Annotated in this window: 54 protein-coding genes and 1 tRNA gene (2 of these 55 only partly in view); 39 read left to right on the top strand and 16 right to left on the bottom strand. The window is 64.1% G+C overall.

The features are described 5' to 3' along the window. Positions 1–968: the 3' portion of an acyltransferase family protein gene (locus K6301_RS07355; protein ID WP_247220227.1), read on the top strand. It extends 145 nt beyond the left edge of the window; only the last 968 of its 1,113 coding nucleotides appear in the window; its start codon lies off the left edge, out of view; its stop codon occupies positions 966–968. A gap of 1 nt (position 969) precedes the next feature. Here K6301_RS07355 and K6301_RS07350 read toward each other — a convergent pair whose 3' ends face one another. After that, on the bottom strand, positions 970–2,301 hold the full coding sequence (locus K6301_RS07350; protein ID WP_247220225.1) for an NAD(P)/FAD-dependent oxidoreductase: 1,332 nt from the start codon (positions 2,299–2,301) through the stop codon (positions 970–972). Positions 2,302–2,359: 58 nt separating this feature from the next. Here K6301_RS07350 and K6301_RS07345 point away from each other — a divergent pair, with 58 nt between their 5' ends. The 13 genes from K6301_RS07345 (at position 2,360) to K6301_RS07285 (ending at position 14,655) form a co-directional block, all read left to right on the top strand. Continuing rightward, positions 2,360–3,253 carry a VOC family protein gene (locus K6301_RS07345; RefSeq protein ID WP_247220223.1) on the top strand — a complete coding sequence of 298 codons (894 nt, stop codon included), beginning with the start codon at positions 2,360–2,362 and terminating at the stop codon, positions 3,251–3,253. 1 nt (position 3,254) lies between these two features. Then, positions 3,255–4,094: a 3-deoxy-8-phosphooctulonate synthase gene (gene kdsA, locus K6301_RS07340; RefSeq protein ID WP_247220221.1), complete on the top strand. Its 840-nt coding sequence runs from the start codon at positions 3,255–3,257 to the stop codon at positions 4,092–4,094. Positions 4,095–4,220: 126 nt separating this feature from the next. Then, complete coding sequence (eno, locus tag K6301_RS07335; protein WP_134652166.1) at positions 4,221–5,495, top strand: phosphopyruvate hydratase; 1,275 nt, start codon at positions 4,221–4,223, stop codon at positions 5,493–5,495. A 137-nt stretch (positions 5,496–5,632) separates the two neighbouring features. Then, the gene (locus tag K6301_RS07330) at positions 5,633–5,941 is read left to right on the top strand and encodes an FtsB family cell division protein (RefSeq protein WP_160872407.1); all 309 of its coding nucleotides are present in this window, start codon (positions 5,633–5,635) and stop codon (positions 5,939–5,941) included. 148 nt (positions 5,942–6,089) lie between these two features. Beyond that, positions 6,090–7,136, top strand: coding sequence for a pyruvate dehydrogenase (acetyl-transferring) E1 component subunit alpha (gene pdhA, locus K6301_RS07325; protein ID WP_247220219.1), 1,047 nt, complete (start codon positions 6,090–6,092; stop codon positions 7,134–7,136). A gap of 16 nt (positions 7,137–7,152) precedes the next feature. Beyond that, a complete protein-coding gene (locus K6301_RS07320) occupies positions 7,153–8,571 on the top strand; it encodes a pyruvate dehydrogenase complex E1 component subunit beta (protein ID WP_247220218.1) in 1,419 nt (472 codons plus the stop codon). 14 nt (positions 8,572–8,585) lie between these two features. Continuing rightward, positions 8,586–9,947, top strand: coding sequence for a pyruvate dehydrogenase complex dihydrolipoamide acetyltransferase (locus K6301_RS07315; protein ID WP_247220217.1), 1,362 nt, complete (start codon positions 8,586–8,588; stop codon positions 9,945–9,947). 16 nt (positions 9,948–9,963) lie between these two features. Continuing rightward, positions 9,964–10,605 (top strand): SGNH/GDSL hydrolase family protein, encoded by a 642-nt coding sequence (locus tag K6301_RS07310; protein ID WP_134652156.1) that lies wholly within the window; start codon positions 9,964–9,966, stop codon positions 10,603–10,605. Positions 10,606–10,690: 85 nt separating this feature from the next. Then, the gene (locus K6301_RS07305; RefSeq protein ID WP_247220216.1) at positions 10,691–10,951 is read left to right on the top strand and encodes an HP1242/YdcH family protein; all 261 of its coding nucleotides are present in this window, start codon (positions 10,691–10,693) and stop codon (positions 10,949–10,951) included. 83 nt (positions 10,952–11,034) lie between these two features. Beyond that, entirely contained in the window at positions 11,035–12,480 is a 1,446-nt protein-coding gene (gene lpdA, locus K6301_RS07300; RefSeq protein WP_247220215.1) for a dihydrolipoyl dehydrogenase, read from the top strand. Positions 12,481–12,569: 89 nt separating this feature from the next. Beyond that, positions 12,570–13,547 carry a lipoyl synthase gene (gene lipA / locus K6301_RS07295; protein WP_247220214.1) on the top strand — a complete coding sequence of 326 codons (978 nt, stop codon included), beginning with the start codon at positions 12,570–12,572 and terminating at the stop codon, positions 13,545–13,547. A gap of 73 nt (positions 13,548–13,620) precedes the next feature. Continuing rightward, positions 13,621–14,181 (top strand): P-loop NTPase family protein, encoded by a 561-nt coding sequence (locus tag K6301_RS07290; RefSeq protein WP_247220211.1) that lies wholly within the window; start codon positions 13,621–13,623, stop codon positions 14,179–14,181. Positions 14,182–14,190: 9 nt separating this feature from the next. Then, entirely contained in the window at positions 14,191–14,655 is a 465-nt protein-coding gene (locus tag K6301_RS07285) for a type II toxin-antitoxin system RatA family toxin (protein WP_247220210.1), read from the top strand. Here K6301_RS07285 and K6301_RS07280 read toward each other — a convergent pair. Genes K6301_RS07280 through K6301_RS25020 form a run of 3 tightly spaced genes read right to left on the bottom strand, consistent with a single transcriptional unit; the run spans position 14,644 to position 16,522 of the window. Beyond that, a complete protein-coding gene (locus K6301_RS07280; RefSeq protein WP_134652150.1) occupies positions 14,644–15,138 on the bottom strand; it encodes a CinA family protein in 495 nt (164 codons plus the stop codon). The two genes, K6301_RS07285 and K6301_RS07280, sit on opposite strands and share 12 nt — an antisense overlap. Before the next feature lie 2 nt (positions 15,139–15,140). Next, entirely contained in the window at positions 15,141–16,352 is a 1,212-nt protein-coding gene (locus K6301_RS07275; protein WP_247220208.1) for a bifunctional 2-C-methyl-D-erythritol 4-phosphate cytidylyltransferase/2-C-methyl-D-erythritol 2,4-cyclodiphosphate synthase, read from the bottom strand. 41 nt (positions 16,353–16,393) lie between these two features. After that, the gene (locus tag K6301_RS25020) at positions 16,394–16,522 is read right to left on the bottom strand and encodes a hypothetical protein (protein WP_281505884.1); all 129 of its coding nucleotides are present in this window, start codon (positions 16,520–16,522) and stop codon (positions 16,394–16,396) included. Here K6301_RS25020 and dusB point away from each other — a divergent pair. The 9 genes from dusB to hflX all read left to right on the top strand — a co-directional run bounded on the left by dusB (position 16,499) and on the right by hflX (position 28,006). Then, entirely contained in the window at positions 16,499–17,524 is a 1,026-nt protein-coding gene (gene dusB, locus K6301_RS07270) for a tRNA dihydrouridine synthase DusB (RefSeq protein WP_247220197.1), read from the top strand. The genes K6301_RS25020 and dusB overlap by 24 nt on opposite strands. Further along, complete coding sequence (locus K6301_RS07265) at positions 17,521–18,660, top strand: two-component system sensor histidine kinase NtrB (RefSeq protein WP_247220195.1); 1,140 nt, start codon at positions 17,521–17,523, stop codon at positions 18,658–18,660. The genes dusB and K6301_RS07265 overlap by 4 nt, the downstream gene beginning before the upstream one ends. Further along, positions 18,660–20,114: a nitrogen regulation protein NR(I) gene (gene ntrC, locus K6301_RS07260; protein WP_134652136.1), complete on the top strand. Its 1,455-nt coding sequence runs from the start codon at positions 18,660–18,662 to the stop codon at positions 20,112–20,114. The genes K6301_RS07265 and ntrC overlap by 1 nt, the downstream gene beginning before the upstream one ends. A 198-nt stretch (positions 20,115–20,312) precedes the next feature. After that, complete coding sequence (locus K6301_RS07255; protein ID WP_134652134.1) at positions 20,313–22,586, top strand: sensor histidine kinase NtrY-like; 2,274 nt, start codon at positions 20,313–20,315, stop codon at positions 22,584–22,586. Beyond that, positions 22,576–23,940, top strand: coding sequence for a nitrogen assimilation response regulator NtrX (gene ntrX, locus K6301_RS07250; protein WP_134652132.1), 1,365 nt, complete (start codon positions 22,576–22,578; stop codon positions 23,938–23,940). The genes K6301_RS07255 and ntrX overlap by 11 nt, the downstream gene beginning before the upstream one ends. A gap of 29 nt (positions 23,941–23,969) precedes the next feature. After that, positions 23,970–25,346, top strand: coding sequence for a Trk system potassium transporter TrkA (gene trkA, locus K6301_RS07245; protein ID WP_247220194.1), 1,377 nt, complete (start codon positions 23,970–23,972; stop codon positions 25,344–25,346). Positions 25,347–25,403: 57 nt separating this feature from the next. Then, positions 25,404–26,267, top strand: coding sequence for a D-amino-acid transaminase (locus tag K6301_RS07240; RefSeq protein ID WP_247220192.1), 864 nt, complete (start codon positions 25,404–25,406; stop codon positions 26,265–26,267). A gap of 99 nt (positions 26,268–26,366) precedes the next feature. Then, positions 26,367–26,609 carry an RNA chaperone Hfq gene (gene hfq / locus K6301_RS07235; RefSeq protein WP_134652126.1) on the top strand — a complete coding sequence of 81 codons (243 nt, stop codon included), beginning with the start codon at positions 26,367–26,369 and terminating at the stop codon, positions 26,607–26,609. Positions 26,610–26,686: 77 nt separating this feature from the next. Further along, complete coding sequence (gene hflX, locus K6301_RS07230; RefSeq protein ID WP_247220190.1) at positions 26,687–28,006, top strand: GTPase HflX; 1,320 nt, start codon at positions 26,687–26,689, stop codon at positions 28,004–28,006. A 184-nt stretch (positions 28,007–28,190) separates the two neighbouring features. On the opposite strand, the gene mazG is transcribed toward hflX, so the two are convergent. Continuing rightward, positions 28,191–29,024, bottom strand: coding sequence for a nucleoside triphosphate pyrophosphohydrolase (mazG, locus tag K6301_RS07225; RefSeq protein ID WP_247220188.1), 834 nt, complete (start codon positions 29,022–29,024; stop codon positions 28,191–28,193). Between the two features lie 8 nt (positions 29,025–29,032). After that, positions 29,033–29,620 carry a deaminase gene (locus K6301_RS07220; RefSeq protein WP_247220186.1) on the bottom strand — a complete coding sequence of 196 codons (588 nt, stop codon included), beginning with the start codon at positions 29,618–29,620 and terminating at the stop codon, positions 29,033–29,035. A 195-nt stretch (positions 29,621–29,815) separates the two neighbouring features. On the opposite strand from K6301_RS07220, the gene cysG reads away from it, so the two are divergent. The 5 genes from cysG to K6301_RS07195 all read left to right on the top strand — a co-directional run bounded on the left by cysG (position 29,816) and on the right by K6301_RS07195 (position 34,792). Continuing rightward, on the top strand, positions 29,816–31,252 hold the full coding sequence (cysG, locus tag K6301_RS07215; protein ID WP_247220184.1) for a siroheme synthase CysG: 1,437 nt from the start codon (positions 29,816–29,818) through the stop codon (positions 31,250–31,252). Position 31,253: 1 nt separating this feature from the next. Further along, a complete protein-coding gene (locus tag K6301_RS07210) occupies positions 31,254–31,571 on the top strand; it encodes a DUF2849 domain-containing protein (RefSeq protein ID WP_134652116.1) in 318 nt (105 codons plus the stop codon). Positions 31,572–31,581: 10 nt separating this feature from the next. After that, entirely contained in the window at positions 31,582–33,255 is a 1,674-nt protein-coding gene (locus K6301_RS07205; protein ID WP_247220182.1) for a nitrite/sulfite reductase, read from the top strand. Between the two features lie 11 nt (positions 33,256–33,266). Beyond that, positions 33,267–33,767 carry a DUF934 domain-containing protein gene (locus K6301_RS07200; protein ID WP_247220181.1) on the top strand — a complete coding sequence of 167 codons (501 nt, stop codon included), beginning with the start codon at positions 33,267–33,269 and terminating at the stop codon, positions 33,765–33,767. 212 nt (positions 33,768–33,979) lie between these two features. Further along, positions 33,980–34,792, top strand: coding sequence for a ferredoxin--NADP reductase (locus tag K6301_RS07195; protein ID WP_247220180.1), 813 nt, complete (start codon positions 33,980–33,982; stop codon positions 34,790–34,792). A gap of 53 nt (positions 34,793–34,845) precedes the next feature. On the opposite strand, the gene K6301_RS07190 is transcribed toward K6301_RS07195, so the two are convergent. Continuing rightward, complete coding sequence (locus K6301_RS07190) at positions 34,846–35,466, bottom strand: GntR family transcriptional regulator (RefSeq protein WP_247220178.1); 621 nt, start codon at positions 35,464–35,466, stop codon at positions 34,846–34,848. Positions 35,467–35,812: 346 nt separating this feature from the next. Between K6301_RS07190 and K6301_RS07185 the strand changes: the two genes are divergently transcribed. The 7 genes from K6301_RS07185 (at position 35,813) to K6301_RS07155 (ending at position 45,296) form a co-directional block, all read left to right on the top strand. Beyond that, positions 35,813–37,072 (top strand): ferredoxin reductase family protein, encoded by a 1,260-nt coding sequence (locus K6301_RS07185; RefSeq protein WP_247220177.1) that lies wholly within the window; start codon positions 35,813–35,815, stop codon positions 37,070–37,072. 100 nt (positions 37,073–37,172) lie between these two features. Then, complete coding sequence (locus K6301_RS07180) at positions 37,173–40,415, top strand: c-type cytochrome (protein WP_247220176.1); 3,243 nt, start codon at positions 37,173–37,175, stop codon at positions 40,413–40,415. A 64-nt stretch (positions 40,416–40,479) separates the two neighbouring features. Continuing rightward, the gene (locus K6301_RS07175; RefSeq protein WP_247220174.1) at positions 40,480–41,373 is read left to right on the top strand and encodes an OmpA family protein; all 894 of its coding nucleotides are present in this window, start codon (positions 40,480–40,482) and stop codon (positions 41,371–41,373) included. Further along, the gene (locus K6301_RS07170; RefSeq protein ID WP_247220173.1) at positions 41,370–42,932 is read left to right on the top strand and encodes a caspase family protein; all 1,563 of its coding nucleotides are present in this window, start codon (positions 41,370–41,372) and stop codon (positions 42,930–42,932) included. The genes K6301_RS07175 and K6301_RS07170 overlap by 4 nt, the downstream gene beginning before the upstream one ends. Next, positions 42,932–44,449, top strand: coding sequence for a caspase family protein (locus tag K6301_RS07165; RefSeq protein ID WP_247220172.1), 1,518 nt, complete (start codon positions 42,932–42,934; stop codon positions 44,447–44,449). The genes K6301_RS07170 and K6301_RS07165 overlap by 1 nt, the downstream gene beginning before the upstream one ends. Positions 44,450–44,596: 147 nt before the next feature. After that, positions 44,597–44,672 (top strand) — tRNA-Lys (locus K6301_RS07160). Between the two features lie 285 nt (positions 44,673–44,957). After that, positions 44,958–45,296 carry a hypothetical protein gene (locus tag K6301_RS07155; protein WP_247220170.1) on the top strand — a complete coding sequence of 113 codons (339 nt, stop codon included), beginning with the start codon at positions 44,958–44,960 and terminating at the stop codon, positions 45,294–45,296. Positions 45,297–45,393: 97 nt separating this feature from the next. Here the strand turns inward: K6301_RS07155 and K6301_RS07150 are convergent, their stop codons facing one another. From K6301_RS07150 to K6301_RS07135, 4 genes are all read right to left on the bottom strand, one after another. Beyond that, entirely contained in the window at positions 45,394–46,401 is a 1,008-nt protein-coding gene (locus K6301_RS07150; RefSeq protein ID WP_247220169.1) for an inorganic phosphate transporter, read from the bottom strand. After that, positions 46,401–47,045 (bottom strand): DUF47 domain-containing protein, encoded by a 645-nt coding sequence (locus K6301_RS07145; protein WP_134651875.1) that lies wholly within the window; start codon positions 47,043–47,045, stop codon positions 46,401–46,403. Before K6301_RS07145 ends, K6301_RS07150 begins: the two co-directional genes overlap by 1 nt. 124 nt (positions 47,046–47,169) lie before the next feature. Continuing rightward, positions 47,170–47,745, bottom strand: coding sequence for a hypothetical protein (locus tag K6301_RS07140; protein ID WP_247220168.1), 576 nt, complete (start codon positions 47,743–47,745; stop codon positions 47,170–47,172). A gap of 79 nt (positions 47,746–47,824) precedes the next feature. Then, positions 47,825–49,279 carry a TrkH family potassium uptake protein gene (locus K6301_RS07135; RefSeq protein WP_247220167.1) on the bottom strand — a complete coding sequence of 485 codons (1,455 nt, stop codon included), beginning with the start codon at positions 49,277–49,279 and terminating at the stop codon, positions 47,825–47,827. Between the two features lie 258 nt (positions 49,280–49,537). Here K6301_RS07135 and ilvA point away from each other — a divergent pair, with 258 nt between their 5' ends. From ilvA to K6301_RS07120, 3 genes are all read left to right on the top strand, one after another. Further along, positions 49,538–50,785 carry a threonine ammonia-lyase gene (gene ilvA, locus K6301_RS07130; protein WP_247220165.1) on the top strand — a complete coding sequence of 416 codons (1,248 nt, stop codon included), beginning with the start codon at positions 49,538–49,540 and terminating at the stop codon, positions 50,783–50,785. Between the two features lie 62 nt (positions 50,786–50,847). Beyond that, the gene (locus tag K6301_RS07125; protein ID WP_134651867.1) at positions 50,848–51,162 is read left to right on the top strand and encodes an HlyU family transcriptional regulator; all 315 of its coding nucleotides are present in this window, start codon (positions 50,848–50,850) and stop codon (positions 51,160–51,162) included. Between the two features lie 144 nt (positions 51,163–51,306). Then, positions 51,307–52,554, top strand: a complete 1,248-nt coding sequence (locus tag K6301_RS07120; RefSeq protein ID WP_247220164.1) for a GGDEF domain-containing protein — start codon at positions 51,307–51,309, stop codon at positions 52,552–52,554. On the opposite strand, the gene K6301_RS07115 is transcribed toward K6301_RS07120, so the two are convergent. Continuing rightward, on the bottom strand, positions 52,551–53,012 hold the full coding sequence (locus K6301_RS07115) for an Lrp/AsnC family transcriptional regulator (protein WP_247220163.1): 462 nt from the start codon (positions 53,010–53,012) through the stop codon (positions 52,551–52,553). The two genes, K6301_RS07120 and K6301_RS07115, sit on opposite strands and share 4 nt — an antisense overlap. A gap of 160 nt (positions 53,013–53,172) precedes the next feature. Here K6301_RS07115 and ald point away from each other — a divergent pair, with 160 nt between their 5' ends. Beyond that, positions 53,173–54,291, top strand: a complete 1,119-nt coding sequence (ald, locus tag K6301_RS07110; protein ID WP_247220162.1) for an alanine dehydrogenase — start codon at positions 53,173–53,175, stop codon at positions 54,289–54,291. Between the two features lie 66 nt (positions 54,292–54,357). Here ald and K6301_RS07105 read toward each other — a convergent pair whose 3' ends face one another. From K6301_RS07105 to K6301_RS07090, 4 genes are all read right to left on the bottom strand, one after another. Next, complete coding sequence (locus K6301_RS07105) at positions 54,358–54,918, bottom strand: OmpA family protein (protein ID WP_134651861.1); 561 nt, start codon at positions 54,916–54,918, stop codon at positions 54,358–54,360. 151 nt (positions 54,919–55,069) lie between these two features. Beyond that, entirely contained in the window at positions 55,070–55,651 is a 582-nt protein-coding gene (locus K6301_RS07100) for a GNAT family N-acetyltransferase (RefSeq protein WP_160872242.1), read from the bottom strand. A 2-nt stretch (positions 55,652–55,653) separates the two neighbouring features. Continuing rightward, complete coding sequence (sseA, locus tag K6301_RS07095; protein ID WP_247220160.1) at positions 55,654–56,508, bottom strand: 3-mercaptopyruvate sulfurtransferase; 855 nt, start codon at positions 56,506–56,508, stop codon at positions 55,654–55,656. Positions 56,509–56,520: 12 nt separating this feature from the next. Further along, positions 56,521–57,207: the 3' portion of an alanyl-tRNA editing protein gene (locus K6301_RS07090; protein WP_425475377.1), read on the bottom strand. It continues 57 nt past the right edge of the window; only the last 687 of its 744 coding nucleotides appear in the window; its start codon lies beyond the right edge, outside the window; its stop codon occupies positions 56,521–56,523.

The raw sequence follows: 57,207 nt of genomic DNA, 5'->3' as shown, positions 1-57,207 counted from the left end.
AAGTCGGCGGCATCCCGGGCTACGGCTGGATCGGGGTGCAGATTTTCTTCGTCCTGTCCGGCTTCGTCATCTTGTTGAGCGCGGAGAAGGCCACCAGCAGGCGGTTTCTGCAAGGCCGCGTCCTACGACTCGTGCCGGCGGCCTGGATTTGCGCGACGATATCCCTGTTTTTTCTCCTGGCCGCTGACATCGGTTCCGCGAACGAGAATATTATAAAGTGGGCAAAGAGCGTCTTATTTTCTCCGGCCGGAGACTATATTGACCGTGTCTACTGGACCTTGGGAGTCGAGATCGCGTTCTACGCAATTGTCCTCCTCTTCATCTCTGCGGGCAAAATGGCCTTGTTGCCGCCATTCATGCTGATTGTTGCCTTGGTAAGCGCAGTCTTCAATTTTGGAAGCGTGGTGTTCGGATTTCTTCCCGCACCGGATCGGCTCTCGGAGCTCTCCATGCTGCGGTACGGTGTGTTTTTCGCTATCGGCGTCGGTCTTTATCGATGGTGGCGACTGGGATTGGACAGGCTCGCCTATGCGTTGATCACCACCGGCATCTTGGGCTCTATCGCCCAGATTGCCTGGACTATGAGATACTACGACGGGACGCTCGTTCCTGATCGGTTGTTCTGGCTGGTGGTCTTCTGGCTTGGAACAGTGGCATTGATGATCGCAAGCGTGCTGTACAACAAGGCACTTGCTTCCCGGTTTGGAAAACATGCCCACGTCATTCGCACCCTTGGATTGATTACCTATCCTCTCTACCTCATTCACCAGACCGTCGGCGGTATTCTGATCGCATTGTTCTTCGATATGGGTTTGGGGCGATATCCAGCCCTCCTGATCGCTGTTTCCGTCGTTCTGGTTCTTGCGTGGTCGATCGTCAGGTTCGAGGCTGCGATCAGGGCGGCGATGGAGCCGCCTGTCGCAAGGGTGCTGGCTCGGCTGCCGTTTCCCGGCGAAGCAAAAAGCTAAGTCAGCGGGTGCCGTTGCCGAAGGCGAAGATGTCGGCGTCGGGATCGGCGTGGCCGCTGATGGCGGCGGAGACGATTTCGGCGGCGATCTGGCTGAAGGTGATGCCGTTGCCGCCGAAGCCCATGACGGCGAAGACGCGGTCGAGGCCGGGCACGGCGCCGATGAGCGGCAGGCCTGTACTGGTGGTGCCGAAGGGGGCGGCCCAGGCGAATTCGGGATCGGGCAGGGACATGCCGAGCAATGCCTCCGCCTTTCGGCGGATGACCTTCGCCTTGCTGGCGAGCTTTCGCGCCGAGGCGTAGGCGGTTTCGCTTTCCTCGTCCTCGCCGCCGACGATCAGCCGGCCGTCACGCGAACTGCGAAGATAGAGGTAGGGATCGGCACCTTCCCAGACGATGCAGTCCTTCAGCCAGCCGGGCAGGGCGGTGCCGGGCGGGGTGGCGAGCGCCCAGGTGGAGACGACCGAATGCCCCTCCTGCGCCAGGGACTTGAGGAATTCGTAACCCGAGCAGAAGACGACATGCCCGGCAGAGAGGATCTTGCCCTCTGCCGTCGCGAGAAAAGCGCGGTCGCTGGTGGAGCGCAGGTCGGTTATTTCGAGCGGGCTCACCAGCTCCGCCCCGCGTTCGACCGCCGCGCGCAGAATGCCTGCGGCCATCTGGGCCGGGTTTGCGGACGCGGAGATATCGCTGAGAATGGCGCCGGTACGGTCGATGCCGAATTGCTGCTCCAGCGTGGCGGCATCCACGAAATCCGCCGCGATGCCCGCGGCGTGCCGCGCCTCGACCTCGCTGCGCAGTGCGCGGCTGCCATATTCGTCGCCCGCCAGGAACAGCGTCTTCTTGCGCTCGAAGGCGCAGGAAATGTCGAGATCGGCGACGATGTGCGTCAATTGCTCGACGGCGCGGGCCGAACGGCACCAGGCGCGATTGGCCTTCTTAACGCCGATCAGGCCGGCCAGCTTGTGCAGGGGAATGTCGATCTCGTGCTGGATCATCGCGGTGCTGGCAAGCGTGCTGCCGCGCACGGGCGCGCGGCGATCGACGATCAGAACCGAGCGCCGGCCGTCTGTCAGGGCATGCGCGGCGAGCGCGCCGGAAATGCCGGCGCCGACGACGATCACGTCGTAGTCGCTCCTCGACGGGGTGCGCGCGGCGCGAACGCCTATGCGTGGCGTTTCGGCCCAGAGCGGCCGGGATTCATGCAGCTTGCGCTGCTTCGTGATGTCGCGGGGCGTGGAAATGGCGGGCTCCGATGCTGGAATGCGCCGTTTGAATGTCGCCGCGCCGGAAAAGTTCCCGATGCGCGGCTGCCCTTGTGCCGGCGCTTGCATTGCGGGCCGAAAGCATGCAAAGCACGGGGCGCCTGAAACACGACCGGATTACCTGCCCATGACCGTGAGTTCGAGAACGCCCCGCCCGATCGACCATCTGGTGCTGCCGGTGTCCGACCTCGCAATCGCCCGCGAAAGACTGACCACGCTGGGATTTACCGTCGCCAAGGATGCGCGCCACCCCTTCGGCACCGAGAACTGTTGCGTGTTCCTGTCCGACGGCAGCTATCTTGAACCGCTCGGCATCGCAAACCGCGAGGAATGCGAAGAGGCGGCGCGCGAGGGCAATGTTTTCGTCGCGCGCGACCAGGCGTTCCGCTTCCGTCGCGGGCTGGACGGCTTTTCCGGCATCGCCATGGCGACGAACGATGCACGCGATGACGACCGGCGCTATGCGGCGGCCGGCCTTTCCGGCGGCGACATGCTGGAGTTCTCCCGCGAGATGCTTCTGCCCGACGGGACGTCCGCGACCGGCAGCTTCCGGCTGGCTTTCGCCGCCGATCTGCGCAGTCCCGACTTCTTCTTCTTCGCCTCGCAGCGCATCCTGCCGCTGCCGGCCGACCGAAAGGCGCTGGAGGCGCATGAAAACGGCGTGACCGCGCTTTCAGAGGTCGTGCTGTCGGAACAGAACCCGACGGATTTCCAGTATCTCGTGCAGGAAGCCGCGGACGAGCGCGAGATCGAGGCCATGTCCTTCGGCATGTCGGTCGCGACGCCGCGCGGCCGCATCACCGTGCTCAACGATGCCGGTCTGGAGGGTTTTTACGGCATCGCGCCGGAGGCCGGCACGGACCGCGGGCTAAAGGGCCGGGCGGTCGTCTTCACGGTTGCCAGCCTGCCGGAGTGCCGCCGCCTGCTCACCGGGCGCGGCGTCGTCTTTACCGAACGCGACGGCCGGCTCATGGTGCCGCCGGCGCCGGGCCAGGGCGCCCTCTTCGTCTTTGGAGAATGACATGAAAACCAATTCCACCGTCGTCGTCGGCGAGGGCGTCAAAAAGGTTACCTTCGCACAGGACAAGCGCTTCTCGCTGATCGCCGGGCCCTGCCAGATGGAAAGCCGCGACCACGCCTACATGGTCGCCGGAAAGCTCGTCGAACTGACCGACAAGCTCGGCATCGGCCTCGTCTACAAGTCGTCGTTCGACAAGGCCAACCGCACCTCGCTTTCGGGCAAGCGCGGCATCGGGCTGGACAGCGCCATGGAGATCTTCGCCGACCTCAAGAAGGACTTCGGCTTTCCCGTCCTGACCGACATTCACACGGAAGAGCAGTGCGCGGTCGTCGCCCAGACGGTCGATATCCTGCAGATCCCGGCCTTCCTGTCGCGCCAGACCGACCTTCTCGTCGCCGCCGCAAAGACCGGGCGCGTAATCAATGTCAAGAAGGGCCAGTTCCTGGCGCCCTGGGACATGAAGAACGTGCTGGCCAAGTTCACCGAGAGCGGCAATCCGAATGTGCTTCTGTGCGAGCGCGGCGCCTCCTTCGGCTACAATACGCTGGTCTCCGACATGCGCTCGCTGCCGATCATGGCCTCGCTCGGCGCGCCCGTGGTGTTCGACGCGACCCATTCGGTGCAGCAGCCGGGCGGGCAGGGCGGCTCCTCCGGCGGCCAGCGCGAATTCGTCGAAACGCTGGCGCGGGCGGCCATCGCCGTTGGTGTCGCGGGCGTGTTCATCGAGACACATGAGGACCCGGACCACGCACCCTCCGACGGTCCGAACATGGTCTATCTCAAGGACATGCCGCGGCTTCTCGAAAAGCTTCTGGCCTTCGACGACATCGCCAAGGCCTGAACGCCATCAAACGGATGACATGAAGACATGCCATCCGTCTTCCGGCGCCGAGCGCCATTGTAATTTCCGCATGGTCGATTAAAAGTGGATTTTAATCGATTAATAAACCCGAACCAGGACGATATCATGACTGCTATCATCGACATCATCGGCCGCGAGATCCTCGACAGCCGCGGCAATCCCACCGTTGAAGTGGACGTCTATCTCGAGGATGGCAGTTTCGGCCGCGCGGCGGTTCCGTCGGGTGCCTCGACCGGCGCGCATGAAGCCGTCGAACTGCGCGACGGCGGCAAGCGCTACCTCGGCAAGGGCGTCGAAAATGCCGTCGCTGCCGTCAACGGCGAGATCTTCGAAGCCATCGGCGGCCTCGACGCCGAAGACCAGATCGCCGTCGACCAGACGATGATCGAGCTGGACGGCACGCCGAACAAGGCCCGCCTCGGCGCCAACGCCATCCTCGGCGTTTCGCTGGCCGTCGCCAAGGCCGCCGCCGAAGCCGCCAACCTGCCGCTCTATCGCTATGTCGGCGGCCCGAACGCCCGCATCCTGCCGGTGCCGATGATGAACATCATCAATGGCGGCGCGCATGCCGACAACCCGATCGACTTCCAGGAGTTCATGATCGTTCCCGTCGGCGCCGACAACATCCGCGATGCCGTGCGCATGGGTTCGGAAGTGTTCCATACGCTGAAGAAGCAGCTCGCCGCCGACGGCCACAACACCAATGTCGGTGACGAAGGCGGCTTTGCGCCGGGCCTCGCATCGGCGCCCGCCGCGCTGGACTTCATCATGAAGTCCATCGAGAAGGCCGGCTACCGTCCGGGCGAGGACATGTTCATCGCGCTCGACTGCGCCTCGACGGAATTCTTCAAGGACGGCAAGTACGTGCTGGAAGGCGAGGGCCGCACGCTGGAGCCCGGCGCCATGGCTGAGTACCTGGCCGAGCTCGCCGCCAAGTACCCGATCTTCTCGATCGAGGACGGCATGGCCGAAGACGACTGGGACGGCTGGAAGACGCTGACCGACAAGATCGGCAAGTCGGTGCAGCTGGTCGGCGACGACCTGTTCGTCACCAACTCGGCCCGCCTGCGCGACGGCATCAAGATGGGCGTCGGCAACTCGATCCTCGTCAAGGTCAACCAGATCGGTTCGCTCTCCGAAACGCTCGACGCCGTCGAGACCGCGCACAAGGCGAGCTACACGGCCGTCATGTCGCACCGTTCGGGCGAGACCGAGGATTCGACGATCGCCGATCTCGCGGTCGCCACCAACTGCGGCCAGATCAAGACCGGCTCGCTTGCCCGTTCCGACCGTACCGCAAAGTACAACCAGCTCATCCGCATCGAGGAGCAGCTGGGCGCGGCGGCGAAATATGCCGGCCGCGGCATTTTGCGCGGCTGACCGGAAAACAGTTTTTCCGGAATGATGAAACCCGCATCGCAAGATGCGGGTTTTTTCTTGGGCCCAGCCGTCATGGTCAATGGTCGGTTAACCGCTTGCCGATAGTGTCTGGCTGTACTGCGTATCGGGGCACCTGCATGTGGACCAAGCATCATAAGAAGCGGAAATTCGGCCGGCTGGCTCTGCCGGTGATTACGGTCGCTTTCCTTTCCTATTTCGGTTATCATTCCGTCCATGGTGATTTCGGCCTGCGCGGAATGGAGGATTTCGAGCGGCAGCGAATGGAACGGCAGGCGCGTCTGGACGTGCTCGTGCGGCAGCGCCAGATCCTGGAAAAAGAAGTGGCCCTGATGAGCGACGGCTCGCTCGAGCGCGACATGCTCGATGAGAAGGCGCGATCCTACCTCAACATGTCGCGCGCCGACGAAATCGTGATCTTCCACTGAGAAGTGCGATTAACCGAAATCTGGTTAATCGTAAATATTCCTTACTTGTCAGTAGCTTGTAGGGAATATAAGCCATGCAATTATGGCATTGCTGATGCTGGATTTCTCCCCTATGTTTTCGGCAAAAGGCAAACATAGGGAGGATCGAATGGCTCCGCGCAAGACCGCGTCCACGTCCAGCCGCAAAACGACGGCAAAGCCTGCACGGAACGAGACAATCGGTTCCAACAGTCTGACATTCACCAAGGAAGAAGAGCTTCACGCCTACCGCGAGATGCTCATGATCCGTCGCTTCGAGGAAAAGGCCGGCCAGCTCTACGGCATGGGCGTCATCGGCGGTTTCTGTCATCTCTATATCGGCCAGGAAGCGGTCGTCGTGGGCATGCAGATGGCCCAGAAGGACGGCGACCAGGTCATCACCTCCTATCGCGACCACGGCCACATGATCGCGCTCGGCATGAGCGCGCGCGGCGTCATGGCCGAGCTGACCGGCCGTCGCGGCGGCCTGTCGAAGGGCAAGGGCGGCTCGATGCACATGTTCTCCAAGGAAAAGGGCTTCTACGGCGGCCACGGCATCGTCGGCGGCCAGGTCTCGCTCGGCACGGGTCTCGCCTTCGCCAACAAGTATCGCGGCAACGACCAGGTGTCGGTCACCTATTTCGGTGACGGCGCGGCCAACCAGGGCCAGGTCTACGAGAGCTTCAACATGGCCGCGCTGTGGAAGCTGCCGGTCGTCTACATCATCGAGAACAACCGCTATGCGATGGGCACCTCGACGGTGCGCTCCACCGCGCAGTCGAACTTCTCCAAGCGCGGCGAAGGTTTTGGCATTCCCGGCGTCCAGGTCGACGGCATGGACGTGCGCGCGGTCAAGGCCGCGGCCGACGAGGCCATCGCCCATTGCCGCGCCGGCAAGGGCCCGTACATCCTTGAGATGCTGACCTATCGCTATCGCGGTCACTCCATGTCCGACCCGGCGAAGTACCGCTCCAAGGACGAAGTGCAGAAGATGCGCTCCGAGCACGACCCGCTGGAGCAGGTGAAGGCCCGTCTTCTCGAGCAGGGCTGGGCGAGCGAGGACGATCTGAAGCAGATCGACAAGGAGGTCCGCGACATCGTCGCCGACAGCGCCGAATTCGCCCAGAACGATGCAGAGCCGGATGTATCCGAGCTCTACACCGACATTCTGCTTTGATCCGGGGGAGACTTATATGCCCGTAGATATCCTTATGCCCGCGCTCTCTCCGACGATGGAAGAGGGCACGCTTTCCAAGTGGATCAAGAACGAAGGCGACACCGTGAAGTCCGGTGACGTGATCGCCGAGATCGAGACCGACAAGGCGACGATGGAAGTCGAGGCCGTCGATGAAGGCGTGATCGGCAAGATCGTCGTTCCGGCCGGCTCGGAAGGCGTCAAGGTCAACTCCGTCATCGCCGTTCTGCTGCAGGATGGCGAAAGCGCCGACGCGATTTCCGCGCCCAAGGCGGCGCCGGCGGCCGATGCCGACACGCCGGCCGCAACCTCCGGCGATGCAGGCGGCAAGGCCCGCGAATCCTCGGACGAACCGATATCCGTCGCATCCGAGAAGGTTCCGGCCGCACCGAAGACGGAAGTGGCCGCCGATCCGGATATCCCCGCCGGCACCGAAATGGTGAACATGACGGTGCGTGAAGCGCTGCGCGACGCCATGGCGGAAGAAATGCGCCGCGACGGCGACGTGTTCATCATGGGTGAGGAAGTCGCCGAATATCAGGGCGCCTACAAGATCACCCAGGGCCTGTTGCAGGAATTCGGCGACAAGCGCGTGATCGATACGCCAATCACCGAGCACGGCTTTACCGGCATCGGCGTCGGCGCGGCCATGGCGGGCCTGAAGCCCATCGTCGAGTTCATGACGTTCAACTTCGCCATGCAGGCGATCGACCAAATCGTCAACTCGGCCGCCAAGACGCTTTACATGTCGGGTGGCCAGATGGGCGCGCCGATCGTCTTCCGCGGCCCGAGCGGCGCTGCCGCACGCGTCGGTGCCCAGCACTCGCAGTGTTATGCCGCATGGTACAGCCATATTCCGGGCCTCAAGGTCGTCATGCCCTACACGGCGGCAGACGCCAAGGGCCTGCTGAAGGCCGCGATCCGCGACCCGAACCCGGTCATCTTCCTTGAAAACGAAATCCTGTACGGCCACAGCTTCGAGGTTCCCAAGCTCGACGATTTCGTGCTGCCGATCGGCAAGGCGCGCATCCACCGCCCGGGCAAGGATGCGACGCTGGTCTCCTTCGGCATCGGCATGACCTATGCGGTCAAGGCGGTGGCCGAGCTGGAGAAGCAGGGCATCGACGTCGAGCTGATCGACCTCAGGACCATCCGTCCGATGGACCTGCCGACCGTCATCGAGTCGGTCAAGAAGACCGGCCGCCTCGTGACCGTCGAGGAAGGGTTCCCGCAGTCGTCCGTCGGCGATTTCATCGCCAACCGCGTCCATCGCGAGGCCTTCGACTATCTCGACGCGCCTGTCGTCACGATTGCCGGCAAGGACGTTCCCATGCCCTACGCCGCCAATCTCGAAAAGCTGGCGCTGCCGAATGTGGGTGAAGTCGTCGAGGCGGTGAAGGCCGTCTGCTACAAGTAACGGGAGGGCGCGAAATGCCGATCAACATTACGATGCCCGCCCTGTCGCCCACCATGGAAGAGGGCAACCTCGCCAAGTGGCTGGTGAAGGAAGGCGACACCGTGAAATCCGGAGACGTCATCGCCGAGATCGAGACCGACAAGGCAACGATGGAAGTCGAAGCCGTCGACGAGGGCGTCGTCGCCAAGATCGTCGTGCCGGCCGGTACGGAAGGCGTGAAGGTCAACAGCCTGATCGCCGTTCTCGCTGCCGATGGCGAGGATGTTGCGGCTGCCGCCGCCGGCAGTGGCGCCGCCCCGAAGGCGGACGCCAAGCCCGCCGAAAGCAAGCCTTCCGAAGCGAAGGCCGAGGCGCCGAAGGAAGCCGAAAAGCCGGCTGCCGCCGCTGCCGCTCCGGCACCTGCCGCCACCGCATCGGCCGGTCCCGCGCCGTCGCGAGACGGCAACCGCGTGTTTTCCTCGCCGCTCGCCCGCCGCATCGCCAAGGAAGCCGGCATCGATATTTCCGCCGTTTCCGGTTCCGGCCCGCATGGCCGCGTCGTCAAGAGCGACGTCGAGAAGGCCGTTGCGACCGGTGGCGCCAAGCCTGCCGCCGCAGCAACGCCGGCTGCCGCCGCCGCGTCCGCCGCGCCGAAGGGCATGTCGGACGATGCCGTGCTCAAGCTGTTCGACGAAGGCTCCTACGAGCTTGTGCCGCATGACGGCATGCGCAAGACCATCGCCAAGCGCCTGCAGGAATCCAAGCAGACGATCCCGCATTTCTATGTCTCCGTCGATGTCGAGCTCGATGCGCTTCTGGCGCTGCGGGCACAGATCAACGACAGCGCGCCGCGCAAGGACGACCGCCCGGCCTACAAGCTTTCGGTCAACGACATGGTGATCAAGGCGCTGGCGCTTGCACTGCGCGACGTGCCGGATGCCAACGTCTCCTGGACGGAGACGAACATGGTCAAGCACAAGCACGCGGATGTCGGTGTCGCCGTTTCCATTCCGGGCGGGCTGATTACGCCGATCATCCGCAAGGCGGAAACCAAGAGCCTGTCGACCATCTCCAACGAGATGAAGGACCTCGGCAAGCGCGCCAAGGAACGCAAGCTGAAGCCCGAGGAATACCAAGGCGGCACGACCGCGGTCTCCAACATGGGCATGATGGGCGTCAAGAACTTCGCCGCCGTCGTCAACCCGCCGCATGCGACGATCCTGGCGGTCGGCGCGGGCGAGGAGCGCGTGGTGGTGAAGAACAAGCAGATGGTCATCGTCAATGCGATGACGGTCACGCTTTCCACAGACCATCGCTGCGTGGACGGCGCGCTCGGCGCCGAACTGCTGGGTGCCTTCAAGCGCTATATCGAGAACCCGATGGGGATGCTCGTCTGACAAGCGGGGTGCGGCCATGAAGACGGTTCTCTGCTACGGCGACAGCCTGACCTGGGGTTACAACGCCGAAACGCTCGACCGGCATGCCTTCGGGGATCGCTGGCCGAGCGTGCTCGCCAAGGCGCTGGGGCCCGATGTCACCGTGATCGCGGAGGGCCTCAACGGCCGCACCACCGCCTATGACGACCATCTGGCGGACTGCGACCGCAACGGCGCGCGCATCCTGCCGACCATCCTGCACAGCCACGACCCGATCGACCTCGTCATCCTGTTCCTCGGCGCCAACGACATGAAGCCTGCCATTTGCGGCACGGCCTTCGGGGCCGTGCAGGGCATGGAGCGGCTGGTGGAACTGGTGCGGCATCACGCCTGGTCCTTCGACACGGACGAGGGGCCGGATGTGCTGATCGTCTCGCCGCCGCCGCTGTGCGAGACGGCGAACACGGCGTTTGCGGCGATGTTTGCCGGCGGAGTGGAGCAATCGGCCATGCTGGCGACGCTTTACGCCGATCTTGCCGACGAGCGCGGCTGTGGCTTCTTCGATGCGGGCTCCGTCGCCGAGACGACGCCGCTCGACGGGGTGCATCTGGATGCCGAAAACACCCGGGCGATCGGCAAGGGCCTCGAGCCGGTCGTGCGCATGATGCTCGGGCTTTGACGGTATCGCGGCAGGTTTGACAGGGATCAAGGAGTGAAGGCGCGGGTAGGGTAGGCTGACACCATCAACCGAGAAGGAGATGGACATGCCGAACACCCCGCACCAGCTTGAAGAGGAATTTCCGGAGCATCTGGCCACGATCCGCCACCTGCGGGCGGTCGACGGCCACTTCCACCGGATCTGCGAAGACTATCAGGCGGTGAACCTCGCCATTCATCGCGCAGAAACGGATATCGAGCCCGTCGCCGACCTCGGCATGATCGACATGCGCAAGGCGCGGATGTGGCTCAAGGATGAAATCTACGGGATGCTGACGCAGCCGGAAAAGGTGGCGGAAGATCCCTGAGGAGCGGTGGCTTCCGCTCCTCGTCATGCCGCAGCGGTGAAAACCGCGCGGCGCAGAAGAACAACAGAGGAGTGGAAGCGCTCATGTCGAATGCTTACGACGTCATCGTTATCGGTTCGGGCCCGGGCGGCTATATTGCCGCGATCCGCGCCGCCCAGCTCGGCCTGAAGACGGCCATCGTGGAGCGCGAGCATCTCGCGGGCATCTGCTCCAACTGGGGCTGCATTCCCACCAAGGCGCTGCTGCGCTCGGCCGAGATCTTCCACTATGCCCAGCACCCGGGCGACTATGGCGTGAAGATCGAGGGTACGGTGACGCCGGACCTGCCGGCCATCGTCGCGCGCTCGCGCGGCATTGCGCAGCGCATGAACGGCGGCGTCGGCTTCCTGATGAAGAAGAACAAGGTCGACATCATCTGGGGCGAGGCCAAGCTCACCAAGCCGGGCGAAATCGTCGTGTCCAAGACGACCAAGGCGATCCAGCAGCCGCAGGCGCCCGTGCCGAAAAACGTGCTGCCCGAGGGCACCTATACCGCCAAGCATATCGTCATCGCCACCGGTGCACGCCCGCGCGCGCTGCCGGGCATCGAGCCCGACGGCAAGCTGATCTGGACCTATTTCGAGGCGATGAAGCCGGCGGAAATGCCGAAGTCGCTGCTCGTCATGGGCTCGGGCGCCATCGGCATCGAATTCGCCTCGTTCTACCGCACGCTCGGCGTGGATGTGACCGTCGTCGAGGTGATGAAGACCGTGATGCCGGTCGAGGACGCGGAAATCTCCGCGCTCGCCAAGAAGCAGTTCGAAAAGCAGGGCATGAAAATCCATCTGGAGGCCAAGGTCATCAAGGTGGAGAAGGGCGCCAACTCCATCACCGCCCATGTCGAGATGAAGGACGGCAAGGTCGAGAAGATCACGGCCGACCGCATGATCTCCGCCGTCGGCGTGCAGGCCAATATCGAGAATATCGGCCTGGAGGCGCTGGGCGTGAAGACCGACCGCGGCTTCATCGCCATCGACGGCTACGGCAAGACCAACGTGCCCGGCATCTACGCCATCGGCGATGTCGCCGGGCCGCCGATGCTCGCCCACAAGGCCGAGCATGAGGCCGTCATCTGCATAGAGAAGATCGCGGGTCTTCCGAACGTTCACCCGATGGACAAGTCCAAGATCCCGGGCTGCACCTATTGCCACCCGCAGGTCGCCTCCGTCGGCCTGACGGAAGCGAAAGCCAAGGAGCAGGGGCGTGACATCCGCGTCGGCCGCTTCCCCTTCGTCGCCAACGGCAAGGCGATCGCGCTCGGCGAAGACCAGGGTCTCGTCAAGACGATCTTCGACAAGAAGACCGGCGAACTGCTGGGCGCCCACCTCGTCGGCGCCGAAGTGACCGAACTGATCCAGGGCTTCGTCATCGCCATGAACCTTGAGACGACAGAGGAAGAGTTGATGCACACGATCTTCCCGCATCCGACGATTTCCGAAACCTTGAAGGAAAGCGTGCTCGACGCCTACGGGCGTGCGCTGAACGCTTGAACGTGCTAAAGCCTGCCTCCACATGAGGCTGGCTCACCTTTTCGAGCGCAAGGGCCGGCACGGACGCCGGCCAGGAAAGTGGAAAAGACATGGTCACCATTCTCGACCGCACCAATCTCGATCCGAACGCGCCGCGCGTGCGCCATCCGGAAAAGGCCCACAAGCCGGATACGGAAGTGCTGCGCAAGCCGGAATGGATCCGCGTCAAGGCCCCGGTCTCCAAGGGCTACCAGGAGACGCGCGAGCTGGTGCGCTCCCACAAGCTGGTGACGGTGTGCGAGGAGGCCGGCTGCCCGAATATCGGCGAGTGCTGGGACAAGAAGCACGCCACCTTCATGATCATGGGCGAGATCTGTACCCGCGCCTGCGCCTTCTGCAATGTCGCGACCGGCAAGCCGAACGCGCTCGACATGGCCGAGCCGGAGAATGTCGCCAAGGCCGTCCGGCAAATGGGCCTTTCCCACGTCGTCATCACCTCGGTCGACCGTGACGACCTGGACGACGGCGGCGCCGAGCACTTCGAGAAGGTGATCTGGGCCATTCGCGCGGCGTCGCCCGCCACGACGATCGAAATCCTCACGCCGGACTTCCTGAAGAAGCCGGGCGCGCTGGAGCGTGTCGTTGCCGCCAAGCCCGATGTCTTCAACCACAATATGGAGACCGTGCCGGGCAATTACCTGACGGTGCGTCCCGGCGCGCGCTACTTCCACTCCGTGCGGCTTCTGCAGCGCGTGAAGGAGCTGGACCCGACCATGTTCACCAAGTCGGGCATCATGGTGGGTCTCGGCGAGGAGCGCAACGAAGTGCTCCAGCTGATGGACGACCTGCGCACCGCTGATGTCGACTTCCTGACCATCGGCCAGTATCTCCAGCCGACCCGCAAGCACCACAAGGTGGACCGCTTCGTGACGCCCGACGAATTCAAGTCCTACGAGACGGTGGCCTATTCCAAGGGCTTCCTGATGGTATCGTCGAGCCCGCTCACCCGCTCCTCGCACCATGCCGGCGACGACTTCGCCCGCCTGCGCGCCGCGCGCGAGAAGAAGCTGCTGGCCGCCGCGGAATAGACTTTTACCTCCCCATGCTTTAAGCCCCGCCGTCCTGCCGGACGGCGGGGTTTTTGGTTTCAGGAGGCTGGACATGACGATTGCGCTGGAAGAGGCGGCCGGACGGCTGAAGACCGCGGAGCGCGTGCTGGTCATCGGCTGCTCGGGCAGCGGCAAGAGCACGCTGGCGCGGCAGCTCGCGGATCATCTTTCGCTGCCCCACATTTCCATGGACCGGGACGTCTTCTGGATGCCGGGCTGGCAGCAGCGGCCGCGGGCCGAGGCACTGGACAGGCTCAAGGCGCTGGTGGCGAAGGAGCGCTGGATCATGGACGGCACCAGCCCCGGCACGCTGCCGCTGCGCCTGCTGCGCACGCACCTTGTGCTGTGGCTGCGTCCGCCGCGGCTCGTTTCGCTCCATGGCGTGATCTCGCGCTGGCTGCGCTACCGGGGCCGGTCGCGACCCGAGATGGCCGACGGTTGCCCCGAGCGGATCGATGCGGATTTCCTGCGCTACATCTGGAATTTCGAGAAGACCGAAAGCCCTGAAATCGAAGAGAACCTTGCGGCGTATGGCCGCGACGTGCCGGTTTGCGTGTTGAAATCGCGGCGCGACAATGACCGCCTACTTGCAAGAGTTCGCGCGGGTCATTAGCTCTCGGCCATGCCTCAGTTCGAAACCCGCCGCCCGGTTCCCCACACGCCCGAAGAGATGTATGCGCTCGTCGCCGATGTCGAGCGCTATCCGGAGTTCCTGCCGCTCTGCGAAGCGTTGTCGATCCGCTCGCGCAAGGAGCGCGACGGCAAGGAACTGCTCGTGGCGGACATGACGGTGGGCTACAAGGCGATCCGCGAGACATTCACCACGCAGGTTCTGCTGAATGCCGCCGAGCGGGCGATCGACGTCAAGTATATCGACGGGCCGTTCCGCTATCTCGACAACCGCTGGCGCTTCGATGCGCTGCCGGGCGGCGGCTGCTCCGTGCATTTCTACATCGACTACGAGTTCAAGAGCCGTATTCTCGGCGCGCTGATGGGCTCGATGTTCGACCGGGCGTTCCGCATGTTCACCGAGGCCTTCGAAAAGCGCGCCGCGGCGATCTATGGCGCAGCGTCTTCAATCGGCTGAGATTTCCGCGAGCATTTCGAGCGCGGTGCGCACCGTGGCGAGCCTGACGGCGCTGCGGCCGATATCACCGTAGCGCATCTCACGGTGCAGGGGCTTGCGCCCGGTGCGCGCGGCGGCAAGATGCACGAGGCCGACGGGTTTCTCATCCGAACCGCCGCCGGGGCCGGCAATGCCCGTCACGGCGACCGAGATGTTGGCGCCGGAATTGCCGATGGCGCCTTCGGCCATTTCCAGCGCCGTCTCGCGCGACACGGCGCCATGGGCCTTCAGCGTGGCATTGGCGACGCCGATCATCTCGCGCTTGGCCTCGTTGGAATAGGTGACGAAGCCGCGGTCGAACACCGTGGAGGAGCCCGCGATCTCGGTGATGGCGCCGGCGATCAGGCCGGCGGTGCAGGATTCCGCCGTGGCGATCAGCAGGTTCTTCTTTTCAAAATCCGCGACGATGGCGCGGGCGGCGTCTTCGATGTCCTGAGGCCAGATGCTCATGCTTCGCTTCCCCTGTAGACGACCGTTGCGGTGGCGATGGCGGCGATGCCCTCGCGGCGGCCGATGAAGCCGATCTTCTCGTTCGTCGTGGCCTTCACCGAGCAGCGGTCGATGGAAATGCCGAGAAATTCCGAGAGGTTGCGGCGCATCGCATCGCGATGGGGGCCGACCTTCGGAGCTTCGGCGATGAGCGAGACATCGGCATTCATGATGGTGCCGCCGGCCTTGCGCACGATTTCGGCGGCGTGTTCGAGGAAGATGCGCGAGGCGGCGCCCTTCCATTGCGGATTCGATGGCGGAAAGTGATCGCCGATATCACCGGCGCCGCAGGTGGCAAGCAGGGCATCGGTCAGCGCGTGCAGCGCGACGTCAGCATCGGAATGGCCGGACAGTTTCTGGTCGTGCGGGATGAAGAGGCCGCACAGCGTCACGCCGTCGCCCGCGACGAGTTGGTGCACGTCGTAGCCGTTTCCGGTGCGCACGTCCGGTAGAACGTGGGAAAGGCGTTGGTCGGCCATGGCGATATCCTTCTGCAGTGTAAGCTTGACGTTGCCGGCGCTGCCTTCGACGAGGTGCACCCGGACCCCGGCCCACTCGGCAATCGAGGCATCGTCGGTAAAATCGGTGCGGCCGGAGGCGGCCGCGCGGCGGTGGGCCTCCAGGATGGTTTCGAAATGGAAGGACTGGGGCGTCTGCGCGGCAAACAGGCCGGAGCGGGAGACCGTCTCGGCGACATTGCCGTTGGCATCGGCCCGCTTCAGCGTGTCGGCGACGGCGACGGCGGGAAGCACCGCACGGGCACCGTGGCTGAAGGCGGTGAGGGTGCGTTCCAGGATGGCGGGCTCGACGAAGGGGCGGACGGCATCCTGGATGAGGACATGGCTGACGGCGTGGCTTGTCAGCACATCGAGCCCGGCAAGCACGGACTGCTGGCGCGTGGCCCCACCATGGACGACAGTCAATCGGCTGCCGGCTGGCGTTGCCGCCGCACGCGCCATCTCGAAGAGGGCTGCGTCATCGGGGTGTATCACGACGACGATATGCCGGGCGGGCTGCCAATTGACAAACAGATCGAGCGTGTGGGAGATCACGGGTCTTCCGCCGATACGGCGGTACTGCTTGGGGCCTTCGGCATGGCTGCCGGCCCGCTCGCCGCGACCGGCGGCAACGATCACCACACCGCAGGAGTGCGCATTTTCCGCCTGCATTTCGGCTCCTTGCCTCCGGTATCAAAGCGTTTTGGGGTGGTTTAGCCGGAAGGATGCCGCAATTCCAGCGCTGACAGGAAAAATGCCACCGGCCCTGATTGCGGCTTGGCAAGAACGACAATAATGGCTAAAAATGATGCAAAGACATGACTTGCTTGAAAGATGAGCATTTGGCACTTCCAACCCTGTCAGCGCCGCTTGCGGTCGGTGACCAGACCCTGAGGAACCGGGTTGTCCTTGCGCCGATGTCCGGCGTGACGGATCTGCCGTTCCGCGATCTTGCTTGGCGTTTCGGCGCGGGGCTGGTCGTGACGGAGATGGTGGCGAGCCGCGAACTGGCGCTGAATGCGCGCGAAAGCTGGTCGCGCATCCGCAATTGCGGCATCCGCCCCCATATGGTGCAGCTTGCCGGGCGCGAGGCGCACTGGATGGCGGAAGCGGCGAGGATCGCCGAAGGCGAGGGCGCCGATATCATCGATATCAATATGGGTTGCCCCGCCAAGAAGGTGATCGGCGGCTATTCCGGCTCCGCGCTGATGCGCGATCCCGATCATGCGCTGGGCCTCATCGAAGCGACCGTCCAGGCCGTGAAGGTGCCGGTGACGGTGAAGATGCGGCTGGGCTGGGACCACGATTCGCTGAATGCGCCGCATATCGCTTCCCGCGCCGAGGCCGCGGGCGTGGCGATGATCACCGTGCATGGCCGCACGCGCATGCAGTTCTACGAAGGAAGGGCGGACTGGGATGCGATCCGCGCCGTGCGTGACGTGCTGTCGATCCCGCTCATTGCCAACGGCGATGTCGATACGGCGGAAGATGCGCGGGAAATCCTGCGGCGCTCCGGCGCGGACGCCGTCATGGTCGGCCGTTCCGCGCAGGGCCGTCCGTGGCATCCCGCGGTGCTGGCCGGGGCGTGCCCGCATCCCGGCGTGGACGAATGCGCGTCGGTTGCCGTCGAGCATTATCGCATGATGCTCGCTTTCTACGGCGTCGAGGCGGGCCTGCGCCATGCGCGCAAGCATGTCGGGTGGTATCTGGAGCGCTTTGCGCCCGGCCTTGCCGGCGTCGACAAGGCGGCGATCATGACCGCGCGCGACAGCGCCTTCGTGGCCGACAGGCTGGCGGCGGCGATCCTGAACGGTCCGGCGGTAAAACTCGGAGAGGCCGCATGACGGAAAAGGCCGCAAACCCGAATGCGCCGGACCTGGCGCTCGCCGTGCTGAACGCCATCCAGAATCCGGTGATCATGGTCGATGGCGCGGGGCTGATGTCCTTCGCCAACTGGGAGGCGGAATCCTTCTTCGGAGCGAGCGCGGGTTATCTCGCCCGTCACAACATCGCAAGCGTCATTCCCTTCGGCAGCCCGCTCCTGACGCTGATCGACCAGGTGCGCGAGCGCCGTGCCCCGGTCAGCGAATACCGTGTGGACCTGAGTTCGCCGCGGCTGGGTGCCGACAAGCTTGTCGACCTCTATGTCGCGCCCGTCACCACCGATCCCGGTTCCGTCGTCGTGGTGATCCAGGAGCGTTCGATGGCCGACAAGATCGACCGCCAGCTGACGCACCGCGCCGCCGCTCGCTCCGTGACTGGCCTCGCCTCGATGCTGGCGCATGAGATCAAGAACCCGCTGTCGGGCATCCGCGGCGCCGCACAGCTTCTGGAGACCTCCGTCATCGACGAGGATCGCGCGCTGACACGGCTGATCTGCGACGAGACGGACCGCATCGTCTCGCTGGTCGACCGCATGGAGGTGTTTTCGGACGAGCGGCCCGTCGACCGCGTGCCGATCAACATCCATTCCGTGCTCGATCATGTGAAGGCCGTCGCCAAGGCGGGTTTTGCGCGCCACATCAAGATCACCGAACTCTACGACCCGTCGCTGCCCCCGGTCTATGCCAATCGCGACCAGCTCGTGCAGGTGTTCCTGAACCTCATCAAGAACGCCGCGGAGGCCGTAGGCGACCGGGACGACGGCGAAATCCAGCTGACGACCGCCTATCGGCCGGGCATCAGGCTGTCGGTGGCGGGAACGCGTGAAAAGATCTCGCTGCCGCTGGAATTCTGCGTGCACGACAACGGGCCGGGCGTGCCGGCGGACCTGCTGCCGCACCTGTTCGACCCCTTCATCACCACCAAGACCAACGGCTCCGGCCTCGGCCTTGCGCTGGTCGCCAAGATCATCGGGGGGCACGGCGGCATCGTGGAATGCGACAGCCAGACCAACCGCACCACCTTTCGCGTGCTGATGCCCGCCTCGCGCGGCATCAGCGAAGACGACGACTTTCCCAAGACCAAAGGACATGATTGATGACAGGCGCCACAGTCCTCGTCGCCGATGACGATGCCGCGATCCGCACCGTGCTCAACCAGGCGCTCAGCCGGGCCGGCTACGACGTGCGCATCACCTCCAATGCGGCAACGCTGTGGCGCTGGGTTGCCGCCGGCGAGGGCGATATCGTCGTGACCGACGTCGTGATGCCGGACGAGAACGCCTTCGACCTCCTGCCGCGCATCAAGAAGGCGAGACCGGACCTGCCGGTGCTCGTGATGAGCGCGCAAAACACCTTCATGACGGCGATCAAGGCCTCGGAGAAGGGGGCCTACGACTATCTCCCGAAGCCCTTCGACCTGACCGAGCTCATCGCCATCATCGGCCGTGCGCTGGCCGAGCCGAAGCGCAAGCCCGCCCGGCTAGACGACGACACGCAGGACGGCATGCCGCTGGTCGGGCGCTCGGCCGCCATGCAGGAGATCTACCGCGTGCTCGCCCGTCTCATGCAGACGGACCTGACGCTGATGATCACCGGCGAGTCGGGCACCGGCAAGGAACTGGTCGCTCGCGCGCTGCATGACTACGGCAAGCGCCGAAACGGGCCCTTCGTCGCAATCAATATGGCGGCGATCCCGCGCGACCTCATCGAATCGGAGCTGTTCGGCCACGAAAAGGGGGCCTTCACCGGCGCGCAGAACCGCTCGACGGGCCGCTTCGAGCAGGCCGAGGGCGGCACGCTGTTCCTCGACGAGATCGGCGACATGCCGATGGATGCGCAGACGCGCCTGCTGCGCGTGCTGCAGCAGGGCGAGTACACCACCGTGGGCGGCCGCACGCCGATCCGCACCGATGTGCGCATCGTCGCGGCGACCAACAAGGACCTCAAGCAGTCCATCAACCAAGGCCTGTTCCGCGAAGACCTCTATTACCGTCTCAACGTCGTGCCGCTGCGCCTGCCGCCGCTGCGCGACCGGGCGGAGGACATTCCCGATCTCGTGCGGCATTTCGTGCAGCAGGCCGAGAAGGAAGGGCTCGACGCCAAGCGCTTCGACCAGGAAGCGCTGGAACTGATGAAGGCGCATCCCTGGCCGGGCAATGTGCGCGAGTTGGAAAACGTCGTGCGCCGGCTGACCGCGCTTTACCCGCAGGACGTCATCACCCGCGAGATCATCGAGACGGAACTGAGGGCCGACATTCCCGACAGCCCGATGGAAAAGGCGGTGGTGCGCTCCGGCCCGCTGTCGATCTCGCAGGCCGTCGAGGAGAACATGCGGCAGTACTTCGCGAGCTTCGGCGACGGCCTGCCGCCGTCGGGCCTTTATGACCGCGTGCTGGCCGAAGTGGAGTATCCTTTGATTCTCGCCGCGCTGACCGCAACCCGCGGCAACCAGATCAAGGCCGCCGACCTGCTCGGCCTCAATCGCAACACGTTGCGCAAGAAAATCCGCGAACTCGGCGTTTCCGTCTATAGAAGCTCCCGCTCGGCTTGACTTGCCTGACGAAGGCGTTGCATTTTGGCCACAATCTGTTGCTTGAGGGTAACAGAGGGAGGCGGTCGGCTCGGTCCGCGCGCCCGTCCGTCACGACAGGGGCGCGGGCGCGCCTGACACACGGTCGGTACATCCCGGAAAACACGAGATAAAGCCTTCGCGCCTGACGGGCGCGTGGCCGGGGAAGCGATGCGGCAGATGACGGAAGACGTTGATGTGCTTTCGCAGGAGGAGACCGGAACGGTCATCGCGGATCGTCGCGCCTCCTTTGCGCTGCCTGGCCTGTTGCTCGCCGGCGGCGCGCTCGTCGCTGCCACGATCTCGCTCTTCATCCTGCTCGGCCTGACGCCGATCCGCCCGGAACCGAACGTCGTCATCGCCTCGGCGGCGATCAATGCCATCTTCATCGTCGGACTGATGTTCCTGATCGGGCGGGAAATCGCCCGGCTGCTGCGCGCGCGCCGGCGTGGCCGTGCAGCGGCGCGCCTGCATGTGCGTATCGTCGCGCTGTTTTCCATCGTCGCCATAACACCGGCCGTGCTGGTGGCGATCTTTGCCTCGATCACGCTGGATGTCGGCCTCGACCGCTGGTTCTCCATCCGCACGCAATCGATCGTCAGTTCCTCGCTCAACGTGGCGCAGGCCTATATGCTGGAAAATGCCAGCTACCTGCAGGGCCAGACGGTCTCGATGGCAAACGACCTCGACCGCAACCGCCAGCTCTACAGCCTCGACCGCTCCGGCTTCATCGAACTCATGACGCGGCAGGCGCGCGGGCGCGGCATGCTCGGCGCCTTTCTGCTCAGGGCCGATGGTTCCCCGATCCTCCAGGCCAATATCCAGGTGGAGGGCGAGCTTCCGCCGGTCCCGCCCGATGCGCTGCGCGCGTCTGCCGCCGGCCAGCCGACGCTGATCCCGCCGGGCATGACCAATCTGGTCGGCGCGATCATCAAGCTGGAAAACATCTCCGACGCGTTTCTCTATACGATCCGCACGGTCGATCCCGAGGTGATGCGCTCCATGCGGCTGATGGAGGAGAACACCGCGGAGTACCGCGCGCTGGAATCCGGCCGCACACCGCTTCAGGTCGCCTTCGGGCTGCTCTATCTTGGCTTTGCGCTCATCGTGCTGCTCGCCGCGATCTGGACGGCTATTGCGATCGCCGACCGCATCGTGCGGCCGATCCGCCAGCTGATCGGCGCGGCCGACAGCGTCGCTTCGGGCAATCTCGACGTGTCCGTCCCGGTCCGCACGGCCGATGGCGACGTCGGCAATCTCTCACGTACCTTCAACAAGATGATATCGGAAATCCGCATCCAGCAGGCACAGATCCTCGATGCGAAGGACGAGGTCGACGATCGCCGCCGCTTCATCGAGGCGGTCCTGTCCGGCGTGACGGCGGCCGTCATCGGCGTGGAGGGCGACGGGCGCGTGACCATCGTCAACACCTCGGCCGAGATCCTGCTCGGGCGGGATGCCGCCGACCTGATCGGCAAGCCGCTGTCGGAGGTGGCGCCTGAGATCGCCGCGGTGCTGGCCGAGGGCGCCACGCGCTATCGCAACGACCACCGCCGCCAGATCAACATCATGCATGGCGGCAAGGAGCGGACGCTGAACGTGCAGGTGACGCGCGAGGAAACCAAGGACGCGCAGGATTCGCACGTCGTCACGATCGACGACATCACCGATCTCGTCATCGCCCAGCGCTCGACCGCTTGGGCGGACGTGGCGCGCCGCATCGCCCATGAAATCAAGAACCCGCTGACGCCGATCCAGCTTTCGGCCGAGCGCATCCGCCGCCGTTATGGCAAGCAGATCGACCAGGAAGACCGCGCGGTGTTCGACCAGTGTACGGATACGATCGTGCGGCAGGTGGAGGATATCGGACGCATGGTGGACGAGTTCTCGTCCTTCGCGCGCATGCCCAAGCCTACAAAGGAGCGCTCGGACCTGCGCACCATCCTCAAGGACGCCGTATTCCTGCGCGAAATGGGCAACAACCATGTCTCCTTCGAAAAGGATTTCGGCGAGGTGCCGCTGACGGGGCTCTTCGATCAGCGCATGCTCGGGCAGGCCTTCGGCAATCTCATCAAGAACGCCGTCGAGGCCATCGAGGCCGTGGCGCCGGATGCCGGGAGGGCGCAGCCGAAGGTGTTCGTGCGGGCCGTTGCGGATGATCCGGGCCGGCGTTTCGTCGTCGACGTCATCGACAACGGCAAGGGCCTGCCGACCGAGAACCGGCATCGCATTCTCGAACCCTATATGACGATGCGCGAGAAGGGCACGGGCCTCGGCCTCGCCATCGTGAAGAAGATCATCGAAGACCATGGCGGGCAGCTGGAATTGCACGATGCCCCCGCGGATTTCGATCACGGCCACGGGGCGATGATCCGCGTGATCCTGCCCTATGAGGAAACGGTGGCCGTCGATGCGGACAAGAATAAGAGCAAGGAAGTAAGCCATGGCGTCTGATATTCTCGTAGTGGACGACGAAGAGGACATCCGCGAAATCGTTTCCGGCATCCTGTCGGACGAGGGGCATGAGACCCGCACCGCCTTCGACAGCGACAGCGCGCTCGCCGCCATCAGCGACCGCGTGCCGCGCCTCGTCTTCCTCGACATCTGGATGCAGGGCAGCAAGCTCGACGGGCTTGCGCTTCTCGACGAGATCAAGAGCCGCCATCCGGACCTGCCGGTCGTGATGATTTCCGGCCACGGCAATATCGAGACCGCCGTCTCGGCCATCAGGCGCGGCGCCTACGATTTCATCGAAAAGCCCTTCAAGGCGGACCGGCTGATCCTGATCGCGGAGCGGGCGCTGGAGAACTCCAAGCTGCGCCGCGAGGTGACGGAGCTGAAGAAGCGGTCGGGCGATCCCGTCGAGCTGATCGGCACGTCCGTCGCCGTCTCGCAGCTGCGCCAGAACATCGAAAAGGTCTCGCCGACCAACAGCCGCATCATGATCCTTGGCCCGTCCGGTTCCGGCAAGGAACTGGTGGCGCGCATGATCCACCGCAAGTCGAGCCGCGCGAACGGGCCGTTCGTCGTCCTGAATGCGGCGGCCATTACGCCGGAGCGCATGGAAATCGCGCTCTTCGGGACCGAGGGGACGCCCGGCCAGCCGCGCCGGACCGGCGTGCTGGAAGAGGCGCATGGCGGCATCCTCTATCTCGACGAGATCGGCGAAATGCCGCGCGAGACGCAGAACAAGATCCTGCGCGTGCTGGTCGACCAGCAGTTCGAGCGCGTCGGCGGCTCCAAGCGGGTCAAGGTCGATGTGCGCATCATCTCGTCGACCGCCTACAATCTCGAAAGCCTGATCGCCGAAGGCGGTTTCCGCGAGGACCTCTATCACCGGCTGGCCGTCGTGCCGCTGCGCGTGCCGCCGCTTGCGGAACGGCGCGAGGACATTCCCTTCCTCGTCGACATGTTCATGCGCCAGGTCAGCGAGCAGGCCGGCATCCGCGCCCGCAAGATCGGTGACGATGCGCTGGCGGTACTCCAGGCGCACGACTGGCCGGGCAATATCCGCCAGCTGCGCAACAATATCGAGCGCCTGATGATCCTTGCCCGCAGCGACGGCCCGGATACGCCGATCTCGGCCGACATGCTGCCGACGGAAGTGGGCGACATGCTGCCGAAGATCTCCACGCAGGGCGACCAGCACATCATGACGCTGCCGCTGCGCGAGGCGCGCGAAATGTTCGAACGCGACTACCTGATCGCCCAGATCAACCGCTTCGGCGGCAATATCTCCCGCACGGCCGAATTCGTCGGCATGGAGCGTTCGGCGCTCCATCGCAAACTGAAATCGCTTGGCGTATAAGGCCTTAAGGCGATTCTGGGGTTCAGGGCATGAAGGTCATCATCTGCGGCGCCGGACGCGTCGGCTACGGTATCGCGGAACGCCTCTCGCAGGAGGGCAACGATGTCTCCGTCATCGACAACAAGGCCACGCTGATATCGGCCATCACGGAGACGCTGGATGTCAGCGGCGTCGTGGGCCACGGCGCGCATCCGGAGGTGCTGGCCAAGGCCGGCGCCGACCAGGCCGACATGATCATCGCCGTCACGCTCTACGACGAGATCAACATGGTCGCCTGTCAGGTGGCGCATTCGCTGTTCAACGTGCCGACCAAGATCGCCCGTATCCGCTCGCAGAGCTATCTCGCGCCGGAATATTCCGACCTCTTCTCCCGTGAGAACATGCCCATCGACGTCACCATCTCGCCGGAGGTGGAGGTGGGCAAGATGGTGCTGCGGCGCATCTCGTTTCCCGGCGCCACCGATGTGGTGCGTTTCGCCGACGATCGCATCGTCATGGTCGCCATCGAGTGCATGGAGGATTGCCCGGTCGTCGAGACGCCGCTGAAGCAGCTGAGCGAGCTTTTCCCCGATCTGAATGCAACGGTGACGGGCATCGTTTCCAACGGCAAGCTGTTCGTGCCGAGCTCGTCCGACCAGCTGCATTCCGGCGATCTCGCCTATGTCGTGTGCGACAAGGGGCATGTGCGGCGCACGCTCGCGCTGTTTGGCCATGAGGAGCAGGAGGCGGCGCGCATCGTCATCGCCGGCGGGGGCAATATCGGCTACTTCGTCGCCCGCGCCATCGAGGATTACCAGCCGAAGACCCGGCTGAAGATCATCGAGAGCGACCGCGAGCGGGCCGTCGCCGTTGCCGACAAGCTGCGCAACACGGTCGTCCTGCACGGCTCGGCGCTCGACCAGAAGATGTTGCTCCAGGCCGATATCCAGGACGCGGACCTGATCGTCGCGCTCACCAACAACGACCAGATCAACATTCTCGGCAGCGTGATGGCCAAGCGCCTCGGCTGCAAGCAGAACCTCGTCCTGATCAACGACCCGAGCTACGAGGATTTCACCAAGACGCTCGGCATCGACTCGCACATCAATCCGCGCGCGGTGACGATTTCGGGCATCCTCCAGCATGTCCGCAAGGGGCGCATCCGCTCGGTCTATGCCGTGCAGAAGGGCGCGGCGGAGGTGATCGAGGCGGAGGCGCTGGAGACCTCGCTGCTCGTCGGGAAACCGCTGCGCGAAATCGAGCTGCCTGCAGGCATCCGCATCGGCGCGGTCTACCGCGAGGGCACGGTCATCCGGCCGGACGGCAACACGAAGATCAAGGCGAAGGATCGGGTCGTGCTGTTTGCGGCCGCCGCATCGGTGCGCCATGTCGAGCAGCTCTTCCGCGTCAGTATCCAGTATTTCTAGGCCGCCATGCCGGGACGCGCGGCCCGCGTCCCGTCCGCATCGTAACAGGATTGCCTCATGCTTCGTTTTGCCTATGTGAACGGCCGCTATGTGCGCCATGCCAATGCGACGGTGCATATCGAGGACCGCGGCCTGATGTTCGGCGATGCGGTGTACGAGGTCTGCCAGGTGGCGAAGGGCTTTCTGGTCGACATGACCCGGCATCTGGACCGGCTCGACCGGTCGCTTTCCGAAATCCGCGTCCGTCCGCCGATGCCGCGGGCGGCCCTCGTGGGCATCATGCGCGAAGTGCTCAGGCGCAACCGCGTGGTGAACGGCCTGGTCTATGTGCAGGTTTCGCGCGGCGTGGCGCGCCGCGACCACGTGTTCCCGTCGCCCGACGTGCGCGCCTCGCTCATCGTGACGGCCAAATCGCTCAACCCGGCGATGATCGCGGCGAAACATGCGGCGGGAGTCAGCGCCTTCACCGCGCCCGACAACCGCTGGAGCAGGGTGGATATCAAGACCGTCGGCCTGCTGCCCAATGTGCTGGCGCGCCAGCAGGCGAAAGAGGCGGGCGGGTATGAGGCGATCTTCGTCGATGCCGAGGGCAATGTGACGGAGGGGGCCGCCACGAATCTCTGGATCGTCGACAAGGCGGGCACGCTCGTGACACGGCCGGCCGATCCCGGCATCCTGCGCGGCATTACCCGCACCACGCTGCTGGATGTCGCCGCCACGCTCGGCCTGCCGGTCGCGGAACGACGCTTTTCCGTCGCCGAAATGCTGGAGGCGCGCGAGGTTTTCATCACCGGCGCCACGACGATCTGCCTTCCGATCGTCTCCGTCGACGGCCGGACGATCGCCAACGGCCATCCCGGAATCATCGCGCAGAAAATTCGCGATGCCTTTTTCGACGTTGCGGAGAAGACCGCGATTTGATACCAAACTCGGCGGTCCGGAAATTCATTCCCGGCCACGGGGACATTTTATTTTCAGTCAACCGGTCTCAAGGGCCGGCAATCAGAAAGAAGCGGCGCGATGGCGGAACGTTCTCAGAACCTGCAGGATCTTTTTCTCAATACCGTTCGCAAGCAAAAGATTTCTCTGACGATCTTTCTCATCAACGGGGTCAAGCTGACCGGGGTTGTCACCTCCTTCGACAATTTCTGCGTCCTGCTCCGTCGCGACGGTCATTCGCAGCTCGTGTACAAGCACGCCATCTCGACCATCATGCCCGGCCAGCCGTTGCAGATGTTCGAGACCGAGGAAAACGGCTCCTGACAGGACCAACGAAGATTAGCAAATCCGATACTTCCAAGGATTCCCTCGTTCCGGATGTTGAAAAGCACCGGGACGACATGCGCGCCGTGGTTATCGCACCCGTTCTGAAGGCGCGCGGGAAAGCCGATCCGACCGTCATCACGCGCTCCGACGAGGCGCGGCTGGAAGAGGCCGTCGGCCTCGCGCGCGCCATCGACCTGACCATCGTGCATTCGGCGCTCGTGCCAGTCGCTCAGCCGAAGCCGGGCACGCTGCTCGGCACCGGAAAGATCGAGGAGATCAAGGCGGCGCTCGACGAGCACAATGCCGGTCTCGTCATCGTCGATCATCCGCTGACGCCGGTCCAGCAGCGCAATCTCGAGAAGGAATGGAACGCCAAGGTCATCGACCGCACGGGCCTGATCCTCGAAATCTTCGGCCGCCGCGCCTCCACCAAGGAAGGTACGCTTCAGGTCGAGCTGGCGCATCTCAACTACCAGCGCGGCCGCCTCGTGCGCAGCTGGACGCACCTTGAGCGCCAGCGCGGCGGCGCGGGCTTCATGGGCGGCCCCGGCGAAACGCAGATCGAAGCCGACCGCCGGCTGCTTCAGGACAAGATCGTCAAGCTGGAGCGCGAGCTTGAGCAGGTGCGCCGCACCCGCCAGCTGCACCGCTCCAAGCGCAAGAAGGTGCCGCATCCCATCGTGGCGCTTGTCGGCTACACCAATGCCGGCAAGTCGACGCTGTTCAACCGCATCACCGGCGCGGGCGTTCTGGCCGAGGACATGCTGTTTGCGACGCTCGACCCGACGTTGCGCCGCATGAAGCTGCCGCAGGGCCGCACCGTCATCCTCTCCGACACGGTGGGCTTCATCTCCGACCTGCCGACGCATCTCGTGGCCGCCTTCCGGGCGACGCTGGAAGAGGTGCTGGAGGCCGATCTCATCCTGCATGTGCGCGATATGTCCGATCCGGACAACGGCGCGCAATCCTCCGATGTCCTGCGCATTCTCGCCGATCTCGGCATCGACGAGAAGGACGGCGCGGAGCGCATCCTGGAGGTCTGGAACAAGATCGACCGGCTGGAGCCGGAGGCGCGCGAGGCCTTGGTGAACAAGGCCGCCACGCAGCCGAACGTCATTGCCGTCTCCGCCATTTCGGGCGAGGGTGTCGATGCCCTGCTTGACGAGATCAACAAGCGGCTTTCCGGCGTGCTGGTCGACCGCGACGTGATCGTGCCCATCACACAATTGCAGCTTCTGCCCTGGATCTACGATCATTCGATCGTCGATGCGCGCGAGGACCTGGAAGACGGCAATGTGCGGCTGGAACTGCGTCTGACGGAGACCGAAGCCGCCGAACTCGACCGCCGGCTCGGCATCGGCGGCAAGCCGGCGCGTGAGGATTGGGAGCAGTAAGGGCTGCTTGGGCCGCCCCTCATCCCGCTGCCGCGACCTTCTCCCCGCAAGCGGGGAGAAGGGGCAAGATCAAAAGCTGCATTCCATTCTGGGCGCTTCCAATAAGGGAAACCAGCGCCGCATATCCCTTCGCCCCGCCTGCGGGGAGAAGGTGCCGGCAGGCGGATGAGGGGCTTTCAGGCCTTCACTTCAGCTGCCGCTCGATCCGCTTCGCCGCCTGCCACAAATCTTCCATCCGCTCCAGCGTCGCATCCTCCAGGCTTTCGCCATTGGCGGCGAGGCTGTCTTCGATATGCGAGAAGCGGTTGCGGAACTTGGTGTTGGTGCCGCGCAGCGCCATTTCGGGATCGGCGCCGACATGGCGGCCGATATTGACCAGTGCGAAGATCAGGTCGCCGAGTTCGTCGGCGACGGCCGTCTGGTCGCCGGCGGCAAGGGCCGTGCGCAGTTCGCCGATCTCTTCCTCGATCTTGTCGAGGATGGGCGCCGGTTCGGACCAGTCGAAGCCGACCTTGGCGGCGCGTTCCTGGAGCTTCAGCGCCTCGACAAGGGCCGGGAAGGAGCGCTGCACGGAGCCGAGATGGCCGCGCAACGGGTCCTCTGGCAGGCCGCGAAGGGCGCGACGCTCCTTGCGTTCCCGCTTCTCCGCCTGCTTGATCGCATCCCATTGCAGCTTCACGGCTTCCGGCGTGTTCGCATCCGAGCGTTCGAAGACATGCGGGTGGCGGCGGATCATCTTGCGGGTGACGGCCTCGACGACGCTGCCGAAATCGAAAGCGCCGCGCTCCTCGGCGATCCGCGCATGGAAGACGACCTGGAGCAGCAGGTCGCCCAGCTCCTCGCAGAGATCGTCCATGTCGTTGCGTTCGATCGCGTCGGCGACTTCGTAGGCTTCCTCGATCGTGTAGGGCTTGATGGTCTCGAAGGTCTGGACGATATCCCAGGGGCAGCCGGTCTCCGGCTGGCGCAGGGCCTGCATGATCTCGATCAGGCGGTCTATGTCGCGGCTCGGCTGCATGGCGGGTCTCAATTCAGCGGGATGGCGTTTCCGGCCTTGCCGGACTGGTAGCTTTCCGAAAGCGCGTCATAGGCGGCGCGGATCTCGGCATCCTGCGCTTTCAGCGCTGCCTTTTCCTCGTCGCCGGCAATCGCGATGAGGTCGGCGATGGCGGCGGAGTGCCAGAAGGCGTTCGTCTTGGCGTAACCGCCCGGCTCCAGCCGGAAGACCTCCTTGAGGATGCGCAGATCGTGCGGGATGGCGAAGCTGTCTCGCGAATCCTCGTGGCTGAAGAAATAGTAGAAATTGTCGAAGCCGGCCCAGGTGATGGCCGACAGGCACATCGAGCAGGGCTCGTGCGTCGACAGGAAAACGTAGTCCTTGGTATCGGGCTTTTCCACGCGCTCGTAGAGGCGTTTCAGCGTATGCACTTCGCCGTGCCAGAGCGGATTTTCGGTCTCGTTGTTGGTTTCGGCGACGACGAGCGACAGGTCGGACTTGCGCAGGATCGCAGCGCCGAAAACCTTGTTGCCGGCGGCGACGCCCTTCTGAGTCAGGGGCAGGATGTCGGACTGGATGACGTCGAGAAGGCGCTTGGCAAGGGGTGCCTGGTCCATGTGGGATTTCCCTTTGGCTTGATGGCCATCCTTAGCGGGCACGGCGGCGAAGAGGCAAGGGCGGCCGGTGACTTATGCTCAAAATGCGGGGGTGCAGAGCAAAACAATACGCCCCGCCTTGGGCATTGGAATTTATGTTTCTTTTGTTTCTGGCAATTTTTCGCGATAGTGCGCACACTCCAACCGGATCGGATCATGACTGAGGCGCAGAGCAAGCTTTCGACATTCCCGGCGTTCTTCCGCGTCAGCGGCAGGACGGTCGTTGTCGTGGGCGCGGGCGATGAGGCCTTCGCCAAGGCGCGCCTGCTGTTCAACACCGATGCCCGCATCGTCGTTGTCGCCGAGACCCCGGAGGCCGATTTCGAGCGTTTCATCACGGACAAGGGGCTCGTGCTCATCCGCGCGCCGTTTTCCAGCGCGGTTATCGAAGGCGCGGCGCTGGTGTTTGCGGCGACCGGCGATGCCGCCGCGGACCGGGCCATTGCCGCGGCCGCCCGCGCGCTTCGCATCCCCGTCAATGCCGTCGACCAGCCGGACTATTGCGATTTCTTCACGCCGGCGCTCGTCAATCGCGCGCCCGTGGCCGTCGCCATCGGCACGGAAGGGGCGGGGCCCGTGCTGGCCCAGATGATCCGCGCCCAGGTCGACCAGCTCCTTTCGCCCTCCCTCGGTCGTCTTGCCGGCCTCGCCAACGGCTACCGCGAGGCCGTGGACCGTATCCTGCCGCGCGGTGTGACGCGCCGGGTGTTCTGGCGGCGGTTCTTCCAGGGCGCCGTCGCCGATGCCGTCAACAATGGCGATGTCGAGCTGGCGCGCCGGACGGCCAATACGCTCCTGAACTCGCAGGGCAAGGCCGCCGGCCATGTCTGGCTCGTCGGCGCGGGCCCGGGCGCGGAAGACCTGCTGACGCTGCGTGCGCAGCGCGTGATGATGGAAGCAGACGTCATCGTCTTCGATGCGCTGGTGCCGCAGGCGATCGTCGACATGGGGCGCCGCGATGCCGAGCGCCTGTCCGTCGGCAAGCGCAAGGGGTGCCACTCGAAGTCGCAGGACGAGATCAACGATCTCCTGGTGGAACTCGGCGAGGCGGGCAAGCGCGTCGTGCGGCTGAAATCCGGCGATCCGCTCGTCTATGGCCGCGCCGGCGAGGAAATGGCCGCTTTGCGCCGGGCCGGCGTGACCTATGAGATCGTGCCGGGCATCACCTCTGCCTTTGCCGCAGCCGCCGATTTCGAGCTGCCGCTGACGCTGCGCGGCGTGGCGTCCTCGCTGGTCTTCACGACCGGTCACGACCTGACCGGATCGGTTCTGCCGGACTGGGCGCGCCTGGCTATTTCTGGCGCCACCGTTGCCGTCTATATGGGACGCACGGTCGCGGCTTCAGTCGCCGCGCGCCTGATGGAAGCCGGCCTGCCGGCCGAGACGACCGTCGCCGTGGTGGAAAATGCCAGCAGGCGCGAGAAGCGGCTGCTGCATGGTACGCTCAAGGATCTGCCCGGCCTGGAGCATCGCGACGAGCTTTCCGGCCCGGTCATGGTGATCATCGGCGACGCCGTCGCCGGCGCCAATTTCGAACATTCCGAACCGCTCGTGCGCGAGCCGGTTCGCACGACAGCAGCATTGGGAGCATGACATGGCCGACAAGGTTCTGACAGCCAATCGCCTTTCCGACGGCATCTCCGTCTGGCTGGATGCCGCCGGCAACTGGAACGAACATCTCCAGGACGCCTTCGTGGCGCGCCACAAGGAGGCCGTCGACGCGCTGGAGGCCACCGGCAAGCAGGCCTTTGCCGACAACAAGGTGGTTGACGTGAACGTCGTGGACGTCGAAGAAGTCGACGGCGTCCTGCGGCCGCTGCGCATGCGCGAGCGCATCCGTGCCGAAGGACCATCCATTGCCTATGCCGCCGGTTATTCCGGCCTGACTGCGACGGCCGCACCGGCCGCCTGAGGACGTTTCAATGTATCGTTACGATGAATTCGACCACGCCTTTGTGTCCGACCGTGTGGAGCAGTTCCGCGATCAGGTCGCGCGCCGCCTGTCCGGTGAACTGGCCGAGGATGCCTTCAAGCCGCTGCGCCTGATGAACGGCGTCTACCTGCAGCTGCACGCCTATATGCTGCGCGTCGCCATTCCCTATGGCACGCTGAATGCCCGCCAGATGCGCAAGCTCGCCTATATCGCGCGCAAGTACGACCGCGGCTATGGCCATTTCACCACGCGCCAGAACATCCAGTACAACTGGCCGAAGCTCTCGGAACTGCCGGACGCGCTGGCCGATCTCGCGACCGTCGAGATGCATGCGCTCCAGACGTCGGGCAACTGCATTCGCAATGTCACGGCCGATCATTTCGCAGGCGCTGCCGCCGATGAGGTCGCCGATCCCCGGCCTTACGCGGAGATCCTGCGCCAGTGGTCGTCCGTACACCCGGAATTCTCCTTCCTGCCGCGCAAGTTCAAGATTGCCGTGACGGGTGCGGAGCGCGACCGCGCCGCCATCCAGGTGCATGACATCGGCCTGCACCTGAAGAAGAACGAGAAGGGTGAGATCGGCTTTGCCGTCTATGTCGGCGGCGGGCAGGGCCGCACGCCGATGATCGCCAAGAAGATCCGCGACTTCCTGCCGGAGCAGGACCTGCTGTCCTACACGACCGCCATCATGCGGGTGTACAACCTGCACGGCCGTCGCGACAACAAGTACAAGGCACGCATCAAGATCCTCGTGCACGAGACCGGCGTGGAGGAGCTTTCGCGTCAGGTGGAGGCCGAGTTCGCCGAGCTGCGCGACACCGAGCTGAAGCTGCCCGAGCGCGACGTTGCGGCGATTTCCGCCTACTTCGCGCCGCCGGAACTTAGCCCCCGCGCAGAAGGCTGGGCGAACCTTGCGCAGTGGAAGAAGGCGGACCCGGAATTCGCACGCTGGGTACAGAACAACGTGCAGCCGCACAAGCACCCCGACTACGGCATGGTGACGATCTCGCTGAAGCCGATCGGCGGCATTCCGGGCGACGCGACCGACACACAGATGGAGGCCGTCGCCGATATCGCCGAGGAATATGCCTTCGACGAGATCCGCGTCAGCCACGAGCAGAACCTCATCCTGCCGCACGTCGCACTGGCGGATCTGGAGCCGGTCTATCGCGGCCTCGTGGCTGCGGGTCTTGCGACCGCCAATGCCGGCCTGATCACCGATATCATCGCCTGTCCGGGGCTGGACTACTGCGCGCTGGCCAATGCGCGCTCGATCCCGGTCGCGCAGGAACTGTCGACCCGTTTCGGTTCGCCCGAGCGGCAGGCGGAAATCGGCGAGCTGAAGATCAAGATCTCCGGCTGCATCAATGCCTGCGGCCACCACCATGTCGGCCATATCGGCCTTCTGGGCGTGGAAAAGAAAGGCGAGGAACTCTACCAGATCACGCTTGGCGGGTCGGGCGACGAGAACACCTCGATCGGCGAAATCATCGGGCGCGGCTTCGAGCCGGAAAAGGTGACGGATGCCGTGGAGGTGATCGTGAACACCTATCTCGGCCTGCGCCTCGACCCCTCGGAAATCTTCCTCGATGCCTATCGTCGCGTCGGACCGCAGCCCTTCAAGGATGCGCTCTACGGTGACAAGACGGCTGCGGCGGCCTGAGGAGAGCGGTCATGACGAAAATCTGGAACGAAGCCGGTTTTGTGACCGATGATCCCTGGGTGATCGAAACCGAGGACGCCAAGGCGGGCTCGAACGAGAAGGCGATCCTCGGGCTCGACGATTTCCTGGCGAAGGTCTCCGAGGGCGGCGAGACCGGCCTTGGTGTGCTGATCAACCCGGCGGACGACGTGCGCAGGCTGGAAGGCCATCTGGACCGCATCGCGCTGGTCGCGGTGGCGTTTCCGGCCTTCAACGATGGCCGGGCCTTCAGCCATGCCTCGCTGCTGCGCTCGCGGCTCGCCTATGCCGGCGAGATCCGGGCCGTCGGCGATGTGCTGATCGACCAGATCCCGCTGATGCTGCGCTGTGGCATCGACAGCTTCGCGGTCAGCAATGCGACGGCGCTGAAGCGCCTGTCCGAAAACCGCCTTCCGGGCATCGAAAACCATTACCAGCCGACGGCGCGCCCTTCCCAGGAGGTAGGCTCGTACAGCTGGCGCCGCAGGGCCTGATTTTTGCATCGCCGCGACCGGCAAAGGCCGCAATCGCGTGATAGGCTTGAGCGAGATCAAGGACGTCAGGCACGGCGAAGGCAATATCGAATGGCCGGCAAACTATTGCGCGGCCATTCGGCGCATTGGAACGGAATACCTTCCTTTGCTGCTCAACATGTAATATCTGCCTATCGTCAAGATTTTCCGACGCAGACAGGACCGATCCAGACATGAACGCACCGGCCAAGACCGAAGACTTTGTGGCAACCATTCCGGCCGGCGTTTTCGCCGAGACGGTGACGAGCGTGCAGCACTACACGGATCACCTGTTCCGCTTCCGCATGACGCGCCCTGAAAGCTTCCGCTTCCGCTCCGGCGAATTCGCCATGATCGGCCTGATGGTCGGCGACAAGCCGATCTACCGCGCCTACTCGATCGCAAGCCCGTCCTGGGACGAGGAGCTGGAATTCTTCTCGATCAAGGTGCCGGACGGCCCGCTGACCTCGCATCTCCAGCAGATCAAGCCGGGCGATACCGTGCTGATGCGCAAGAAGCCGACCGGTACGCTGGTTCTCGATGCGCTTACCCCCGGCAAGCGGCTCTACATGTTCTCCACCGGCACGGGCATCGCACCTTTTGCGAGCCTCATCCGCGACCCGGAGACCTATGAGAAGTTCGACGAGGTCATCCTGACCCATACATGCCGCGAAGTGGCCGAACTGAAATACGGTTTCGACCTCGTGGAGGAAATCCGCAGCCACGAATTCCTCGCCGAAGTCGTCGGCGACAAGCTGCGCCATTACGCGACCGTGACCCGCGAGGACTTCCCGTTCCAGGGCCGCATCACCGACCTCATCGCCAACGGTAAGATGTTTGCCGATCTCGGCGTGCCGCGCTTCGATCCTGCCGTCGACCGCGGCATGATCTGCGGCTCCTCGGCCATGCTCAAGGAAACCAAGGCCCTGCTGGAGCAGGCCGGCCTCACGGAAGGCGCCAACAGCAAGCCTGCCGAGTTCGTCATCGAGCGCGCCTTCGTCGACTGAGCGGCGAGACATTCCTTTCACAAAGCGGCGGCCTTTCGGCCGCCGTTTTCGTTTCAGTGGGACAGTTCTTCCAGAAGATCGGTCATCGCGGCCGATGCGGCGGCGGGGTCGCCGTTGCGGATCGCGCGGATGACCTTCACATGCAGGTCCACGGAGCGATCCATCCGGCGGCTGTCGGCGCGCGTGAACCACAGGCGCCGCGCGTGGGTTTGCAGCGAGGCGAGGGCGGCGATGAGGAAGCGGTTGGGGCAGGCCTCTTCCATAATCTCGTCAAAGGTCTTGTCGGCGGCGAGAAAGCCTTCGATATCCGAGTTGATCGAGCAGGCAGTCATGGCCTGTGCGCAGGCGACCAGCCTTTCGCGTTGCGCGTCGCTGGCATGGCGGGCGACCAGTGCTGCGGCCAAGGGCTCCAGCTGGCGGCGCGTGGTCATGACATCGGCATGATCGTCCGGGCGGATCGCGGCGATCTGCAGGCCGGCGCGCGGCCGCACCACGATGAGCCCCTGCCATTCCAGCTTCTGGATCGCCTCGCGGACCGGCGTGCGGCCGTGCCCCGAAAGTTCAATCAGCTGCTTTTCGGTAACGAGCGCGCCGGGTCTCAGCTTCAGGGTCACGATCAGACCCTCAAGGGCGAGATAGGCGAGATGGGCCTGCGAGGCCGCGGATGCCGTCATGCGGAGACTCCGTTGATATATCACTTGGTGCCATGTCGCAAAGTGGATGGCAAGCATGCTGATATATCAGCGGCGTGTCGGCGGAATGGACCGCCGGTTCGCGAGGATACTTGGGGGCTGCTTTTATCCTTCCCAGCCGATTCGCCTGGGGGTGGACGCCATGGCTATGTGGCTTGGTCCATTGTGATATTCGACGCCATGTGCCGGTTTTCGCCTTGCTTGCCAAAAGGCGGCGAATAAAGCCGCCGGGCCGCCCGTCGATAGGAGGATTGCGGTTGACGAATGTCATGCGGCCTTGCAAGCATGCCGGCATTAACGACCGTCCAGTTCCATCTAGGGGGATAGATTGACCGCGGGTTCCATCGTCGCGACTCTGCTGATCGTGATCGCCGGCGTGCTTGCCGTTCCGGCGGTCAGCCATACCAATGGTGCAACGACCCTGTCCCTGATCGCCTCCTCGATGGCCTTTGTCGCCATGGCGATCGCGCAATTCATGGCGACGCGCCCGCCGCTGGTGGAGCGGCTGTTCGGCGGGCTCGACCGCATCTATCATTTCCACCGCAAGATCGGCATCGCGGTGCTCTGTCTTATCCTCGTGCACTATTTCGTGACGCCGGACTTCCAGGGGCTTTCGCTGACCGGCGATCTCAACAGGCTCGCAAAGACGGCCGGCGAATGGGCCTTCTACGGCTTCGTCTTCCTGCTCGTGCTCAGCCTCGTGAAGGTCATTCCGAAGACACGCTTCCAGGTACCCTATCAGTTCTGGCGCTTCACCCACCGGTTCATCGGCCTGCTGTTCGTGCTGGTCGCCTTCCATCAGATGTTCATCAAGCGCCCCTATGACGGCACGGCGCTGCTGGCGGTCTATCTCAACCTGTTCGCGCTACTCGGCATCGTCAGCTATGCCTATACCCAGCTTCTGCCCTGGATCCGCACGCGAAAATACCAGGTGGTGGATGTCGAGCGCCACGAGGGCGCGACGATCATCACGGCGAAGCCCACCCGCAGCAAGCTGAGGGCCTTGCCGGGCCAGTTCGGCTTTTTCCGCGTCAACAAGGCCGGACTGCGCGAACCGCACCCCTTCACCATCGCCGGCATCGACGAGGACGGAACGGTGCGCTTCGCCATCAAGCCGCTCGGCGACTATACCAAGGCGTTGCGGGAAACGGTTGCCGTCGGCGATGCGCTGACGCTCGAGGGCGGATACGGCCATTTCAACCACAAACGTGGCGGCAAGAAGCAGATCTGGCTTGCCGGCGGCATCGGCGTGACGCCGTTCCTCGCCATGGCGAGCCGGCTGAAGGGCGACGAGGGCCAGGACATCCACATGGTCTATTGCGTGCGCGACGGTGCGGAGGCGATCGGCCTCGAGACGTTCCGCGCGCAGGCCGACAAGCTCGGCAATTTCAGCTTCGTGCTGCACAATTCCGCGACCGACGGGCGGCTCGATGCGGCAAAGCTGGTATCCGGCACGGCAATGGACCCGGCGGAGGCCGATCTGTGGTTCTGTGGGCCGACGCCGCTGCGGCTGGCCATCGAAAAGGGATTGAGGGAACTCGGCAAGCCACCGCGCCGCGTCGAGTTCGAACGTTTCGAGTTTCGCTAGGGCATTTCCGCGGAAACTGCCAGGCGGTTTTGCATGCGGAATTGTCGGAGAGATCAGATTTATAGCCGGCCAGCCGGCTTTTTAGAGTGAGGGACAAGCCATGCGCGTGTTCAATATGGCACTTTTCCGGCCGCTGCCGCGCCTCGGTGCGCTTCTCGGCCTCGCGATGGCGGCGTTCTGTCCGACGGCATTCTTGCCGACGGGAGCATTCGCCATCGATCCGTTCGCGCCGGATGCCTATGGCACGTACCAGGCGAATGTTGAAAACGGCAAGGTGCTGTTCGGTGCGGCGGGCTGCGGGGCCTGCCACGGCTCCGGCGACAATACCGAGCTGCTGTCCGGCGGCATGGAGATGCAGACGGCCATCGGGAAATTCTTCGCGCCGAACATTTCCGCCCATCCGAACGGCATCGGCGGCTGGTCGAACGCCGACTTCCTGAATGCCGTGATGGCCGGTGTCGACAAGGAGGGGGACAACCTCTACCCGGTCATGCCTTACACCTCCTATGGCGGCATGAAGCCCGAGGATGTGCTCGACATCAAAGCCTATATCGAGACGCTGCCGCAATCGGACGCGGCCTCGAAGGAGCACGAGATCGCGTTCCCGTTCAGCCGGCAGACGACGATCACGCTGTGGAAGCGCAGCCATTTCACCGTGCCGGCCTACCAGGCGCGCGAAGAAACCCAGATGGAGCGCGGCCGCTACCTCGTCGAGAATGTCGGCGGATGCGGCGACTGCCACACGCCGCGCACCGCCACCTACGGCCTTGACCTGGAGCGCGCCTACGAGGGTGAAAAGGGGCTGACCGGCGCGGTGGCCCCCGATATCACCAAGGCGCGCATGGGCGGCCTCGCCTCGCATGAGGTCTTCACCAAGGGGCTGATCGAGGAGGGCAAGAAGCTCTCCGGTTCGCCGCTGGCCGACCCGGTCATGCGCCACATCGCCAAGGGTCTTTCGGCGCTTCCGGAGGAAGACCGCCAGGCCATGTATGCCTTCCTCGCGGACCGTGAGGTGAAGGTGACGCCGGTGGAAACCAGCGCGACGCCCGTATGCAGCGAGGCCACGGCCGAGACGGCGCTGACGGCGGGCGGCGGCAGCGCGGAATTCGCATCCGCCGCCGATGCGTTCATCGGCAAATATTGCCGCAATTGCCATGGCCCGGGTGAAAGTTCGCAGGGGTCCTTCCCGTCGGGCGAACTATCCTCGATTGCCGCCAATCCGGCTTTCGTGACCCCCGGCGACGCCTCCAAGTCGCTGCTGTACACCAGCGTCACCAGCGGCCGCATGCCGCTCGGCAAGCGCCCGGACGATGCGGAAGTGCAGAGCCTCGCGAACTGGATCAACTCGCTGAACCAGTCCGCGATGCCGACGGCGGTGTCCGCCGGCCAGACCAAGCGCTCGCGGCCGATGCTGAAATATCTCGATTTCGTCGACCTCGCGCTGCGCGACATCTCGCAGGTGGACGAGCAAGACCAGCCGTTCATGCGCTACTTCAGCTACCGCGACCAGTATAACGGCATGATGAGCTGCGAGACGCACGAGACCTTCCTCAAGCGTATGAAGGTGCTGGCGGGCGGCTTCAAGAAGCTCCTCAACTCGCTATCCTACGGACCGGAGCTCGTCATCCCGGAGGAGGTCGAAGGCTCCGATGGCCTGCTGGTGCGCATCGATCTTCGCGATCTGCAATGGAGCGAGGACGACTACAATTTCCTGATCAACGAATATTTCTACGGCGTCGATCCGGCCAGTAATTCGCAGCTGCATGCGCTTTCAAAGGCCACGCAGACGCAGTTGCCGATCATGCGCGTCGACTGGTTCATGAGCAACGGCGCACGGCCGAAGGTCTATAACCGCCTGATGAAGCTGCCGACCAACATCATCGAGCTCGAAAAGCGCTTCGGTGTTGATGTCGCGCAGAACATCGAACGCCGCCGCATCGTGCGTGCCGGTTTCGCGGACGGCTCGTCCGGGGTTTCCGACCACAACCGCATGCTGGAGCGCCACGATATGCCGTTTGGCGGCTATTACTGGAAGTCCTACGACTTTGCCGGCGATGTGGGGCGCCAGGTGCTGAAGCGCTTCCCGGCCGGGCCGGATGGCGTGCGGCTGAAGGCCGGGCTCGAACCCTTCGAGCACGATGGCGGCGAGATGATCTTCTCGCTCCCCAACGGCATGCAGGGCTACTACCTCTCCACCAATAAGGGCGACCAGCTCGATATCGGCCCGACGGCCATCGTATCCTTCCGCAAGCGGCCGATCGGCAAGGGCGTCGAAATCGTCAATGCCCGGTCGTGCTTCGACTGCCATTTCGACGGCATCCTGTCGAAGCGTGACCAGCTGCGCGAGCATATCCAGACCTCCACGCTGTTTTCCAAGGACCAGCAGGACGAACTGCTTGCCGTCTATGTGCCGCAGGAAAAACTCAACGAGGTCTACAAGCGCGACACCGAGCGCTTCGTCAGCGCGCTCGATCGTCTCGGCATCACCGAAGCGACGGCCGGCGGCGGCAAGACCAGCCTGAAGGCCCCGGGCGGGGCGGAAATCTTCACCTACTTCGCCGACAAGTACGAGGACGAGCTGAATTTCGAGCAGCTGGCTGCGGAATTCGACATGACGCCGGAGGAGTTCGCCTCCGATATCCGCCGTGTTGCCGATGTCAACGCGTTGCGCATCGGGCTCGACTGGGTGGCAACGCTCGAGGCAGGCTCCACTATCCCGCGCGTCGAGGTGGAAGAGCAGTTCGCCCTGATGCTGGAGCCGTTGCGGCAGTTCAAGCCGCTGAAGCGCGGCGTCAACCATGAGGCTGCGGCCGCCGAAACCGCGCATACGCAGCCGACCACCGACAACGCCGGGGACCAGGTCCAAACGGCCTATGCCGTTCCCGCCTACAAGCAGGACGACAAGGCGCAGGCCGACAAGGTGAAGCTTGCCGTGCATGTCGCCTCGACGAGCGCGAAGGTGGGCGACTACCTGAGCTTCGAGCTCTCCACCAACCACGCCTGCGAGCTGCAGGTCGTGTATGTCGAGGACACCGGCACGGTGGAGATCATCCCGGATGTGATGATCGGCAACACCACGCTCAATCCGGGCGAACGCCGGCTCATCCCGCAGGCGGGCACGGGCAATCTCACCTTCGATACGCCGTCGGCCGGCGAGACCCTGATCGCCTTCTGCCGGATCGGCGGGCTGGGCGACCAGAAGCTGACGCCCGAAAAGGCCCAGCAGCTGGCGGCGAAGTCGAAGCAGCCGTTGAGCCGCGGGCTTGCAATCAACCTTGCAAAGCAGGCGGAGCAGGACAATGGTACGAGTGGTCTCCAGATGGTGACGTTCGAGATCAAGTGACAACGGGGCAGGGGCGACCGCGCCCCTGCCTGACCCATTCGAGGATATGAGGGCTGAACCGACAATGCTGATGCGATCCCTTGCGGCGACATTCTTCGTGCTCGCCGGTGCTGCGCCGGCGGCTGCCACCTGCGACGCTTTCAAGGGGGTCGTGGAGGCCTTCAATGCAGGCGACGCGCAGAAGGCGCATTCGATCGCCGAGACCGCCGGCACGGCCAATTGCAGCGCCAACGAGCGCACGCTGGTCGGCCGCATCGCCGGCCTGACCGCCTTCAACCGCATATCCACGGCGGTCGCGGGCGGCGACAGGCTGGATGCGCACCGCACGGAACTGGAGGACCTCCAGAAGACCTATGGCGGCCCCTGGCAGGTGTTCGACGCGCTGGGCGATCTCGCGCGCGAACGCAAGGATTACGAGGCGGCCTCGCGCTTCTACCAGATGGCGCTGGAGGACGGATCGAACGAGACGCTGACGCCGGAATGGATGGCGCCCGACGAGCAATATATCCTGCGGCTCGACAAGCTGGCCAGCGAGATGCGCCTTGCCGCGCCGCGGCCGGTGCAGCTCGCCATGCGCGGCGGCTGCAAGGTCTCGTTCCGCGGCGTGAAGATCAAGAAGAAGTCGACGCCCGTTCGCTACGTCTTCGGCACGGCGGATTTCACGCCCGACGGCGTGGCGGCGGCCAAGGACCTTTCCGAATGCCTGAAGGCGGTGAAGCCGGCCTCCATCACGCTGATCGGCCATACGGACCCTGTCGGATCCGCCGCCGCGAACTACAAGCTCTCGCTCGCCCGCGCCGAGACGCTGAAGGCCTACCTGCACGATGCCGGCTATGCCGGCACGATCGCCACGGTCGGCAAGGGCGAGGACGAGCCCTTCAAACCGGACGACGCCAGCGCCTATGACACGGAAACGCTGAACCAGCTGCATCGCCGCGTGGAAGTGGACGTGGAATGAAAATGCCGAGACATCTCTACCGCCTGCTTGCGCTTTCGCTCGCCGTCGCGCTTCCCGGTCCAGCACTTGCCGCGCAGACCTACGGGCTCGTCGTCGGCGTCGACCAGTATCCCAACGACGTGAGCCTTGATGGTGCCGTGCGCGATGCGGAAGACGTCTATCGCGCGATGTCGTCCGCCGGGTTCGAGGTCGTCAAGTTCACCAACGAACAGGCGCGCAAGGACGATATCCGCAAGGCCTGGATGGATCTGGTAGTGAAGGCCGCGGCCGGCGATACGATCATCTTCACCTATGCCGGCCACGGCGCGCAGATGCCCGAACTCATTGCGGGCGACGAGGCCGACGGCCTCGACGAATTTCTCCAGCTGCCGGGTTTCGACCGCAACCGCGCCGCTGAGACCTTCAACGAGATCATCGTCGACAACGAGATGAATGCCTGGTTCGGCGAGGCGGAGAGCAAGGGCGTGCATGTACTCTTCGTCTCCGACAGCTGCTTTTCCGGCGGCATGAGCCGATCGGTCAGCGGCAAGACGCGCCTTGCGCCGGCGGTGACGGTGAAGCTCGCCGCGCCCTCGCAGGAGGCGGTCGACGGCGCGAAGGTCAAGGAAATCGATTTCAAGCAGGTGACGGTGCTCGCCGCATCGCTCGAGAGCCAGCCGACGCCGGAGGTCATCATCGACGGCGAGCCGCGCGGTGCCTTGAGCTGGAGCTTTGCACGCGCCGTCGAGGGTAGCGCGGACCGCGACGGTGACGGCGTGATCACCCGCATCGAGCTGGAGGACTATATCTTCAGCAATGTGAAGAACCGTTCCGAAGCGTTGCAGGTGCCCAATTTCATGCCGCAGGTGGCGCGCTCGGAAAGCGAGGTCGTGGTGCGGCTGACACGCGGCCTTCCGGCGGGCGCCGATAGCGGCGCTGCCGCGGGCACAACGACCAAGCTCGTGAAGCCGGCTAAGGATCTCGGTTGGACAGGCCAGATCGCCCTCGACATCACCGGCGCCGCCGCGCGCCCGAAGAATGCCGAGGGTACCGGCACGCCGTTCCGCTGGGACGTGGCGAGCGGCGTGTTCTACACGCCGAATGGCGATGTCGCGGGCGAGAACGTCGGCGCGGACCGCATCCAGTCGGTCGTCGACAAGTTCGTGCTGCTCGACTTCCTGAAGGCGATGGCGAGCCAGAACCCGGGCTCGGTATCGCTCAAGCCTGTGCGCGATATCTACGCGGCCGGCGACCGCCTGCGCTTCGACGCGCCGCCCGGCCGCTATCCCAACATGCTCGTCTTCAACCTTGCCAACACGGGCGAAGTGCAGTTCCTCGACATGCAGGCGGCGGGCACCGAAAGCGGGCAGTTCAAGCTCACCGATGTCGAGGTGGTGAAGCCCTATGGCGCGGACCATCTGATCACCATCTGGACGGCGGAGCCGGTCGATGCCATCGGCGCCGTCCTCGCCGATCCGAAGGTGACGCCGCAAACGCTGCTGCAAGCGCTCATGACCCGTCTCGACGGCAAGGAAGCCAGCGTCGCCATCCAGCCCCTCTATACGCGGGAAACGCTCTGATGATCCGCTACGCCGCAGCCCTTCTGCTTTCGCTTTCGTTCTCCACATTCGCGGCGGCCGCCGACCGGGCGCTCATCGTCGGCATCGGCACCTATGCCAACCTGCCGGAAAAGATGTTTCTGGAGGGCCCGAAGAACGACGCTCCTCTTATCGAGAAGCTGCTGAAGGAAAAGCTCGGCTATGGAGCGGATTCGATCCGCGTCCTGCGCGACGCCCAGGCGACGCGTGCCGCCATCCTCGCCAGCATCGACGAATGGCTCATCAACGGCACGCAGCCGGGCGACCGGGTCTATTTCTACTTCTCCGGCCACGGCCTGCAGGTGAAGGATTTGAGCGGTGACGAGGAGGATGGCCTGGATGAGGCGCTGTCGACCTACGACATCGTGGCCGGCAATGGCGACTGGTCGAACGTGATCCTCGACGACGAGATCGACGCCATGCTCGCCAAGCTGAAGGACCGCGCCGTCACCATCGTCATCGACGCCTGCCATTCCGGCACCATCTCGCGCTCCTTGTCGACGGAGGTCGGCGATGCCATGGAAAGCGCGCGGTTCCTGCCGCGTCCCCATGCCAAGCCGGCCGACGCGGTGAAGACGCGCGGCCTGCGCGTCGATGTGGCCGTGGTGAAGCCCGAGGTCGCCAAGGAGAGCGGCGTGGAGGCATGGAGCGCGGCCTCTTCCTACCAGGTGGCCTGGGACGATACGCGCCTGCCGCCGGAAGAGCGTCACGGCGTCTTCACGCTGTCCTACGTCAACGGTCACGAGATTTCGGCCGCCGACAGCAATGGCAACGGTATCGTCTCGAACGCGGAGCTGCTCGAATATGTCAAGAAGCAGTCCCAGACATATTGCGCGGCGCAAAGCCAGTGCCAGGGCCTCGATCCGCAGCTCGAGGTGAACTATGCGCTGCTCGGCGCCAGCGCCGTAAGCCCGGCGGTGACGGCCACGGACACGCAGCAGCAGGTGCCGGATGAGGTGAAGGTCGAAGAGGTGAAGGTCGAAAATACGCAGCAGACCGCCTATGTGGCCGCCGACCCGGTCGATGCCGTCGGCGACATTCTCGGCAAGGCGGAGAGCGGTGACGTCCAGGTCTCGTTGTCCTCGGATCATCTCAAGAACGGCGACAGCTTCCGCATCTCGGTGACGAGCCGCACGGGCGGCCATCTCATCCTGTACGACGTCGACAAGGACGGCAAGGCGACCCAGATCTTCCCGAACGAAGCGGCGCAGAAGATCACGCGGCTGGCGCCGGGCACGCCGATCACCATTCCCGACGATTATTACGGCTTCGATTTCGAGGCGGAAGGGCCGAGCGAGAATGTGCTGGTCGCCATCGTCGTCGCCGACGACGTCGATCTCACCGCGGTCGCGCCGAACGATTACGGCCTGACCAAGGAACTGGATGCCCGCACCACCATCGCCGACATCGCCGGCACGCTCAAGCAGGCCTGGACGCGCGATGTGGAAAACCGCAGCGTTGACTGGTCGCTTGGCCTCCTGAAATACACCGTCTACTGAACCACCTGGCCGCCGCGGCTTTCCGCCACGGCGGGGCGGTCGACACGACGTTGCAAAAGCTGTTTTCCCGTGCATTTTCCGGGTTGACCATAAACACCCTCCTGCCTATGTTCCGCCCACTTCCGCGGGGCGCTTCGCACCGCTTGGGAGCGCGTAGCTCAGCCGGTAGAGCAACTGACTTTTAATCAGTAGGTCCAGGGTTCGAATCCCTGCGCGCTCACCACCTGAATTTCTTGAATTATCCGCTTCTCTCAACGTTCGGGTGTCGGTCTTCGCTTTACGCGTCGTTGATGTTGCACGCTTTGCTCATGTTGCTTTGCTGCCTTCAGCCGCATGCCTTCCTCACCCGAGGTTTGACAAGTGCCGTGCGGGTGGTACATCGGGACCGGGCTGTTCGGCGGGGGCCGGATGTCTTCTTGTGATCTGTTTTATAGCGTTATTCGGTCCCGAAGCGGTTCGTTTCTGGGGAATAGCGGCAGTTCATTTTTAGCGCGGGGATAACCATTTCATGAAATACGGGCTTTTTGCACTTCTCATCACCCTTGGGCTCTCGGTACCGGCCTCGGCGGCGCTTTCCGGGTTCTATGATGCGAGCGAGCAGGTCCAGGCGGTCGTCGGCAGCGACAAGGTGTCCTTCGCCATGGGCGGGCGGCCGTTCGATACGCTGGAGCAGGTTCGCACGCGCGACAATGGGCAGATCGAATGGCGCGTGCAGAATTCTGAATGCTACGTCATCGTCACGCTGACGCCCGTTCCGCCCGCCGGACCGGGAAAGACGACCTATGAGGTCGCCAATGTCTCGGCCTGCGAGGGCAGCGATCTGGAAGGCGCGGAGTCGGGCTTTTGAGGGCTTGGCCCCGGGCCTGTCGTGCTGTTGCCGATTGCGCTGAGTTGGCCGGAGTATGTCCGGTGACGTTGCTGTCACCGGATTTTTTTTGTTTTGATCAGCCGGAAATGGCGGCGAAGACCAGGTAGAACAGCGCCGAAATGGCGGCGGCCGAGGGCAGGGTGATGATCCATGCCCAGACGATGTTGCCGGCGAGGCCCCAGCGCACCGCCGTGACGCGACGGGCCGCGCCGACGCCGATGATGGCGCCCGTGATGGTGTGCGTGGTCGAGACGGGAATGCCGAGCCACGTTGCCGCAAAGAGGGTGATCGCGCCGCCGGTTTCCGCGCAGAAGCCCTGCATCGGGTTGAGGCGGGTGATCTTCGAGCCCATCGTGTGCACGATGCGCCAGCCACCCATCAGCGTTCCGAGCGCCATGGCCGCCTGGCAGGTGATGACCACCCAGAACGGCACGTAGAATTCTCCGCCGAGATAGCCCTGCGAATAGAGAAGCACCGCGATGATGCCCATGGTCTTCTGCGCGTCGTTGCCGCCATGGCCGAGCGAGTAGAGCGAGGCCGAAATGAACTGCATGACGCGGAAGGTGCGGTCGACGGCAAACGGCGTCTGTCGCACGAAGATCCAGGACACGGTGAGGACCAGGATCAGGGCGAGGAAGAAACCTATGGCGGGCGACAGGAAAATGGCGCTCGCCGTTTTGATCAGGCCGCCCCAAACGACGGCGTCGAAGCCCGTCTTGGCGAGACCTGCACCGACCAGTCCGCCGATCAGCGCATGCGAAGAGCTTGAGGGAATGCCGAAGATCCAGGTCACGACATTCCAGATGATCGCCCCCATGAGGGCGGAGAAGATCACGAGCGGGCTGACGATGGAGGGATCGATGATGCCCTTGCCGAGCGTTTCGGCGACATGCAGGCCAAAGAACAGGAAGGCGATGAAATTGAAGAACGCCGCCCACATGACGGCATATTGAGGGCGAAGAACGCGCGTGGAGACGATGGTGGCGATGGAGTTCGCCGCGTCGTGCAGGCCGTTCAGGAAGTCGAAGAGCAGCGCGATGCCCACGAGGGCGATGAGCAGCGGCAGGGCGAGGGTGGCGTCCATCAGACGTTCTCAATCACGATGCCGCTAATCTCGTCTGCCACGTCCTCGAAGCGGTCGACCACCTTCTCCAGTTCGCTGTAGATCTCGCTGCCGATGATATAGGCCATCGGGTCGGTCTTGCCGTAGGTCTTGAAGAGCTCCTTCACGCCCTGATCGTGCAGTTCGTCGGAACGGCCCTCGACGCGGGTGACTTCCTGGGCGATGGCGCTGAGACGGTCGGCATGAACGCCGACCTTGTCGAGCAGCGGAATGGCTTCGGCGACGAGATGGGCGGCCTTGACGACCGCCGCACCCATTTCCTGCATGCCGGGCTGGAAGCTCGTCTGTTCGTAGAGGCGGATGGTCTTGACCATCTTGTGCATCATGTCGATCGCATCATCCATCGACTGGATGAGGTCCTTGATGTCGCCGCGGTCGAAGGGCGTGATGAAACTGCGGCGCACCGCAAGCAGGACCTCGGCCGTGATCGCGTCCGCCTCGTCTTCCAGCGCGACGATGCGGTCGCAGTGCTTTTCCATGTCCGGGCCGCCGGCCAGGACGGCCTGTAGCGCCTCGGCGGCACCGACGACGGTGCGGGAATGCCGCTCGAAGAGATCGAAGAACCGGTCTTCACGCGGCATGAGTTTGCGAAACAGCGAGAGCATGGGTGCCCCTTACGTGGCTGGGGTTGTCATGTCGCTGTCATAATTGAGCGCCCATGCGCTGGAAAGCCCGGATTCGGGCTTGTCCCAATTCTCTCAAAGCCTGTGGAAAACTTCGATAGCCGGCTTACTGCACGATCTTAAAGGGCTGTTCGCTGATGGCGACGGCACCACTTGCCGTGTCGCGAAAGCGGTAGCGCAGCACGTAGTCGCCGGCGGGCGGGCCGCTCAGCTTGAGCGTCAGCTTGGCGAAGACCTCTTGGTTGCGCACCGTTCCCTTGAAATCGAAGGAGCCGAAGGCCTTCTGTTCGGCGAGTTTCGCACCCTTCGTATCGAGCAGTTCGAAGTCGACGGTGAAGTGGGACTCCAGATTGCCGCCCTCGCCCGCACGCCAGGTAAGACCCACCGGCTCGACGTAGGAAATCAAGGTTTCGCCGGACTTGAAGTCGGAGGTCGGGCGCGTGGCATACATGCCGTATCCCTCGGGCGGAGCCGCGACGAAGACGGCCTTGCCGATCGTAAAAGGAAGCGTGGCGGCGAAGGCGCCGAAGGCGTCGCGGATGGTGTTGTGGGCGCCCACGGGATCACCGGCCACGGCTTGCTCCTCAGCTTTCTTGGCGGCATCGGCAAGCGGCCCGGCGAGCGCCGGTGATGCCAGGGACGCGGCAAGAAACAGGGGCAACAGTGACTTCGACACGAACATTCCGTCTTCCTCCAGCCGATTTCGGCAAGATGCGGAGAAGCGTGGCAACAGTCAAGAACGCCTCGGCGACTGTACCCGGTCAGCTTTTCCAGAACAGCGGCGTCAGGAGGACGAGCACGGTGAGGATTTCCAGACGGCCGAGCAGCATCAGAAACGACAGGAGATAAAGGGCCGCGTCGTGGAAACCGGCGAAGGTTCCGGCCGGGCCGATGGCCTCCGTGACGCCGGGGCCGACGTTGGAGAGCGAGGTGGCGGCCGCCGAGATGGCCGTCAGCACGTCATAGCCCATGAGGCCGAGCAGAATGGCGCCGATCGCGGACAGGCTCACATAGGTCAGGAAGAACAGGAAGACGGTGCGCTGGAAATCGGCATCCACCGTCATCGTCCCGTAGCGCACGGCGTGGATGCCGTCGGGATAGATCAGGCGATAGAGGCCGGTGCGCATGAAATTGAACAGGATGATCAGCCGATAGGCCTTGAGACCACCGGCCGTGGAGCCCGAACAGCCGCCCATGAAGGTCGCAACGAAGGCGAGCGCCACGATGAAATGGCCCCATTTCGTATAGTCGTCGCTGACGAAGCCTGTCGTGGACAGGATCGAGGACACGGTGAAGAAGGAATGCGCCAGCGCCTCGTGGAAGGAAACACCGTTCTGCAGCCGCTGGAAGATGCTGGCGGCGATGGCGAACAGCACGAGGTAGCCGAGGAAGACGCGGATCTGCGGATCGCGCCAGGCGTCGATCCGGCCGCGCACCATGAAGAGGATGAGCACCGAGAAGGGCAGGCTGGAGAGCGTCATGAAGAACGTGGCGGCCCACAGGAGCGGCAGGCTCTTGAAGTAGCCGAAGGAGGCATCATGCGTCGAAAGCCCGCCGGTCGCCACCGTCGACATGGCGTGGTTCAGGGCGTCGAAGCGGCTCATGCCCAGCGCGGCATAGGTGACGGTGCAGATCAGGGTGATCGCCACGTAGATGGCGAGGAAGGCGCGCGTATAGCTGGCGATGCGGGCAAACGGCTTGTCGGCGGTGTCGGACGATTCCAGCTTGAAGAAGGACATGCCGCCGACGCGCAGGTAGGGCATGATGAAGAGGCCGAGCGCCAGGATCCCGACGCCGCCGAGCCAGTGCAGCAGCGACCGCCACATCAGGATGCCGGGAGGCGCGTGATCGAGGCCGACGATGACGGTGGACCCCGTCGTGCTGATCGCCGAGACCGATTCGAAGAAGGCCTGCGCGTAGCTGAGCTTCATTGAGGACAGCCACAGCGGGATCGAGCCGATGATGCTGGCCGAAAGCCACAGCATGTTGACGACAAGAAAGCCCATGCGCTTGTTGAACGGCGGCGGGCCGGCGCGGGTGGCCGCGGCCGTGGCAAGCGAAAGGCCGCCCGTGAAGAAGGCGGACAGGAAGAAGACTTCCGAATCGGGATGGCCGTAGTAGACGTCGATGAAGGCCGGGACGAGCATCGCCACGGACATGTACATGCCGGCAATGGCGGCGATATTGATGGCGGAACGGAAGATCGTGGCGTTCAAGGTTGGTCTCGATGAGGCCATCTCGGCCAGGGCGGGTGGAAACCGTCGCGTTGATATGCCATAGCCTCTGCGACGTCTAAACTCAAGGACGCCCCAGGTGCGGGATCGGCGGCGGGATCGGTTGCGCCGCGCCGCGCTGGGCGCGCCACGGGATCGTATAAGGGTCGGAAGAATGATCGTCCTCGTCTGTCTCTGTCCTTGCCGAAGGCACGACATGCAGCCTACCGAACCGCATTCCAACCGAAGACGGACCACAGAATGACATCCGACGTCGACGCAGCCCTGGACGCCTTGCGCGGGCTCTTTCCTGAAACGCCGCTCCAGCTCAACGAGCATCTCTCCGCCCGCTATGGTGCCGAGATCTATCTCAAGCGCGAGGATCTCTCACCGGTGCGCTCCTACAAGATCAGAGGGGCATTCAATTTCCTGCGCAAGGTGCTGGCCGATCCGCAGGGCGCGCGCAGTTTCGTCTGCGCGTCCGCCGGCAATCACGCGCAGGGCTTCGCCTTCGTCTGCCGCCATTTCGGCGTGCCGGGCGTGGTCTTCATGCCGGTGACGACGCCGCAGCAGAAGATCGACAAGACCCGCATGTTCGGCGGCGAATTCGTTACGATCAGGCTCGTCGGCGACTTTTTCGACCAGTGCTACAAGGCCGCCCGAGACCATGCCGAGGCCACCGGTGCGCTGATGGTGCCGCCCTTCGACCACCGCGACATCATCGAGGGGCAGGCGACGGTGGCGGCCGAGATCGCCGCGCAGCTCGGCGAGGGCAGGCTGCCCGATCTCGTGGTTCTGCCGGTCGGCGGCGGCGGGTTGGCGTCCGGGGTCACCGGCTATTTCAGAGACGTAATCGATCCCTCGGGTTTCCTGTTTTGCGAGCCGGAGGGCGCGCCGAGCCTCAAGCGCAGCCTGGAGCGCGGCGCGGTCGTGACGCTCGACAAGGTGGACAACTTCGTCGATGGGGCGGCCGTCGCGCAGATCGGTGCGCTCAACTTCGATGCGCTGAAGCGCTTCTCCTCCGACCAGGTGATGCTGCTGTCGGAGAATGCGATCTGCGTGACGATGGTCGACATGCTCAATGTGGAGGGCGTCGTGCTCGAGCCTGCCGGGGCGCTGTCGCTGACGGCGCTTGAGGCGCTCGGACGTGAGGCGCTTGCAGGCAAGACGGTGGTCGCGGTCGTCTCCGGCGGCAATTTCGATTTCGAGCGCCTGCCCGACGTCAAGGAGCGCGCGATGCGCCATGCGGGCCTGAAGAAGTACTTCATCCTGCGGCTGGCCCAGCGCCCCGGCGCGCTGCGCGATTTCCTCAACATGCTCGGGCCCGACGACGATATCGCCCGCTTTGAGTATCTGAAGAAATCGGCCCGCAATTTCGGCTCCATCCTGATCGGCATCGAGACGAAGGCGCCGGAGAATTTTACCGCGCTGAGGGCTGCCTTCGATGCGGCAGGGCTCGGCTATCAGGACATTACCGAAAACGAGATCCTCGCCAACCTCATCATCTAGGAGAGCCGTCAGCATGGCGCTCTGCACTTGGAGGGGGCCATGGCCTGTGGTAGCAATCGGACATGGCTTCTTTCTTCTCAAAACTCTTCGGTCGCGGCGGCGGCTCGGCATCTCCGGCAAAGGTTGCCGAGGAAACCGAGGCCTATAACGACCTTCTTCTCGTCGCAGCCCCGATCCAGGAGGGCAGCCAGTACCGTCTGGCCGGGCGAATCGAAAAGCACGACGGCGACAGGGTGCTGGTCCGCAGCTTCATCCGCGCTGATATCTTCACCTCGCGCGACGACACGGTGGCCACGGCGTTCCGCAAGGCCAGGCAGATCGCCGACCAGCATGGCGCATCGCTTTTCGCCGATGGCGTGGAGAGCCGGCAGGTCTAACGTCCAGCCGACCGGAACCGTTCTTCCGAAAAATTGGCGACCGTTACGCAAGCGTGCTGGAGAACGATCGCGTTTGCCTGTATCGGCTGAAACATCATTGAATGCGGCCGCCCGGGAGGCGGTCGATGACGCGACGGGCCGGCCATGGGAACTGAAAATCTGATCCTGCTTCTCATCGAGGCCGGATTCTATTTCGTGTTTATGGTGGCGATCCTGCATATGCGCCACCAGCTTGGCATCGGGGTCTTCGTCGCGGCCCTCGGCGTAATGCACTTCCTAGAGACCTATCTCGCCGCCGTCTTCTATATCGAGCTGCCGTTCGGCGTCATCTCTCCGGGTTCATCCGTGCTGTTCTCCGGCAAGCTGATGATGATCCTGCTTCTTTACGTTAAGGAGGATGCGGCCGTCGTCCGCGCGCCGATCTACGGCCTTCTGGCCGGCAATTTCCTGACGGTCGGGTTGGGTTTCTTCCTGCGTCACCACCAGACCATTGGCGCCGTGCCGGGCCGCGTGGCGGATCTAGCCTTCATCGACGAGATGGGCTGGCTGATGCTGTGGGGCACCATGCTGCTCTATGTCGATTCGCTTGCCATCATCCTGCTCTACGAACGCCTTGGGCGCGTCTTCAGGAAGAGCACGACCATGCGCTTCTTCGTCGCCGGCGTCTTGGTCCTGACCTTCGACCAGATCGGTTTCTACGCGGTGCTGAATTTCCTGAACGGCGCGCCGATCGCCGTTTTCTGGGGCGGCTGGATCGCCAAGATGATGGCGGCCTGCGCTTATGCCGTGCTCATCTCGGTCTATCTCTATTATTCGCGCATATCGGCCATCCCGGTCTCGCCGCGGCCGATCTCCGATATCTTCGCCGACCTCACGTTCCGCGAACGCTACGAGGACCTGCTGGACCGCTCGGGCCGCGATGCCCTGACGGGCGTCTACGACCGCAGCCGGCTGGAATTCGAGGCGCCGCGCATGCTGTCGTCCATGATGGCCGCGGGCAAGCCCATGGCGCTGATGATTGTCGACGCCGATCATTTCAAGGATATCAACGACCATTTCGGCCATCTTGCGGGCGACAGCGTTCTGAAAGACCTCGCCGGCCGCCTGCAAGCCGCGATGCGCAGCGGCGATCGTCTTTTCCGCTTTGGCGGGGAGGAGTTCGTGGTGATCTGCGAGGATCTTGGGCCGGAGGCCGGGAGGGCGCATGCCGAGGCGCTTCGCGCGTTGGTGGAGGCCGAAATCCGCCGACCGGACGGTGTCGCCGTCACGGTCAGTATCGGCGTGGCCAACAGCTACACCGATGGCACGACGCTCAACGCGTTGCTGTCGGCCGCGGATACGAGGCTTTACGCGGCCAAGAGCGACGGCCGCAACCGGGTCGTTGCAGGCTAGATCCCGACATTCGGGCGGTCGATGACCTCGCGCAGGGCAAAGCTCGAATTGATCTTCACGACATGGGGCAGGGCGGAGAGCCAGTCGCGGTGAATGCGCTCGTAGTCTTCAAGGTCTTTTGCCGCGACGCGCAGGATGTAGTCGTACTCCCCCGACATCAGGTAGCAGACCAGGACGTTCGGACAGAGCTTCACGGCCGCCTCGAATTCGGTGAGCGTCTTGGCAAACTGGCCCGAGAGCGAGATGTGCACGATGGCGATCATCTTGTAATCGAGCGCCTTGGCCGAGACGCGGGCATGATAACCGGTCACGACGCCGGATTTCTCAAGGATGTCGAGACGGCGCGAGCAGGCGGAGGGGGATAGTCCGATACGCTCGGCAAGCTCCGCATTGGATATGCGGCCATACTGCTGAATGACTTTCAGGATCGCAGTATCGATGGCGTCGAGCTGAGACATTCGAATTTCCTTCGGAATCCACCCGCTTTTTCGAATATTATTCGATATCCGCTGCTTGAGCAAAGCCGCTTTGCAAGGACATTGCGCGCATCCTCTGCTTCCATGGACATCCGCCGATACGGCGGGAGGAGCAACGGAAACAGACTGGGAAGGAACGCGCATGCGTGTCGGCTGTCCGAAGGAAATCAAGAATCACGAATATCGTGTCGGCCTGACGCCCGGCGCGGTGCGCGAATACGTCGCCCATGGCCATGACGTGATCATCGAGACCGGGGCGGGCTCCGGCATCGGCGCCGATGACGATGCTTATCGCGCCGCAGGCGCACGCATCGTCGCCTCCGCATCCGACATCTTCCAGAAGTCCGATATGGTGGTGAAGGTCAAGGAACCGCAGCCGAGCGAATGGACGCAGCTGCGTGACGGCCAGATCCTCTACACCTATCTTCACCTCGCGCCGGATCCGGAACAGACCCGCGGCCTGCTGGAATCGGGCGTGACGGCCATCGCCTACGAAACGGTGACGGACGATCGCGGGGGCCTGCCCCTTTTGGCCCCGATGTCCGAGGTCGCCGGACGCCTCTCCATTCAGGCGGGCGCCACCGCGCTCCAGAAGGCCAATGGCGGTCGTGGCATGCTGCTCGGCGGCGTGCCGGGCGTGCTGCCGGCGAAGGTCGCCATTATCGGCGGCGGCGTGGTGGGCCTGCATGCCGCCCGGATGGCGGCGGGGCTCGGCGCCGATGTCGCGATCCTCGACCGCTCCATTCCCCGCCTGCGCCAGCTCGACGATCTCTTCGGCGGCCGCGTGCACACGCGCTATTCGACGATCGATGCGCTGGAGGAGGAGGTCTTTGCGGCCGACCTCGTCATCGGCGCCGTGCTCATCCCCGGTGCCGCCGCGCCGAAGCTCGTGACACGCGAAATGCTGTCGGGCATGAAGAAGGGCGCTGTCATCGTCGACGTCGCCATCGACCAGGGCGGCTGCTTTGAGACCTCCCATGCCACCACCCATTCCGATCCGACCTTCGAGGTCGACGGCGTGGTGCATTACTGCGTCGCCAACATGCCGGGCGCCGTGCCGGTCACCTCGGCGCATGCGCTCAACAACGCGACGCTGCATTACGGCCTGCAACTGGCCGACAAGGGCCTGAAGGCGATTGCCGAGGACAGGCACCTGCGTGCCGGCCTCAACGTGCACAGGGGCCGCGTCACGAACGGACCCGTCGCCGATGCGCTGGGTTATGAATCCGTCGCACCGGAGGCGGTGCTCAACGTCGCGTAAGACGCGGCTACCCGATGAAACGAAAAGGCCCGGAGCGATCCGGGCCTTTGGCGTTCGTCCATGCGATCAGCGGACGAATTCGTCGATACGGCGCAGCGTAACGCGGCGGTTGCGCCATTCCTCGAGCTGCGTCTGCACCAGCAGATATTCCTCGCCGTAACCGACCGTTTCAAGCGCGCGGGCGGGGATGAGGAACTCGCGAACGAGGACGCGCTTCAGCGATTCGGCACGACGTTCCGACAGAATCTGGTTGGATTCGAAGGAGCCGACCGCATCGGTATGGCCTTCGATGAGGAAAACCGCATGGCGCCGGCGGCGCAGCAGCTGCTCCATGGCGCGCGCGATCTGCCGCACCTTGCGATATTCCGAATGCGGGATTTCGGCAGAGCCGAAGGCGAAGTTGATCGACTGGATATTGATGGAAGGGGCGGCGCCACGCAGGTCCGGCCGGCGCTTGAACTCGCGGATCGTCACGCGGTCCTGTTCGCGCATGCGCCGCGTCGGAGCGGCATCGAGCCGGCGCAGGATGACGTCTGCCGACGGTGTTTCCTGGGCGAAGGCAAGGCTCGAAAGGGCCGGGGCGGCGAAGGCGGCGGAAAGCGCGGTCAGAAAGGCGCGGCGTTGCATGCTTGTCTCCTGTAGTGCTCGATCATCTGTTGGCATGAAAATGCCATCGTCGATCTGAAGCAGAGCTGAACCCCGCTTTTATCTCCCGTTCAGATTGCTTAACGCCCGGCGGGCAAGCGCATTGTGTCTTCCGCAGGTTGCGCTGCGCCCATCACGCGGGCGGGAGACAGTCGCGTTTGGCAAGCTCAAGCAGTTCAGCATCCGAGAGCGGGACGAGCTGCGCATCCTCAGTGCCCACAGGCGAGAAGCCGAACATCTGGTAGAGCTGGAGCGCGCGCGGATGGTCGAGATTGTTCGTGGTGACGCTGACGCGTTTCGGCCCCAGCGTCCAGGCGGCATAAAGCGTCTGCAGCAGGAACCATTTGCCGATGCCAAGCCCGAGCGCGTGTTCGAACAGGCCGAAATGGGTGAGCTCGACGACATCGGCGTCGATCTGGAGGAGCTCGAAGAAGCCAGCCGGCGCGCCGTTCACATAGAGCACGGTCACGCTGTTGCGCTTGTCATGCAGCGTCGCCGTCAGCGTCGCGTCGTCCATGCGCAGCCGATCGACCCAATGCCAGCGGCTGCCGACCTGCCGATAGAGGAAACGGTAGAAGGCGAGCGGAATGTCCGGCGCGTTGAGGATGGCCGTGTGCACATTGACGGGCACCGGCAGGCTCTGCTTCGGCGGCGCGGTCATTTCGAGGGCGGTAATATGAACCGCGATGGGCGCGGGCGTGACTTTCCGTGCCATGGTCAGTCTTTCCCCGTCACGACAGGCGTATCTTCGCGTCCGCCCCATTGCGACCAGGAGCCGTCATACAGCGTGTTGTCCTCATGGCCGAGCGAATGCAGCGCCAGCGTGATGATCGCGGCCGTCACGCCCGACCCGCAGCTGGTTACGACAGGCTTGGACAGATCTATCCCCGCGTCCTCGAAAAGCGTCCGGAGTTGATCGATATCCTTGAAATGACCATCGACCGAGAACGTGCCCGACGGCATGTTCTTCGCGCCCGGCATATGGCCCGAGCGCATGCCGGCACGCGGTTCGGCTTCCTCGCCGGTGAACCGGCCCGCTCCACGCGCATCGGCGACCTGGCGCGCACGCGTCGTCACGATCCCGCGCATTTCCTCGAAAGAGGTGACGGCATAGGGATTGAAATTGGTGTGGAAGACGGCGGGGGCGGGTTCCGGCAGGTCCGTCTGGAGCGGCCGTCCCTCCTTCTTCCATCCGTCCAGCCCGCCATCCATGACGAAGACGTTTTTTGCGCCCATTACCCGGAAAAGCCACCAGACGCGCGGCGCGGTGAAGATGCCTGGCCCGTCGTAGACTACGATCGTATCCGTATCGGCAATGCCGAGCTTGCCGACTTCGGCGGCAAAAAACTCCGGCGAGGGTATGGTGTGCGGCAGGCCGCTGGAATGATCGGCGATCACGTCCTGATCGAAGAACACGGCGCCCGGAATGTGACCGCTCGCATATTCGGCAGCCCCGTTGCGGTTCTGCGCGGGCAGATACCAGGCGGCGTCCACGATGCGGAACTCCGGTGCGCCCAGCTGCTTTTCAACCCAGTCCGCCGAAACGACGAACCTGCTCTTTTCCTTGGACATCAAATCCTCCTCTCAGGCATCCGAACCCGGCGCACCGAAACGGATGCGGAACCGGCGGTTCTCCTTGCCCTTCTTGTCTATCTTCGCGATGTAGATGGCGCCGACCTCTTGCGTCTCGGATACGTGCGTTCCGCCGCAGGGCTGGCTGTCGACCGATGAATTCTCGCCGATGCAGACCAGGCTGACCCGGCCGAGGCCGGTCGGCGGGCGCACGTTCTTGGATTTCACAATGCCGGGATTGGCCGCCAGTTCCGCATCCGTGATCCATTGCACGAAGATCGGGTGGTTTTCGCCGACGAGCCGCATCAGCTTCTCCGTCACCTCGTCCTTGTCGATGGTCTGCGCCATGTCGAAATCGACGCGGCTTTCGTCCTCCCCGACGGCCGCGCCGGTGATGGGATAGGGGCAGACGACGGAAAGCAGGTGGCAGGCCGCGTGCATGCGCATCAGCTTGTAACGGCGCGCCCAATCGATATGTGCGACGAGTGTTTCGCCGACGATGGGCAGGGGCTCGTCGGCAAGTGGGCGGTGAATGATGATATCCTTGGTGGCGCCGGTCACGGCCGGGCCGAGCGCGATGCGGCTGCCGTCGGAGCGCTCCAGAAAGCCGGTGTCGCCGGGCTGTCCGCCGGACGTGGCATAAAAGCAGGTCTGGTCCAGCTCGATGCCGCCATCGGCATGCACCGCCGTCACCACCGC

The sequence above is a fragment of the Shinella oryzae genome (assembly GCF_023038235.1).
GTDB classification, from domain to species: Bacteria; Pseudomonadota; Alphaproteobacteria; order Rhizobiales; family Rhizobiaceae; genus Shinella; species Shinella sumterensis.
This window is presented reverse-complemented; position numbering and strand designations above follow the sequence as displayed.

Coding starts and splice junctions, on each gene's coding strand:
- K6301_RS07350 (WP_247220225.1), bottom strand. CDS start 2,301: ATGCAAGCGCCGGCACAAGGGCAGCCGCGCATCGGGAACTTTTCCGGC.
- K6301_RS07345 (WP_247220223.1), top strand. CDS start 2,360: ATGACCGTGAGTTCGAGAACGCCCCGCCCGATCGACCATCTGGTGCTG.
- kdsA (WP_247220221.1), top strand. CDS start 3,255: ATGAAAACCAATTCCACCGTCGTCGTCGGCGAGGGCGTCAAAAAGGTT.
- eno (WP_134652166.1), top strand. CDS start 4,221: ATGACTGCTATCATCGACATCATCGGCCGCGAGATCCTCGACAGCCGC.
- K6301_RS07330 (WP_160872407.1), top strand. CDS start 5,633: ATGTGGACCAAGCATCATAAGAAGCGGAAATTCGGCCGGCTGGCTCTG.
- pdhA (WP_247220219.1), top strand. CDS start 6,090: ATGGCTCCGCGCAAGACCGCGTCCACGTCCAGCCGCAAAACGACGGCA.
- K6301_RS07320 (WP_247220218.1), top strand. CDS start 7,153: ATGCCCGTAGATATCCTTATGCCCGCGCTCTCTCCGACGATGGAAGAG.
- K6301_RS07315 (WP_247220217.1), top strand. CDS start 8,586: ATGCCGATCAACATTACGATGCCCGCCCTGTCGCCCACCATGGAAGAG.
- K6301_RS07310 (WP_134652156.1), top strand. CDS start 9,964: ATGAAGACGGTTCTCTGCTACGGCGACAGCCTGACCTGGGGTTACAAC.
- K6301_RS07305 (WP_247220216.1), top strand. CDS start 10,691: ATGCCGAACACCCCGCACCAGCTTGAAGAGGAATTTCCGGAGCATCTG.
- lpdA (WP_247220215.1), top strand. CDS start 11,035: ATGTCGAATGCTTACGACGTCATCGTTATCGGTTCGGGCCCGGGCGGC.
- lipA (WP_247220214.1), top strand. CDS start 12,570: ATGGTCACCATTCTCGACCGCACCAATCTCGATCCGAACGCGCCGCGC.
- K6301_RS07290 (WP_247220211.1), top strand. CDS start 13,621: ATGACGATTGCGCTGGAAGAGGCGGCCGGACGGCTGAAGACCGCGGAG.
- K6301_RS07285 (WP_247220210.1), top strand. CDS start 14,191: ATGCCTCAGTTCGAAACCCGCCGCCCGGTTCCCCACACGCCCGAAGAG.
- K6301_RS07275 (WP_247220208.1), bottom strand. CDS start 16,352: ATGCAGGCGGAAAATGCGCACTCCTGCGGTGTGGTGATCGTTGCCGCC.
- dusB (WP_247220197.1), top strand. CDS start 16,499: ATGACTTGCTTGAAAGATGAGCATTTGGCACTTCCAACCCTGTCAGCG.
- K6301_RS25020 (WP_281505884.1), bottom strand. CDS start 16,522: ATGCTCATCTTTCAAGCAAGTCATGTCTTTGCATCATTTTTAGCCATT.
- K6301_RS07265 (WP_247220195.1), top strand. CDS start 17,521: ATGACGGAAAAGGCCGCAAACCCGAATGCGCCGGACCTGGCGCTCGCC.
- ntrC (WP_134652136.1), top strand. CDS start 18,660: ATGACAGGCGCCACAGTCCTCGTCGCCGATGACGATGCCGCGATCCGC.
- K6301_RS07255 (WP_134652134.1), top strand. CDS start 20,313: ATGACGGAAGACGTTGATGTGCTTTCGCAGGAGGAGACCGGAACGGTC.
- ntrX (WP_134652132.1), top strand. CDS start 22,576: ATGGCGTCTGATATTCTCGTAGTGGACGACGAAGAGGACATCCGCGAA.
- trkA (WP_247220194.1), top strand. CDS start 23,970: ATGAAGGTCATCATCTGCGGCGCCGGACGCGTCGGCTACGGTATCGCG.
- K6301_RS07240 (WP_247220192.1), top strand. CDS start 25,404: ATGCTTCGTTTTGCCTATGTGAACGGCCGCTATGTGCGCCATGCCAAT.
- hfq (WP_134652126.1), top strand. CDS start 26,367: ATGGCGGAACGTTCTCAGAACCTGCAGGATCTTTTTCTCAATACCGTT.
- hflX (WP_247220190.1), top strand. CDS start 26,687: ATGCGCGCCGTGGTTATCGCACCCGTTCTGAAGGCGCGCGGGAAAGCC.
- mazG (WP_247220188.1), bottom strand. CDS start 29,024: ATGCAGCCGAGCCGCGACATAGACCGCCTGATCGAGATCATGCAGGCC.
- K6301_RS07220 (WP_247220186.1), bottom strand. CDS start 29,620: ATGGACCAGGCACCCCTTGCCAAGCGCCTTCTCGACGTCATCCAGTCC.
- cysG (WP_247220184.1), top strand. CDS start 29,816: ATGACTGAGGCGCAGAGCAAGCTTTCGACATTCCCGGCGTTCTTCCGC.
- K6301_RS07210 (WP_134652116.1), top strand. CDS start 31,254: ATGGCCGACAAGGTTCTGACAGCCAATCGCCTTTCCGACGGCATCTCC.
- K6301_RS07205 (WP_247220182.1), top strand. CDS start 31,582: ATGTATCGTTACGATGAATTCGACCACGCCTTTGTGTCCGACCGTGTG.
- K6301_RS07200 (WP_247220181.1), top strand. CDS start 33,267: ATGACGAAAATCTGGAACGAAGCCGGTTTTGTGACCGATGATCCCTGG.
- K6301_RS07195 (WP_247220180.1), top strand. CDS start 33,980: ATGAACGCACCGGCCAAGACCGAAGACTTTGTGGCAACCATTCCGGCC.
- K6301_RS07190 (WP_247220178.1), bottom strand. CDS start 35,466: ATGACGGCATCCGCGGCCTCGCAGGCCCATCTCGCCTATCTCGCCCTT.
- K6301_RS07180 (WP_247220176.1), top strand. CDS start 37,173: ATGCGCGTGTTCAATATGGCACTTTTCCGGCCGCTGCCGCGCCTCGGT.
- K6301_RS07175 (WP_247220174.1), top strand. CDS start 40,480: ATGCTGATGCGATCCCTTGCGGCGACATTCTTCGTGCTCGCCGGTGCT.
- K6301_RS07170 (WP_247220173.1), top strand. CDS start 41,370: ATGAAAATGCCGAGACATCTCTACCGCCTGCTTGCGCTTTCGCTCGCC.
- K6301_RS07165 (WP_247220172.1), top strand. CDS start 42,932: ATGATCCGCTACGCCGCAGCCCTTCTGCTTTCGCTTTCGTTCTCCACA.
- K6301_RS07155 (WP_247220170.1), top strand. CDS start 44,958: ATGAAATACGGGCTTTTTGCACTTCTCATCACCCTTGGGCTCTCGGTA.
- K6301_RS07150 (WP_247220169.1), bottom strand. CDS start 46,401: ATGGACGCCACCCTCGCCCTGCCGCTGCTCATCGCCCTCGTGGGCATC.
- K6301_RS07145 (WP_134651875.1), bottom strand. CDS start 47,045: ATGCTCTCGCTGTTTCGCAAACTCATGCCGCGTGAAGACCGGTTCTTC.
- K6301_RS07140 (WP_247220168.1), bottom strand. CDS start 47,745: ATGTTCGTGTCGAAGTCACTGTTGCCCCTGTTTCTTGCCGCGTCCCTG.
- ilvA (WP_247220165.1), top strand. CDS start 49,538: ATGACATCCGACGTCGACGCAGCCCTGGACGCCTTGCGCGGGCTCTTT.
- K6301_RS07125 (WP_134651867.1), top strand. CDS start 50,848: ATGGCTTCTTTCTTCTCAAAACTCTTCGGTCGCGGCGGCGGCTCGGCA.
- K6301_RS07120 (WP_247220164.1), top strand. CDS start 51,307: ATGGGAACTGAAAATCTGATCCTGCTTCTCATCGAGGCCGGATTCTAT.
- K6301_RS07115 (WP_247220163.1), bottom strand. CDS start 53,012: ATGTCTCAGCTCGACGCCATCGATACTGCGATCCTGAAAGTCATTCAG.
- ald (WP_247220162.1), top strand. CDS start 53,173: ATGCGTGTCGGCTGTCCGAAGGAAATCAAGAATCACGAATATCGTGTC.
- K6301_RS07105 (WP_134651861.1), bottom strand. CDS start 54,918: ATGCAACGCCGCGCCTTTCTGACCGCGCTTTCCGCCGCCTTCGCCGCC.
- K6301_RS07100 (WP_160872242.1), bottom strand. CDS start 55,651: ATGGCACGGAAAGTCACGCCCGCGCCCATCGCGGTTCATATTACCGCC.
- sseA (WP_247220160.1), bottom strand. CDS start 56,508: ATGTCCAAGGAAAAGAGCAGGTTCGTCGTTTCGGCGGACTGGGTTGAA.